This window comes from Staphylococcus sp. GDY8P94P, from assembly GCF_017892255.1.
GTDB lineage: Bacteria > Bacillota > Bacilli > Staphylococcales > Staphylococcaceae > Staphylococcus > Staphylococcus cohnii.
On sequence record NZ_JAESKU010000018.1, the window covers coordinates 1 to 57,671 of the forward strand.

The following is a 57,671-nucleotide window of genomic DNA, read 5'->3' on the forward strand; positions in this document are numbered from 1 at the left end:
GTAGGACGTTGCCAGGCAATATTTCATTATTCCACAGTAGCTCAGTGGTAGAGCTATCGGCTGTTAACCGATCGGTCGTAGGTTCGAGTCCTACCTGTGGAGCCATATGGCCCCGTGGTCAAGCGGTTAAGACACCGCCCTTTCACGGCGGTAACACGGGTTCGAGTCCCGTCGGGGTCATTTTATACATATTGGAGGATTAGCTCAGCTGGGAGAGCATCTGCCTTACAAGCAGGGGGTCGGCGGTTCGAACCCGTCATCCTCCACCATTGCTAATTTAATAATGCGGAGGGGTAGCGAAGTGGCTAAACGCGGCGGACTGTAAATCCGCTCCTTCGGGTTCGGCAGTTCGAATCTGCCCCCCTCCACCATTAATGGGCTATAGCCAAGCGGTAAGGCAACGGACTTTGACTCCGTCACGCGCTGGTTCGAATCCAGCTAGCCCAGCCATTAGAGCCATTAGCTCAGTTGGTAGAGCATCTGACTTTTAATCAGAGGGTCAGAGGTTCGAATCCTCTATGGCTCACTTTTTAAGCATTCCTTTGGGAATGCTTTTTTGTTTTTTTATAAATGAAAAATTTTTTGATATTTAGTATATACATTTTTTTGTTTAAAACTATAAAATTACATTGCTATATTTAGTTATTTTGAATTAAAAATCGTTTTTTTGTTTCTTTATGTAATTTGCTTAAAATCTTACAATTGAGGGCGCTTGTATTAACTTGAAAGTCATATCACTTTAGATTATCCTAATATCAAACGCAAACAAAGGGGTTTTTTTATGGATAAATTAGTAGAGATTATTGGTGCACCTTCGACTTATGGCCAAAAAAAATTAGGGGTAGATTTTGGTCCAGATGCAATTCGATATGCAGGTATTGTAGAACGAATACAAAATATTGGAATTGATGTTAAAGATTCAGGTAACATTAATGTTCCTGCAATGCGTTTAGAGAAGTTTAACTCAGTTCAAAAAGGCTTACGTAATTTAGATGAAATAGTAGAGGTATCTAATCAACTTAGTGAAACAGTAGGGCAAAGTGTTGATAATGGCAATTTTCCACTTATTTTAGGTGGAGACCATTCCATAGCAATAGGCTCTATTTCGGGTATCAGTAAACACTATGAGAATTTAGGTATCATTTGGTATGATGCTCACGGTGATTTAAATATACCTGAGGAATCACCTTCTGGTAATATACATGGAATGCCACTACGGGTATTAGCCGGAGAAGGTGATTCACGTTTAGTGAATATCTCTAATTTTGCACCTAAAGTTAAACCAGAAAATATCGTGCTTATAGGCATGAGAGATTTAGATAAGGGAGAACGTCAATACATTAAAGAAAATAATATTAAAACATATACAATGGCAGATATTGATAAACTAGGCATTAAACAAGTGATGGAACAAACTTTAGATTATTTGAAATCTAAAACAGATGGCATTCATTTATCATTAGATGTAGATGCTTTAGATCCAGCTGAAACACCAGGAACTGGTACACGAGTGCTGGGAGGCTTAACATATAGGGAAAGTCATTTTGCACTTGAATTATTACATAAGTCAAATTTAATCACTTCAATGGATTTAGTAGAAGTCAATCCATTGATAGATATGAATAATCACACAGCAGAACAGGCAGTTTCTTTAGTAGGTAGTTTCTTTGGTGAAACATTATTATAAAAAACAAGGAATAATATGCCATTATTTCCATATTATTCCTTTTTATATTCCTTTTAATTTTATGATAAAAATTTAATACTTAATATGACAGTTAGTGTTATGATTGGTATAATATATATCATGGGAACAGATAACCGGAGGAGATGTTATGGATTTATCCAACTTTTTTGATGATTGGAGTACAGTCAAAATAATTGCTAGTGTACTCGATTTGCTCATTGTATGGTATGTACTTTATCTTCTCATTACAGTATTTAAAGGTACAAAAGCGATTCAATTACTGAAAGGTATTGTTGTAATTGTAATCGGCCAACAAGTGAGTAAAATGTTAAATTTAACAGCGACATCTCGTTTGTTTGATTTAGTAATACAATGGGGTGTTTTAGCTTTAATTGTTATATTTCAACCGGAGATTAGACGCGCTTTAGAACAACTGGGTAGAGGAAGTCTATTTAAACGCTATTCCACAAGTTTGAATAGTGATGAGGACAAACTTATTTCGTCTGTTTCTAAGGCAGTACAGTATATGGCTAAACGTCGTATTGGTGCATTAATCGTATTTGAAAAAGAAACAGGATTACAAGATTATATTGAAACAGGTATAGCAATGAATTCTGAAATTTCTCAAGAATTATTGACTAATGTGTTTATACCTAATACACCTTTACATGATGGTGCTATGATCATTCAAGCGAACAAAATTGCAAGTGCTGCCAGTTATTTGCCACTATCAGACAGTGCTAAAATAGCTAAAAGTTTAGGAACAAGACATAGAGCAGCTGTAGGTATTTCAGAAGTTTCAGATGCATTTACAGTAGTAGTATCTGAAGAAACTGGATCTATTTCAGTCACATTTGATGGAAAATTGAGAAAAGATATATCAAATGAAGCATTTGAAGAATTATTGGCTGAACATTGGTTTGGCACACACTTTCAAGAGAAAGGTGTGAATTAATATGTTAGAAAGTAAATGGGGCTTAAGATTAATAGCATTAGTTTTAGCACTAGTATTTTTCTTATCTGTCAATAACATGTTTGGTAATATCTTTAATGCTGACCAATTAGGACAAAAATCTACGGAAACACTTCAAGATGTACCAGTGCAAGTTAATTATGATAGTAAATCGTTATATGCTAGCGATGTGCCGAGTAAGGTAGATATTGAAATATCTGGCCCACAATCTCAAGTATTAAAAGCTGAAAACGGTGAAAATATTAAGGCAGTACTTGATCTGAGTGGTGAGAAAGCTGGAAAGCATACCACACAATTCAAAGTCAATGGTTTAAATAAAAACATTGATTATACAGTTAAGCCAAAAGAAACAACAGTTAATCTTGAAGAAAAAGTTACTAAAAAACTTAAGGTAGAACCTGACGTGAGTGATAACGATTTAAATGCTAATTATAAAGTTAGTGATCAAAGTGTATCACCTGAAACAGTTAAAGTGACTGGTGGTAGCAAACAAATTGATAAAATTGCATATTTAAAAGCTACGTTTAAGGATAAAGATAAAATTAGCAAAGATACTACGGATATTGCACGTATCACTGCTTTTGACAGAAACCTTAATAAAATTAAAGTATTAATTGAACCGAATGAAGTTAATTTGAGTGTAAAAGTAGAAGATTATAGCAAGAAAGTAAAAGTTAAAACTAAAGCAATAGGTGCTTTACCTAAAGGTAACGAAATAGATGATATAAAATTAGATGAAAAAGAAGTGGAAATTTTCGGTAATAGAAACGACATTCAAGATATTGACGAAATTACTGCAGAAATCGATTTAGATGGTGTTACAGAATCAACTGAAAAAAATGTAGAATTTAAATTACCAGATGACGTTTCAAAAATTAATCCAAAAGAAACAACAGCAAAAATTAATATTAAATAGTTTTTTATAAAGGAGATATAAATCATGGCAAAATATTTTGGTACAGACGGCGTAAGGGGCGTTGCAAATAAAGAATTAACGCCAGAACTTGCGTTTAAATTAGGGCGTTTTGGGGGTTACGTATTAGCCCATAATGAAGGTGAAAAGCACCCTAAAGTACTCGTTGGTAGAGATACTCGTGTTTCTGGTGAAATGCTTGAATCTGCATTAATTGCTGGATTGATTTCAATCGGTGCAGAAGTGATGCGTTTAGGCGTTATATCAACACCTGGCGTAGCTTATTTAACTAAAGAGATGGAAGCTGAACTAGGTGTTATGATTTCTGCGTCTCACAATCCTGTTCCAGATAATGGTATTAAATTTTTTGGTTCTGATGGTTTCAAACTTTCTGACGATCAAGAAAGAGAAATTGAACAATTATTAGATCAAGAAAACCCAGAATTACCACGTCCAGTAGGGGATGACATCGTGCATTATTCTGATTATTTTGAAGGTGCACAGAAGTACATAAGTTATTTAAAATCTACTATTGATGTTAACTTAGATGGCATGAAAATCGCTTTAGATGGCGCCCATGGTTCTACTTCATCACTAGCACCGTTTTTATTTGGAGATTTAGAGGCCGATACAGTTACAGTTGGTTGTAATCCTAATGGTTATAATATTAATGATAATGTAGGATCAACACATCCAGAAACGCTGTCTGAAAAAGTAGTTGAGGAAGAATGCGACTTTGGTTTAGCTTTTGATGGCGATGGCGATAGATTAATTGCCGTTGATGAAAATGGGGACATCGTAGACGGAGATCAAATTATGTTCATCATTGGTCAAGCAATGAGCAAGAATCAAGAATTAAATAATAATATGATAGTCTCAACAGTCATGAGTAATCTAGGGTTCTACAAAGCCTTAGAAGATGAAGGCATTCAATCTAATAAAACAAAAGTTGGAGATCGTTACGTAGTTGAAGAAATGCGTAGAGGTAATTATAATTTAGGTGGAGAACAATCTGGTCATATCGTGTTAATGGATTATAACACTACTGGTGATGGTTTATTAACAGGCGTGCATTTAGCAAGCATTATTAAAATGACTGGTAAAAGCTTAAGTCAACTTGCAAAACAAATGAAAAAATATCCTCAATCTTTAGTCAATGTACGTGTGACTGATAAATATCGCGTGGAAGAAAATGTAGATGTTCAGGAAGTCATGACTAGAGTAGAAGTTGATATGAACGGAGAAGGACGTATTTTAGTTAGACCTTCAGGAACAGAACCTTTAGTAAGAGTTATGGTTGAAGCAGCAACTGATGAAGCAGCGCAACGATATGCTCAAACAATTGCTGATGTAGTTAAAGACAAAATGGGTCTAAATGAATAAGCTTTTTATTTATTATAAACTGTCAATACAAGTACTAATGGTAGCGTTAGTACATGTATTGACAGTTTTTTTATTAGTAATGTATCAAAAACATAGGATAGTTCATAAAATTATATTTTAAATTCATATAAAATAAAGGAGTTGTATGCTTAGTAGAATACTATATAAAAAAACTACAAGATTGAGTTACAATCATAACTTATCTCTGACAAGCACAGTCTAAGCTATAAAAGATTAACCATAAAAAAGACTAATCCGTATTTAAACGGATTAGCCTTTGGCTTAAAAATATTATGTTGTTCAATACTGTAACTAAATATATTATCTTTTAATCATTTAATACTATAAGATGTTGTATTCTTTGCTAATTTCAGATGCTAATTGATCATCAATTTTAGCGTAATCTTTTAAGAATGTTTCAACACCATATTCATTAATATAATTGTTTTTTTCTACTGTTTCTTGATCATTCGTGTCATCATATTTTAACAGTAATGCAGCTGCCTTAATTAACGCCTGATGTTTCAAATTATTTTGATAAAGATAATTTAATGGTTTAATAATTCTGTCTTGCGGTCCGATTTTACGGATCGTACCTCGACCTACACGAGTCACTTCATCTGAAAGATGCGGATTTTTAAAGCGTTCAATAATTTTATCAACATATTGTGCTTGTTCAGTTGTTGAAAAATCAAATTGGTTGGTAATGTACTGACTTGTTTCTTTCAAGACTTCTTCTAGATCATGTTTGATCATTTTATCATTAATTGCATCTAAGATCGTCGGTTGATTATTATATCTACCAGCATAAGCTAAGTAAGCATGGCCGGTGTTTACCGTCAATAATTTTCTTTCAATATATGGTGTTAAATTTGATACGTATTTAATATGGTTTAATTCTGGACCATACCATGCATCTTTTTCTACAACCCATTCATAGAAAGGTTCCACGATAACATCTAGAATATTTTCGTTTGTTTGCAGAGGGACAATTCTATCAACTGCTGAGTTAACAAAATGAATATGTTCATCTAATGGTCCAGTGATATCTAGAATTGCCTCTTTCAATGTATTCGTGGCCATAATGGCATTTTCACAAGCAACAATATTTACTGGTGTTTCTTTTTCTTTTAAATAAGGCGCAAACGTTTTAGCAATAATCGGTAAAATATTGACACCGACTGCAGTAGTAATTAAATCTGCTTCTAATACGGCTTCTTTTAATTTAGCAGAAGGTTGCCCTGAATTGATTGCGTCTACATTGTGTACGCGAGTTGTTGTGTTTGCTTCGTCTGCTAATATGACGTCATATTCTTGTTTAGAATCTAAAGCATCAATAATTTCAGCATTGACATCTGCAAATGTAACTTTAATATCATTATCAGCTAAAATATAACCAATAAAACCACGACCAATGTTACCTGCACCAAAATGTAATGCTTTCATTATGCGTCAGCCTCCTCGAATACTTGCTTAATTTCTTCAGCTGATGAAGCATTGATAATGCGTTCAACATTTTCTTCTTCACTAAATGTGATGGCAATTTTTGATAATAAATCTAGATGCTCACCATCTTTACCTGCGATACCAACAACAACTTTAACTTCTTCACCATCCCAATCAACACCTTCAGGAATTTGAATTAAAGTTAAGCCTGATTTTAAAACACTTGTTTTAGCTTCATCTGTACCGTGGGGAATAGCTAATCCATTTCCCATAAATGTTGTTACAACTTGCTCGCGATCTTTCATAGCTTGAATATAGTCTTCTGTAACTGCACCACTTGATACAAGTGCTTGTCCTGCTTTTTCAATTGCTTCGTTTTGATCTTTCACTGTTTGATTAATAAAAATATTGTCATTACTAAATAATTCACTCATATCATTCACTCCATGTTTAATTGATTTTGTAATACTTTCAGATAACTTTGTTTAAGTAAATCTGTTAATTGTTCCGGTTGTTTCATAAATTGGTCGATATCATCGAGATACTCACCAATTTTTCCAGATAATTCACTAATAAATTGTGCCATGATATCATCTGGAGGTATGAACATATTTAATAAATATGTTACAGAAACTTTGTCATTTTGATTACTATTAAGCATAAGTGGCTTTTCTAAAATAGTGACTAAGATAAATGGCTTCTTAATTAAATCACTTTTTAAGTGTGGCATAGCAATGGGATAAGGGTCTAAAACAAAACCTTGTTCATCCATGCGTTGCTTAATAAGTTCAGCGAATGACTGCTTATCTTCAATAATTTGATGTTTAAATAATTGTTCAGTTAAATACGTAATCCAATCTTGAGTATGTGCATAATCAAGATAAATTGAATCAATGACTTCTAGTCCTTTACGGATATATTCTAATTGATATTCAGGATTTGCAAAAGTTGTACCAGTGCCATCAAATATTTGTGTTTGTGGTTTGTCTTGTTGCATGTTTAGAAAAGCAGCTACATGATTGATATCTGCATCTGGTAACAATGGATTAACTGTGAGGTAAGGTAAGCTTATATCTAAATTAACCGTTGAAATAATTGCATCATATTGTTGAATATCAATGGAATTAAGATCACCCACAGACGCTTGTGCTGTTTGTTGAATTTCACTAAATGTTTGTTGTAACCGAGTAGCGAGTAAACGGCTTGTACCTATGCCGCTACTACAAACGACAAGTACATTATAAAAAGGTGTCGCTTGTTTTTGAATTGCACCGCCGAAATGTAATACGATAAACGCAATTTCACTTTCGGGAAATTTAAAATTCGGCCACGTTTTTATTAACCCCTGATGCACACTTTCAAATAGCCGTGGATATTTATGTTTAATCATTTCAGTTAAAGGATTATAGGTTTCAATATTAGCATTTAATCGATTGATTGCTGGTATAATATGCAGCTTTAACCCCTCACTGAGTGTTCTCCAGTCTTTAAATGTTTGCTGGGAAACCTCTGAAACCATATGAATAAGTTTTTCGATGCGTTGATCATCTTTGTTATTCTTAAATACTTCAGTAGTTTCTTTGCGTTTGGCTCCGCGTAAATGAATCGTGATGAAGGTTACTTCCGCTTGGTTGAACTGAACACCGTAGATGTGCTCTAAATGTAATGCTAAAGCTGAAGCCACTTGGTGTTCAAAGGTGTCTTTGACACTGTTATAAATATCGTCATTTAAAGCTACATATTCGCCTTTAAGCATTCGATCAATGCTGAGTACAATGTGTACTGTTAAGGTTAAATAGCTTGATTCTGTAAGAGAATAGGGCAGTTGTCCCAAATGATCCATAAGAATTCTCTCAACTTGGAAAATTTTATCTAAATCAACCATTGGTAACTGGGATTGATTAATGGATTGATACACAAAGTGATTTTCTATTACAGAGTAAACGCTCGTACTATTTAAATTATTTACCATTAATTGGCTTAATAATTCTCTTTTTTTTGATTCAGCACCATAAAGGTGGATACCTTCACCACGTTTTTTTTGAAGTGTTAATTGATACTGGTCTAGTTCATCATCTAATTCATCTAGTAATTTAGCTAGTGTTTGAGTAGAAACACCAATTTCATGTGCTAAACTGTATTGTTTGATTGGTTCTTTAGCTTGGATAAGTGCATATAAAATAATTACTTTTTGTTCTTCTTGAGACAGATCAATCGTGACTTGTTGAATTAATTCATTTTTTAATGAATGTACCGCAGATGAATTACCAGATAACTGTAATCCTTTTTTCGTAACGCGTTCCAACTCAATATTAAAACTTGCTAAAAAGGGTTCAATAGACTTCAATTCTCTATGAATAGTACGAGAGGATACAGCTAAATGTTGAGCAATGTCGTAAATAGTGACATATTGACCGTGATACTTAATTAACATTTCGATAATTTCTTTTTCACGTGTACTCAAAAACATAGCCATACCCTCCAATTTATATCTTTTTAGTGAGTGATTAGTTTTCTTCTTTTTTAAGGTTTTCTAGTAATTCATCATATCTAGGGGAATTTAAGAAATTCTCTACTGAAATATGAATTGCATTTGGAACTTGTTTGATTGCTCTGTCTGTTAATTTTTTCTGAGTAATGACAAGTTGAGCATCGCTAGGTAATTGGTTAATCGCTGTATTTGTTACTTCAACGTCTTGTATGCTAGCTTTTTTGAATTTGTTACGTAACATACTTGCGCCCATAGCACTTGATCCCATGCCTGCATCACAAGCGAAGATAACGTGACTTACTTTACTGTAGTCATGTGCATCTACATTCTCAGTATCATAGTTATCTAGTAAATCATCTTCTGTTTGACTATCGCTATTTTTGTCAGTTGCATCAGTAGCAGTTGTTGAAGTGTTATCATCACTATTCCCTGTTAACTTAGAAGATACACTTGATTTTTTACCTTTTGATGCTTCCATTTTCTCTGTTGCAGCTTCTAAATCTTCTTCTGTTTCTTTTGTGAATTTTAAAATAATTGATGAAACAATAAATGATACGATTGCTGCTAATAATACGCCTATAATCATGTGTAAGAACTCACCTTTAGGTGCGTTTAACATATATACGATAAATGAACCAGGTGAAGCTGGACTCTTGAATCCAAAGTCTAATAATGAATAAGTAGCAACACCAGTCATACCACCTAGTATTACTGCGACGAACAATAACGGTCTCATTAATACATAAGGGAAGTAAATTTCATGTATACCACCTAAGAAGTGGATAATCCCAGCACCATATGAAGTAGCTTTAGCTGTGCCTTTACCAAAAATCATATAAGCAACTAATACACCTAAACCTGGACCAGGGTTTGATTCAATTGTGTATAAAATAGATTGTCCCGCAGATGCAGCTTGATCTGCACCCAGTGGTGTAAATACACCGTGGTTAATAGCATTGTTTAAAAATACAATTTTAGCAGGTTCTACAATAATACTTACCAATGGAAGTAGATGCGCATGTACCAATGCTTCAACAGCAACGGATAAAATATGCATGATAAATTCCATAATTGGTGCTAATATTTTAAAACCTATGATTGTCATTATAAAACCTAAAATACCAGCGGAGAAATTATTGAATAACATTTCGAAACCTTGTGGGGTTCTTGGTTGAATGAATTCATCAGTTTTTTTCATTAACCAACCAACAAGTGGTCCCATAATCATTGCGCCTAGTAACATCGGTGTTTCTGGTAATGCTACAATCACACCCATTGTTGCTACAGCAGCAATAATACCGCCACGCATCTCGTGAATTAAACGACCACCACTATAAGCAATCAATAATGGTATTAAATAAGTAATCATTGGTCCAGCCAATTCACCTAAATCTTTATTTGGCCACCAACCGCCGTCTATAAATATTGCCGCAATAAAGCCCCAAGCAATGAATGCACCAATATTAGGCATAATCATGCTACTTAAAAACGAACCAAAAGCTTGAACTTTACGACCAATCCCTTTATTATCTTGAGCATCTGTTTGTGACATAATTTGCACCTCTTTTTCTCTGTATTTAACTATTATTGTAGGTGTGTTTACATAAATAAACAACAAATAGTAATCTCAAATTTGTCACAGTGTTTTTGACAAGTTTATGACTATTAATATATGGAAAGTTTTGAATATTAAATAATAAAACAATTTTACAATTATTTTAAGGATGTAGTTAATAAAAAATTTGCATTTGGTTGCAAAAGCATTGTACAATTAGTGGTATTGAAGGAAAGGAGGACAGCTTGACATAAATATATCAATTAAAGCGCCTGTGCAAGTGAAAAGGTTAAATATTTAGCATTTAAGATTTAAAACAGAAATCTTAATAGATATGAAATCAAAGCTTGTAGACGAGGAGGATAGTTATCGAACCATCGGCGGATGCTATCCCGGATGTGGCTCATTCGTAAACTTATTAAGGAAAACATTAGGGCAACCTGGTGCACAAAGTTAATAAGATAGCCAAATTAAATAAAAATTAAGATTAAAGGTGAATGGGATTTCTGTGCCTTTTTTTAAAATTTCTTACGATAAAATGAATATTAAGAAATTTATTTAAATCGGCCTCATATATTGAACAGGTTCCTGTACGCCGAACGTTCAATACCCTTCACCATTAAATTGGAGGAGTATGTATATGTGTGGAATAGTTGGATATATCGGGCATGATAATGCCAAAGAATTATTATTAAAAGGATTAGAAAAATTAGAATATAGAGGATACGATTCTGCTGGTGTTGCTGTTGTTAACGATGATGGCACAAATGTATTTAAATCAAAAGGACGTATTGCGGAGCTAAGAAAAGTAGCAGATAGTAAAGATATAGATGGAAATGTAGGTATTGGTCACACGCGTTGGGCAACACATGGTGTACCAAATTATGAAAATTCACATCCACACCAATCCGCAACTGAACGTTTTACTTTAGTTCATAATGGTGTAATCGAAAATTATGAAGAGTTAAAAAATGAATATTTATCAGATGTAAAATTTTTATCTGAAACGGATACAGAAGTTATTGTTCAATTAGTTGAATATTTCTCAAATACTGGACTTTCTACAGAAGCAGCATTTACAAAAGTGGTATCGTTATTAGAAGGTTCTTACGCATTAGGCCTTATTGATAGTCATGATCGTGACACTATGTATGTTGCAAAAAACAAATCACCGTTATTGATTGGTGTAGGTGATGATTTTAATGTTATCGCTTCAGATGCGCTTGCAATGTTACAAGTTACAAACCAATACAAAGAAATTCATGATCATGAAATTGTCATTGTTAAACGTGACGAAGTAATTATTAAAGACCAAGAAGGTAAAGTACAAGATAGAGAAGCTTATACTGCACAAATTGATGCTGCTGATGCTGAAAAAGGTGTTTATGATCATTACATGTTGAAAGAAATTCATGAACAACCTGCAGTAATGCGTCGTATTATTCAAGAATATCAAGATGCTGATGGCAATTTAAAAATGGATGCAGATATTATAAAAGATGTAGCCGATGCAGACAGAATTTATATCATTGCGGCAGGTACAAGTTATCATGCAGGTTTAGTTGGTAAAGAATATTTGGAAAAATGGGCAGGCGTTCCTACAGAAGTGCATGTTGCTTCAGAATTTGTATATAATATGCCATTGCTTTCAGAAAAACCATTATTTATTTATATTTCACAATCAGGTGAAACAGCGGATAGTCGTGCTGTATTAGTAGAAACTAAAAAACTAGGGCATAAATCATTAACAATTACAAACGTGCCTGGTTCTACATTATCACGTGAAGCGGATCATACTTTATTATTACATGCTGGTCCTGAAATAGCAGTTGCATCTACAAAAGCATATACAGCACAAATTGCAGTACTTTCAATTTTGTCACAAATTGTAGCGAAAGAACACGGTAAAGAAGCCGATGTTGAGTTACTACGCGAACTTGCAAAAGTGACTACTGCTATTGAAACAATTGTGGATGATGCAGATGTAATGAAACAAATTGCTACAGATTTCTTAGAAACAACAAGAAACGCATTCTTTATTGGTCGTACAATTGACTATAATGTTAGTTTAGAGGGCGCATTGAAGCTTAAAGAAATTTCTTATATTCAAGCAGAAGGTTTTGCAGGTGGCGAACTTAAACACGGTACAATCGCACTTATTGAAGAGGGTACGCCAGTGATTGCTTTAGCAACACAAGAAAATGTAAACCTTTCAATTCGTGGTAATGTGAAAGAAGTGGCAGCACGTGGTGCAAACCCTTGTATAATTTCTATGGATGGATTAAATAAAGATGGTGACACATATGTTATCCCTCATGTCCATGAGTTATTAACACCATTAGTTGCTGTTGTAGCAATGCAGTTAATTTCATATTATGCTGCACTACACAGAGATTTAGATGTGGATAAACCACGTAACTTAGCTAAATCTGTAACAGTAGAATAAATTAATATATAAGATTGAGCTGAGACATTTTGATGTCTCAGCTTTTATTTGTGGAAATTTTATAGTTTAATGAAGTTATGTTGAACAATTGAGATGATGCATCCAATGAGAATGAAATGATACATAGAAGGAGAATACAATATATGGATAGTGAACTTAATTATTTAAATGGCGCCCATTGTGAAACTACAGCGACTGGCACATTATTAAAACATATTGGTATAGAGTTATCTGAACCGATGTTATTTGGTATCGGAGAAGGACTTGGATATATTTATTGGGATATGAAAAATATGGATTTCCCATTTCTTGGCGGCCGTATTAAACCAGATTATTTAACAAATAATATCGTAAAAAATTTGAATTTAGAAATTTTATTAGAAGAAACCACATCCATAAAAAAGGCTTGGCAAAATGTCAAAAAGACACTTGATGATGGTCACCCAGTTGGTTTGAAATTAGACAGTTATTATTTAGATTATTTTTCGGATAAAGTGCATTTTGCAGGGCACTATGTAGCTATGTATGATTATGATGATGCTTATGCCTATTTGATTGATACAAAACAACAAGGCAACATTGTTAAAACAAAATTAGAACACTTAGCGCAAGCAAGAAATGCTAAAGGGCCTATGTCATCTAAAAATCTCTCTTATACAATAAAACAAGACCATCCCTTACCAGATATGAAAACAGTCATATTAAATGCTATACATAATAATGCTCAAGATTATTTAAATCCTCCTATTAAAAATATAGGATATAAAGGGATAAAGAAAACAAGCGACAAAATACAAACATGGTTTGAAAGAAGTTCAAACATTCAATATGATTTATTACTGACTGCTAATTTAATGGAAAATGGTGGGACTGGAGGGGCATTGTTTAGAAAAATGTATCTTTCCTTTCTTGAAGAAGCTCAATTATTAATCAAAGATAGTGCTTTAGAACAATCATATCACTTATTCTCTGAAATAGTTATTATGTGGGAAGAGGTGATAAAGTTAATTAAATGTGCGGGAGAAACTCAAGATAGAGCATATTTAAAGCAAGCTTCTGACATATTAGTTGATTTATCAGTCAAAGAATACGACGCGATGAAACGATTGCTCGAAGTTAAAAAATGATAACGTTTATGATATTTTTTAACGTATAGTAAAAGTGAAATATTTTCAAAAATATAAAAAATTTAATATGCTATGTACAAGCTTACATTTTATAAATAAAGAAAGGTCTTATAAAATAATGGCAAAACCTAAAATTTATACCATGGCTTTTGGCGATGTTTATCCTCATTTAGTGAAAATAGTCGAAAAAAAAGGTAGAACAAAAAATGAGGTAGATACTGTCATTAAATGGATGACTGACTATAGTCAGTCGCAAATAGATAAAATGATTGAAGATGGCACAGACTATGAAGCATTTATTCAACAAGCACCAAGGTTAAATCCACATAGAACTAAAGTGACTGGTGTTATATGTGGTATTCGTGTTGAAAATATGGAAGACTCAGTAATGAAAGAAATTAGATATTTAGACAAAATGGTTGATGAATTGGCTAAAGGGAAGACATTGGAAAAGATATTTAGACAAAATCAAAAATAAATGACAATTTTAAAAAGGGGGATATATATGCTAATTGATTTGAACAATATAGCAAGAAGAAAAGATGGAAAAGAAATTGTTCAAGGAGTGAGTTGGCAAATCAATGAGGGAGAAAAATGGATGCTTTATGGTTTAAATGGCGCAGGTAAGACTACACTATTAAATATTTTAAATGCATATGAGCCAAACACATCTGGTGAAATGACTTTATTTGGTATGGAGCCTGGTAAAAAAGGGTATTCTGCTGAAAATGTACGCCAACAAATTGGATTTGTATCTAGTAGTTTAATGGATCGATTTCAGGATGGTGAAATTGTTATAGATGTTGTAATTAGTGGGATATTTAAGTCAATCGGTCTGTTTCAAGATGTACAACAACAATACATAGATTTGGCTAAACAATATTTAAAACAAATGGGAATCGCTCAATTTGAAAATCAATATTATGGTTATCTTTCTACTGGAGAACGTCAAAAAGTGTTGATAGCAAGAGCGTTGATGGGGAACCCTAAACTTTTAATTTTAGATGAACCAGCTTCAGGTTTAGATTTTATTGCAAGAGAAGATTTATTAAGTGCGCTGACACAATTGTATAAGCAAAATCCTAAATTAGCAGTGATTTATGTAACGCATTTTGTAGAAGAAATTACACAAGATATTGATTATGGGTTTTTATTGAAAAATGGGCAACCTTTTAAACAAGGTCAAATATCTGAAATTCTTAATAGTACAACATTGAGCCATTTCTTTAAAAGAAATGTCAACATAGCATGTAACAATGGGCGATACACATTGTTTTTAAAAGATGGAGACATTGCAGAAACATAGATAAAGTGCCATAATTTAATATGATAACATATGATGGAGGATTTTAATTACATGAAAAATGTTAAAGCAATATTTTTAGATATGGATGGTACAATTTTACATAAAGATAATCGTGTAGATAAAGAAACGACAGAGATTATTCAAACATTAAGAAATCATGGTTATAAAGTATTTTTAGCTACTGGTAGAGCACATGATGAGATTCATTACCTTGTACCAGAAAATTTTAAAGTGGATGGTATTATTAGTTCTAACGGTACTAATGGTGTCGTTCACAATGAAACTATTTTTAAACATAGTTTAACATTTGATACGGTAAATGAAATTGTGAAAAGAGCAAAAGCACAAGCAATTTATTATGAAGTTTTTCCTTTTGACGGTAATCGAATTATTCTTAATGAAGATCAAGCGTGGGCAGAAGCAATGTTTAAACAATCAACACCACCTGAAAACGTAGGATACAGTGAATGGACATCCAGAAGAGAATCTATCGTTGAAAAAGTAAGTTGGAAAACAAGTATCCCTGACACGTCATTTTCAAAAATTTATTTATTTTCGCCAGATTATGATAAGATTACTCAATTTCGAAACCAGTTAATCGATGACCAAACGACACTTCAAATCAGTGTATCTAATTCATCGCGCTTTAACGCAGAAACAATGGCTTTTGGCATTGATAAGGGAACTGGAATTAAAGAAATGATAGACTACTTTGGCATTAAACAAGAAGAAACGTTAGTCATTGGTGACAGTGATAACGACAGAGCGATGTTTGCGTTTGGCAATTATACTGTGGCGATGAAGAATGCTCGACCAGAAATTCAAGCTTTAGCAGATGATGTCACTTCATTCACAAATGAAGAAAATGGTGCTGCATTATACTTGAAAAAGCATTTATTATAATCTGTATGCATAGATGAATTGATTAAAAAGACACTTCTCTCGGTTAATAATGGTTATTAAATGAGATGAAGTGTCTTTTTTGATACTGAAAATTTACTAATTACATTCTGTAACGATAAGAAAATCGTTTGAGTATAAGCATAAAAAATTAAGTAGTATCATAATTACAATTTAAAAAGGACTAATCCACTTATTGCGGATTAGTCCTTTTGCAATTTATATTCCAATATATTATTTATCTTTATTATTCATTTGATCTTTGATGTCTGTAGTTTTTTCTTTTGTGTTATCTGTTAACTGATCGGTATTTTGATTAACTTTATCAGTAGATTTCTCAGTTGTGTGATTAACACTATTAGTTACTTTAGATGTTTGATCAGATTGCTTAGAAGCTTTTGATTTTTTGACTTCTGATTTATCAATGTTCTCGCCATTTTTATTGTAGTATTGAATAATTGCTAATAAGTTTGTGTAATAAACAATCAATCTAATTATTATAACAATTACTGACACAATATAGATAATAGTCATAGCTAATGTTTGTGAAATACCACCGGTACTAATTGAAACTAACTGACTCACCGGATTTGCTAAGATTATAACAAGTAAATTTAATATTAATATACCTAGATAAAATTTAAACCAAGTTTTATTTCCGTTTTTAATAGCTTTAAAGCCATGTTTTACAGAAGACCAAGCACCTCTATTAGGTTCTTTAACAAAGGCTAGTGTAAAGTTGATGATTAGGATTGTAAAGAACCAATAGACAAATGACAATATAAATACTTGTAAAGTAGCTGCAATAATTTGGAATGTTAATGACAATCCAAGTGCATGATCAGAACTGCTTAACGGTCCTTGTAATGCAGTGAATAATTGTACAATTCCTAATTGCAATAGCTTACTTATTAAAAGATTAAGTAATAATATAATAATAATACTTAATAATGTGATTAAAGATAATTTTAATGATTTAGCATATTTACCCTTTTTAAATATTGAAAATAAATCTTTGAATTTAACCTTGTCTTTATTAATTGCATTGTCTATAGTGTATATAGTTCCAGCAATAAGTTGATATCCTGCAAATATAAAAACCACTAATGGAATTAATATTGCTAGTATCAATGTAATTAATGCACTTCCAATAGGTTGTTGCATTGCCATTGACATTAAAAATTTATATATTGCTGGTTGAACTGGTATAAAAGTTAGTACAGTCAAAGCAAACAATATGATAAAACTTACAATTGTGAATAGTAAAATTTTAGCATTTTGCGGTTTTGCATTTTGTAATGCTAGTTTATGAAATTTAAACAAATTTTAAGCACTCCTTTTTAGTGATAAGCATATGCTATCAAAAAATTAGAGATTTTAAAATTAATAGGTAACAAAATGGCTATAAAATGTTAAAATGACCAAATGAGAAAATGTTGAAAGGAGATATCATCATGAAATTTGCAATTCTTACTGATGTACATGGCAATTTTGATGCGTTAGATACAGTATTGGATGATATTGATAGAAGAAAAGATATAAATAAAATATATAACTTAGGCGATAATATTGGTGTAGGCCATGAAACAAATAAAGTTCTTGATGAAATATTCGAAAGAGATGATATGGAAATTATTGCAGGTAATCATGATGAAGCGGTGATGTCAATTGTTAACGATACGCCTTATCCTGAAGACTTAAAAGATAAATTTTATGAACACCACCAATGGATTGAAAGTCACTTAGACGAAGATTATTACGATAAATTAAATGCTTTACCTCGTGTTATTGAAAAAACAATGAATCATAAAAAAGTCATGTTCATCCATTACGAAATTCCAAACGATAAATTGAATACGCCGATTGATGGCCAGCCATTTAGTCCTATTGTTGAACCTACTGAAGAAAATATAAAATCACTTTTTGAAGATAAAGAGGCTGATTTAATTATTTTCGGTCATAATCATACAGTTCATTTGTTTGATGATAAATCTAAGGTTTATTTTAATCCTGGTTCTGTTGGATTAAATAACGGCGCATACGCGGTATATGGTATTGTTACTATCGAAGAAAATGAATTTTCATTTGAACGAGTTAAAGTTCCTTATGATAATGAAGAATTTATAAGAGGTTTTAAAGAAAAACAAGTGCCAGCTAAAGAACTGATATTTGATAAGTTTTTATAATGTGTAAAATGTTTCGAATTTGTTATATATTTTAATAGTGATTAAAATCATAAAAGTGACTAGATTGAATGATACTGCTTGTTTCAAGCTTTAAAATCTAGTCACTTTTTACTTTTTTAACTCACGTTATTTTTCTGTATAAATTGCTGAACATAAGGTATTGCTGTCATGATTATGATATTCTGTTTCAAATTGTATCGTCATATGTTGAATATTTAAATGTGTTAAGCGATGTTCAAGTTGGTTTAAAAGTTGTTCACCTTCTTCGATTGTCATGTCATTAGGTACTACTGCATGGCAACTTAAAGCATTTATTTCATTAGAAATAGTCCATATATGACAATCATGTACATTTTTTATTTGCACTTCACTTGTAATAGCGTTAATGATTTCATCCATATCGACATCACTTGGTGTACCTTCCATCAAAATATTAATAGATGATTTCGTTATGCCCCAACTACTTTTAATAATAAGTAGGGAGACGATAATGCTTGCAATTGGGTCTGCAATAGTCCAATTAAATGACCAAATAAGAATAGCTGCTACAATTGCTCCGACAGAACCTAATAAGTCTCCAATTACATGGAGAAAAGCGCCACGCATGTTTATATTATGATCTGTATCTCCACCTTTAAACATAAAAGAAGCAACAACGATATTAACAATGAGGCCAATTACACTGATGATAAACATTTCTGTAGATTTTACCGCTATTGGATTAAAGAAACGATCGATTGCTTCTATGATGATAAAAATGCCGATAACAAATAATGTCACACCATTAAATAATGCTGCTAATATTTCGAAGCGTTTGTAGCCAAAAGTCTTAGATTGAGTAGCATGTTTTTCAGAATAAATAAAAGCTAATAATGCTACACCTAATGAAATAGAATCGCTAAACATGTGTAAACCATCTGATAATAATGCTAAGCTATGTGCTAAAAAACCTCCGATGATTTCAACTATCATAAATATACCAATAATTAAAAAGCTAATAAGTAAGATTTTTTTATTATTGGTGTGTACATGACCATGTGTATGGTTGTGTGTGTGATTGTGTTCGTGATGTTGTGACATATAAGTTCACACCTTTCATTATAGTTTATGATTTGCATGATGAATTGCTTGTTTCAATAAATCAGTCACATGTGTATCATCAATTGAATATATCATTGATTGGCCTTCGCGGTTAGATTTGACTAGGTGGGCTTGTTTTAATATGCGTAACTGATGCGACACATTAGATTGCCCCATATTTAAAGTATGCGCAATATGACCTACACTGCTAGAATTTTGTGATAATAAATGCATGATGCGTATACGATTCCTCTCACTTAACGCTTTAAAAATATCAGTTACATCCTCTAAAGTTTCGGTATTTATTGGCGTATTCATATATTTAACCCTCCTATCATATGAAGATATTAATATATATTCATATATTAATGTTATTGTGCCAATATGTCAATTGAAAATGCATATTTGTTTTAAATTCTTATAAAAGTGGTAGACTTTTAATATGAACTCGATAAGGAGGTACCAATATGAGTATTTTAGTTATTGGCGCAAATGGTGGCGTTGGTCATCATTTAATAGAACAGTTAAAAGAAAAAGAGGTAGATTTTACCGCTGGAGTAAGAAAAGAATCACAAGTTGAACAACTGAAAGAACAGAATATCAAAGCAACTTTAATTGATGTTGAGTCAGATGATGTTCAAACTTTAACTGAAAAATTTAAAGGCTTTGACCGTGTAGTATTTTCCGTTGGTTCAGGAGGTAGTACAGGTGCCGATAAAACAATTATTGTAGACTTAGATGGTGCTGTTAAAGCTATTAAAGCAAGTGAGGTAAATAATGCGAAACAATTTGTGATGGTGTCAACATATGATTCTAGAAGAGAAGCATTTGACGCAAGTGGAGATTTGAAACCATATACAATTGCCAAACATTATGCTGATGAATATTTAAAACAAGCATCAGTACCTTATACGATTGTACATCCAGGTGCTTTATTAAATGATGATGGTACAAACAAAATTGAAGTAGGTGCCTTTTTTGAAGGCAGAGGTTCAATTCCACGAGAAGATGTTGCTTCAGTCCTCAATGAAGTTGTCACAAGTGACGACTATTTAAATACTGAATTCCAAATTATTAGTGGAGATGTAGAAATATCACAAGCTTTAGATAGCTTTAAAAATAAATAATCGATAGTTACAAATGTGGGCCAATTTACAAATTAATGTAATTTGGTCCATTTTTAATTGAAATATCTATTATTTTAATAAATTTTATGATGAAAATTTGATACAATAATAGATATCGTTTGGAGGTAACTATGAAGATTTCAAACACTAAAATTTATGAACAAGTTGCAGATACTTTATTGGAAAGCATCAAATCTGGAAATTATCAAGTTGGAGATAAAATACCATCTATACAAAAACTCAGTAAAGAATATGGTGTGAGTGTGGCTTCGGTAAGAGAAGCTTTAAATGCATTAAGAACGATAGGTGTATTGGAAATAAAACAAGGTTATGGAACATTTGTAAAGCAAATTGAACCGACTTTTTTTGAATTAGGAGATAAATTTAATTCGTTAGTTCAGATAAAAGAATTATTAGAGTTACGAGAGATTGTTGAAAGTGCAACCGTCAAAATGGCTGCATGTCACCGTACAGAAGAGAACTTAGTTGATTTGGAAAAGGCTTTGAATCGAATGGGGGAAGCAATAACAGATGGTACATCAGGAGAAAGAGCTGATTTAGAATTTCATCTATTAATCGCAAAAGCTGGTAACAATTCTTTGTTAGTTGAATTACTTAATAATATATCTGAACTTATGCAAGATTCTATGAAAGAAACAAGAAAAATATTTATTTATAGTAAACAAAAAACAATGAATAAATTATTAGAGGAACATGTAGTCATTTATAATGCAATTGCTAACAAAGATGATGTAGAAGCTGTTAAAGCCATGGAGACACATTTATTAGAAGTTAAAGAAACAATTTTAGCTAACTTCAAAGAAAAATAGATTTTAGAACGTAAGATACTTATAATCTTCAAATTTAGTTTAATGCTTTCCAAGTTCTTAAAGTATATGCACATATAATTAAATTTCAAGGAATAAAAAGCCCAAACTACAATAGTTTGGGCTTTTTTGCAAATTTTTATATTTTGAACAGTGATCATCTGGTCAAAATAATCATAATTTATTACCTTATATGTAAAAGAATATGAGTCCTTTGAAGACTCTAGTGTCATTATAATGTTAAAAATGTTGCGAAGGCAAGTCTTTATTTTAAAAAATTTATGACAATTGAATAATTTTATTGTCAAATTTAGTTGAATGGAATGGGGTAGCATTAATTTAACTATACGTCTATTAAACGTATTGATATAATAATTAATGATTTGAATATGACCAAACGTTGAAGTGACAGTTTATAAAGCATTAAGATATGTGATACAATTTCAATAGTTCTGTAAAATTAATTTTAAAATGTAATATAAATAGTATAATTTTATCTTTTTCTAAATTGTATATATCAGATTAAACAATATAAAAACTAAGTTTGGAGGTGTGGTGAATGTCATTATTTTTAAAACCAGTATTACATGAGAAAATTTGGGGTGGCACAAAGTTGAAATCACTCGGTTATGATTTGCCCGCTGAAAATATTGGAGAAGCATGGGGGATTTCAGCACACCCAAATGGAAGATGTGAAGTGTTGAATGGACCATACAAAGGACAAACATTAGATATGGTATGGAAAAATCATCGGGAATTGTTTGGTGATTTTCCGAGTCAAGAGTTTCCGTTAATGACAAAAATTGTAGATGCTAAGGAATCATTATCGATTCATGTGCATCCTGATGACGCCTACGCTTATGAAAACGAAAACGGACAATATGGTAAGTCAGAATGTTGGTATATTATAGATGCTGAAGAGGGCGCAGAAATCATATATGGTGTGAACGTAGATTGTAAAGATACTGCAGTTGATCAAATCGATGAAACAGACTATGAAAATTTATTTAATAAAGTTAAAGTCAAACCAGGTGAATTTTATTTTATACCAGCAGGCACGATTCATTCTATAGGGGCTGGTGTACTTGTGTATGAAACAATGCAATCTTCTGATGTCACATATAGAGTTTATGATTTTGATAGAGAAGAGGCAGCACATGATCGCAGAGGATTGAATCAAGCAAAAGCGAAAGAAGTCATCGAAGTTACTCAAGAAAATATTAATATAGCAACATACACCGAAATTGTTGAAAATCATAAACGTATCCAACTTGTTTCAAATGATTTTTTTACAATGGTTAAGTGGGAAATATCTGGTACATTAAATTATATGAAACCTAGAGAATTTGTTTTAGTTTCCGTATTAAAAGGTTCTGGACAAGTCATTGTTGATGGTGACATTTATGATGTAACACAAGGTCAAAATTTCATACTAACTTCAGACGATTTAGATACAATTTTTGAAGGGAATTATGAATTAATTATAAGTTATTTATAGATAAAAAAACGGAGTGTTTCAAAATGTATAAGTATTTATATGTATCATTAATTTGCGGTTTATTAGCTGGTGCGGGAATATTTTTAAAAATACCTATTTTTCCTTCATTTTTCTTACCAGTTATCATTGGTGCAATTGGTATCATTGCTGCATTAATTACGATACCTAACAAAGAAATAAATGGATTATTAAAACTTGGTGGTGTACTCATTAATTTAATGCCAATTTTGGGTGCATTGACGATGGTTCAATAGTCAATAAATTTAGTATCTTTACTTTTGAAGTAAAAGGTACTTTTTTTATATGTAAAAAATCATTTGCGTCATTAACTAAATCAAATTTATTTTTAACGGAATGGATATTAGTGATTATAATTAAAAGATTATAAAATATTCTTTAGCGATAAATTATTTATGGTAAAATAGAATTTAAATTGGAGGTGGGCTAAATGTCGAAATCTCGAGGTATACTGATGACATTTATTATTGCACTTATTGCAACGATTATGGGAAGTAAATTTCCAATAATAGGAAGTGCAATATTTGCAATTGTTATAGGTATTCTTTTAAATAATTTTATTGAAATCCCAAAAAAATATCGTGCCGGTATCCAATTTAGTAGTAAAAAAATATTGCATTATAGTATTATTGTTCTTGGTTTTACATTGAGTTTTCAATCTATTGGTTCAATTGGTTGGAAATCTTTACCAATTATAATCATAACTTTATTAGCAGCATTTATAATCGTGTTTATATTGATGAAAATATTTAAAATTAATGAAAATCTTAGTATTTTGATTGGTGTCGGTACTTCTATCTGTGGTGGCTCTGCAATTGCTGCTACAAGCCCAGTCATCAAAGCTAAAGAAAATGAAGTAGCTTTCGCAATTTCAACTATATTTTTATTCAATTTAATAGCAGTTTTTATATTCCCACCACTTGGTCATTTAATGAACATGGGCCAAACTGCTTTTGGCTATTTTGGGGGTACGGCAATTAACGATACATCTAGTGTTATTGCTGCCACATCTAATTACGGAAGTAAGGCTTTAGAAACTGGTGCTATCGTAAAACTGACACGTACATTAATGATTATTCCAGTAGTATTATTTTTTACATATAGAACGATACTTAAAGAAAAATCAAAACAAACAGGCACATCGGTTAAACAAATATTTCCATGGTTTATTGTTTGGTTTGTTGTAGCTTCACTGATTAGTACAATTTTTAATTTTTCACCTACAGTTATTCATATATTCCAACAAATATCATTATTCTTAATAACGATGGCAATGGCAGGTATAGGATTAAATGTAGATTTCAAACAGTTTAAACAGGCTGGTGCAAAGCCGATTTTATTAGGTTTAGTGACTTGGATAGTAGTAATAATAACAAGTTTAATATCAATGAAATTGATTAATTTATTATAATCATTGTTTGAGAACTGATTTTTAAATATAATGAGAAAATAGAATTTTTTATATGAGATAAGGAGTATCTAAATGGCAGAGGAAACAAGTTATTTTTGGTTGAATTGCGGATATAATCGCTGGAATCATAACGAACCATTAGTGGGTCAAACAACATTATTTGAATCAGGTGCACAATTTAATCCGTCACAAGGTTTCCGATCTTTTAAACAAGCTAAAGTAGGAGATAAAGTTGTATTTTATCAAGTACAGATGGATACTGGTTTACTAGGATTTGGTGAAATCACTAGTGTACAAACAGGTGCACAAAATAAAATTCGCGTGCATTTTCAGTTATTAGAACAATTGAAACCATTAACTGCTGATTACTTAAAAAGAAGTGAACAATTAGAATTTCGAATTACTAATATGAAAGAAACATTGTTTAATCAAATTACAAAAGATGAATTTGACTTAATCGTGAGTTTAGGTAAAGGCGAAACGAAAATACCTAGATATTTCTTTATATCAGAGGAACAAGAATTCGAACCCAATTCTTATAATACCTTGTTTACACACACATATAATGGCATTAAACGAAATGGATACCATTTTTATAAACAGCTTGAAATTGGTGATCAACTCGTTTTTTATAATAAATATAGAGAACAATCAGTGATTGGTGTAGGTGAAGTAAGTCAACATTTACATGAAAAATCTCCAATCCCTGGTCGCACAAACAGTACTGCGATAGAAGTTTATTTTGAAAAAGAAATCGAACCTGTAACATTGAGTACTTTAAATAAACACCCCAAATTGAAAAATTTATATTATTTACAAGAAAATGCAAAACAAGCTATTGCGAGCATGTCACGCACACAGTTTGATGCAATTCTTGAAATGAGCGAAAATGATGGCATGAAATCTCAATTTGAAGCGGTTAAAAGTCAAGGTGTTATCGATAAAACAGATGATGAGGATATAAAACCATTTATTCTGTTAGTAGTTGATAAAGGTGAAGGTTTAAAAGCTGCAGAAAACTTGTTACAAAAGACGAATGCTAATCCAGTAATTACAGCAGGTCATCCAGATTTTACAGAAGACATGCTTTATGGTAAGTATTTACCAAATGAGGCTGGTGCTTTGTATTATAGAGAGGGCTTCATTACTAATCTTATGCCAAGAAATGATAAAAGTTATCTAGTCATAGATAATTTTAATCGTATAGACCCAGACATTTTTCAAACATATATTAACGTTTTAGAAGGTTATGAAATGACACTGCCAAGATATAATAGGGACGGTAGCATGGTGAAGTGGTCCAGAAAAAAAGACTCATTTTATCATTTTAATCCGAATTGGCATATCGTTGGTATCACGTACGATAGCATAAATGATATAAAGCAAAAATATACTGAACAATTTTTAAAGTACACAAGAATTGTTAAGGTTAATCAAGATTAAAATTACGAAAAAGCGTCTGGGGCATCATTGATGTGCCCCAGACGCTTATATATTGTCAGAAGATGACTGAACTTCAGCTCAGGTTATCATTTTATACATTTTCAATGCTGGTCATCCTTGCCGGAGTGGGACGACGAAATCTTTTTAATAAAATTAGATTTCTGTCTCATCCTTTTTTGTATATAAATGTAATATTTAGTGATACATAATAAGATAATTCATATCATGATTTATTTTTATCATTTTAGGATATAATATAACTGTGAATAAATAATTTATATTTTATGATAACTAATCATAAAAAGGAGATGAACGTATGCCAATAATTTATTACGATGGTAATTGTGTATACTGTTATAATTACGCAATTTGGCTTATACAAAATGGGTTGTCTAGTCGTTACCAATTTGCAAAACTTCAAGGTGCTACAGCTCAAAATATGTTTGCCAATTATCCTGAAACACAGCAACACGATAGTGTTATTTTGCAAGAAGGAGATCAATTTAAATATAAGTCGGATGCAATAGCATCACTGATTTCATCCTTAACAAATTATAAATGGATTGGTTTATTATTATATTTAACGCCTAAATTTCTGAGAGATTTTGGTTATCAACTTTTTGCAGATAATAGAAATAGAATGTGGAAAACACATTGGCACAAACCTAATGATTATGAACGATCATTTTTTATTGATTGATTGAATAGATGGAGGAAAAGAATATGGGGAACATAATTGTGATTGGTAGCGCATCAATCGATTTAGTGGTGAAAACAGATATTTTACCTAAAGTAGGAGAAACTGTAATGGGAGAATCATTTTTTACAAATCCTGGAGGTAAAGGTGCTAACCAAGCTGTTGCGGCTGCGCGTTTAAGCAATCATGTTTATATGATTGGAGCTGTAGGCGATGATGATAATGGCCAGCAAATACTTTCAAATCTTAACAACAACAATGTAAATACAGCGTATATGGATGTTATTGAAAATGAAGCGTCTGGAACTGCCCATATAACGTTATTTGATGATGATAATCGTATTATTGTAGTGCCGGCAGCAAATAATTATGTAACGCCAGATAAAGTAATTCCAAAACTTGAATTTTTTGAAGCTGGCGATATTATTGTAATGCAACATGAAATACCGGCAGAGACCATAAAAGAAGTAGTGGACTTTGCACAAAAACATGAAATGAGAGTAATGTTAAATCCTGCACCATTTCGTGCATTAGACAAAGAAATAATTGAAAAAGTTAATTGGTTGACACCAAATGAATCAGAAAGTGAATTATTATTTGAAAATAAGGTTGATAAAGCTTTAATGATGTATCCTGAAAAATTAATTGTAACTAAAGGCGCTTCGGGGGCATTGTTTTACAGTGATTCTCAACAACTTGTAAAAGGGTATAAAAAACAAGTAGTTGATACTACAGGCGCCGGAGATACATTTAATGGGGCATTAGCAGTTGCACTAATTGAAAATAGGTCATTAGAAGAAGCGGTTAATTTTGCCAATTTAGCTGCTAGTTTTTCAGTTACAGGATTAGGCGCTCAAGGTGCAATGCCATACAGAAAAGAACTAGATTAAAGCGTATGATTCAGGGTATAATGTAAGTAGATAATTAAGCTACACTCTAAATTATAATAATTATAATTTAGAAGAGGGAATCACTTTACAGATTATAATTATTATAATATAATAATTATTGTAATAGAAAATCGATTGTCGCTTAATTAGGACAACAATTCAAAGGAGAGATTTTTGATATGTCAAAAAATAATGAAGAAGTTGTAAAAGTATTAAATCAGCAAGTAGCAAACTGGACAGTTGCATTCACCAAATTACACAATTTTCATTGGTATGTAAAAGGGCCAAATTTCTTCTCACTACACACAAAATTTGAAGAATTATATGATGAAGCAAGTCAATATATAGATGATTTAGCAGAACGTATTTTAGCAGTAGGCGGTAATCCAGTAGGAACATTGAAAGAAAGTTTAGAGTTATCAATTATAGATGAAGCTGGCAAAGGCTATACAGCTGAACAAATGGTTGAGGCATTATCAGTAGATTTTGATAATATTTCTAAACAATTAGGAGAAGCGATTGAAGTAGCTTCTAAAGCTGAAGATGATGTAACAGAAGATATGTTTATCGGTATGCAAACAAATATTGACAAACATAATTGGATGTTAAAATCTTATTTAGGAAAATAAAAATATAGATAGACAAACAGCTTTCATGAATAAAAGACAGAAATCAAATGATAAAATCATTTGATTTCTGTCTTTTTTGTGATAAAGCTATAAGAACATAAAAGCTAGATACTTCATACATGAGCATTATAAAATTTTGTGTTCAGTAATTTTAGTAAAATTGTGCAAAAACAGCTTGGGATTATAATTTTTAATCCCAAGCTGTTTTATTTTGTGAGTAAGCTAAACATGTTCAAATATTATTCAGCAATTTCTAACGCAATTTCCATCATTTGAGTAAATGAGTTTTGACGTTCTTCTGCAGTTGTTGCTTCGTCACGTAAAATATGATCACTTACTGTGAAGACACCTAATGCTTTTTTATTAGCATAAGTTGCATTTAAGTATAAAGCAGCTGATTCCATTTCAATACCTAAGATGCCCATACGTTGCCATTTTTCGTTAAATGTTGGATCAGCATTATAAAATGTATCTGAAGAAAGAATATTACCAACATGTGTAGTAGCACCAATTTCGTCTGCTTTTTGTTTCGCTTTTAACATTAAGTCAAAATCAGCTAAAGGTGCATAATGTCCAGGAATATTATATTGCTCTACATAACTAGAGTTCGTAGAAGCACCTTGAGCAATTATGATGTCATATAAGTTAACATTTTCTTGCAAAGCGCCACATGAACCAATTCGTATGATTGTGTCGACATTGAAAAAATTATATAGTTCATATGAATAAATACCAATACTTGGAATACCCATACCAGAACCCATTACAGAAACTTCTTTTCCTTTGTAAGTACCTGTATAACCAAACATGTTTCTAACTTCATTAAATTGTTTTACATCTTCCAAATAATTATCAGCAATATATTTTGCTCTTAAGGGATCGCCAGGCATTAAAACAGTTTTAGCAATTTTAACTCCATTAGGTTGAATATGTGGTGTAGATTTTGTCATAGACTTCTTCTCCTTTAAATTCTTTTATCAAAATAAAGATAACATTTGTTTATTATTTTTGCGAATTTTTGTAATATAGAGGTAAAGCACTTGTTGTGATGTTATTAATTTTTTAGAATAGTAATGACTTTCAAGAATGGGAATAATTTCATACAGATAATATTTTAGGAGGAATTAGAATGAATTATGCAAAATATATAGATCACACTTTACTAAAACCGGAGTCTACAAGAGACCAAGTCGATAAAATTCTTGATGAGGCAATTGAGTACCATTTTAAATCAGTATGTATTAACCCAACGCATGTAAAATACGCAGCAGATAAATTACAAGACACTGACGTGTTAGTATGTACAGTAATTGGTTTCCCATTAGGTGCTACAAATACTGAAGTGAAAGTGTTTGAAGTTGAAGATGCTATTAAAAATGGCGCATCAGAAGTAGATATGGTTATCAATATTGGTGCCTTAAAAGATGAACGTTATGACGAAGTTCAAAAAGATATTGAAGGTGTTGTAGCAGCAGCAAACGGTAAGACAGTGAAAGTAATTATTGAAACTTGCCTTTTAACTGATGATGAAAAAGTAAAAGCTTGTGAGTTAAGCAAAGCAGCAGGCGCAGACTTTGTGAAAACATCAACTGGATTTGCCGGTGGTGGAGCTACACCTGAGGATGTTAAGTTAATGAAAGATACAGTCGGAGATGCTTTAGAAGTTAAGGCTTCAGGTGGTGTCAGAAACTTAGAAGATTTCAACAAAATGCTAGAAGCTGGTGCGACTCGAATTGGCGCTAGTGCAGGTGTACAAATCATCCAAGGATTAGAAAGTAATTCAGATTATTAATCACTATCTTTAAGTTTAAAATGAGACATATAAAGACATAAATGTCTAATAGGGGGAGGCCAACTCAAATGAGAATGGTAGATATTATTGAAAAGAAACGTGATGGTCAAGCTTTAACAAATGAAGAAATAGAATTCTTTATTAATGCTTATACCAGCGGTGAAATACCAGATTATCAAGCGTCGAGTTTAGCGATGGCAATTTTTTTCCAGGATATGAATGACCAAGAAAGAGCAGCACTTACAATGGCAATGGTTAATTCAGGTGACGTGATTGATTTATCAGCGATTAATGGGATTAAAGTTGATAAACATTCTACAGGTGGTGTTGGTGATACAACTACACTAGTATTAGCTCCATTAGTAGCTTCTGTTGGTGTTCCTGTGGCTAAGATGAGTGGTAGAGGATTAGGTCATACTGGCGGCACTATTGATAAATTAGAATCAGTTGAAGGGTTTCACGTTGAAATTAGTGAAGATAAATTTGTTGAACTTGTAAATGAAGCAAAAGTAGCTGTAATAGGACAAACTGGGAATTTAACACCGGCAGACAAAAAGCTTTATGGCTTACGTGATGTGACTGGAACAGTTAATTCAATACCACTGATTGCATCTTCTATTATGAGTAAAAAAATTGCTGCTGGCGCTGATGCTATTGTATTGGATGTAAAAACTGGTAACGGTGCCTTTATGAAAACAATCGAAGATGCTGAAGCACTCGCACATGCGATGGTCAGTATTGGTAATAATGTTGGCCGAAACACGATGGCGATTATTTCAGACATGAGTCAACCATTAGGTAATGCAATAGGTAATGCCTTAGAAGTTAAAGAGGCGATCGAAACATTGAAAGGTCAAGGTCCAAAAGATTTAACTGAGCTAGTTATGACTTTAGGTTCGCAAATGGTAGTTGTTGGCGGTAAAGCTAAAGATTTAGATGAGGCTCAAACATTATTAGAAAAAGCAATTCAAGATGGTTCAGCGCTAGAAAGTTTCCGTACATTTTTAGAAAATCAAGATGGTGATGGTTCTGTCGTTGATGATGTCAATAAACTACCACAAGCACGCTATCAAATTGATTTGCTTTCGCAAAAAACAGGTACTGTAACTGAAATTATAGCCAATGAAATCGGTGTTGCATCTATGATGTTAGGTGCAGGAAGACAAACTAAAGAAGACGATATTGATTTAAGTGTAGGTATTGTCTTGCACAAAAAAGTAGGAGATTCAGTTGATGAAGGCGAAGCTTTATTAACGATTCATAGTAACCGTGAGCAAATTGATGATGTTAAGGAAAAATTAAATCAAAGTATTGCGATTAGTTCACAAGGTGAAGTTCCTACGTTGATTCATAAAATAATTACTGAATAGGAGATGGAATGATGACGATACCATTTAAGAGGGTGCATTTAATTGTCATGGATTCAGTGGGTATAGGCGAAGGACCTGACGCAAAAGCCTTTAATGATGAAGGCAGTCACACTTTGAAGCATACGCTAGAAGATTTTGATAAATCATTACCTAATTTACAAAGCTTAGGTCTAGGTAATATTGCCGCTTTACCTAATATTGAAAAAGTGTCTAAACCTGACGCGTTTTATACTAAGATGAGTGAAGCTTCTGTAGGCAAGGATACAATGACCGGTCATTGGGAAATTATGGGATTAAATATTATGCAACCTTTTAAAGTTTATCCTGATGGCTTTCCACAAGAACTGATTAGTGAAATTGAAACAATGACAGGTCGTAAAGTAGTTGCAAATAGACCTGCTTCCGGCACACAAATTATTGATGAGTGGGGCGAACATCAGATGAAAACTGGGGACCTGATCGTCTATACATCAGCAGATCCAGTGCTTCAAATTGCGGCACATGAAGATATTATTCCACTTGAAGAATTGTATGATATTTGTGAAAAAGTAAGAGAATTAACAAAAGATCCAAAATATTTAATTGGTCGAATTATTGCGCGACCATATGTCGGTGAACCAGGTGCTTTTACAAGAACTTCTAATCGACATGATTATGCGTTAAAACCATTTGGACGAACAGTGATGAATGAGTTGAAAGATAATCAATTTGATGTGATTGCTTTAGGAAAAATCAATGATATTTATGATGGTGAAGGTGTCACTGAAGCAATTCGAACTAAAAATAATATGGATGGTATGGATAAACTAATAGAAACTGTACAACGTGACTTTAAAGGTTTAAGTTTCTTGAATTTAGTGGATTTTGATGCACTGTATGGACATCGACGTGATAAAGACGGTTATGCTGAGGCGTTAAAAGATTTTGACGAGCGTTTACCAGAACTTATCAAACATCTAAAGGATGATGACTTAGTCATTATTACTGCAGATCACGGCAATGATCCTACAGCACCAGGAACTGATCATACAAGAGAATACATCCCAGTCCTTATGTTTAGTCCTAAAATAAATGATTATCATGAGTTATCTATGGATGATACCTTTAGTTCTATAGGTGCTACTATAGCGGATAATTTTGGCGTTAAATTGCCAGAATTTGGTCGAAGCTATTTGAAAGAAATGGGTGTCGATAAGTGAAACGACTATTAAGCCTAATATTAGGTTGCGGCTTCATGACCATCGGTGTCTTACATTTTAAACATGAGTCGCGCTTTAGAAAAATTGTGCCTGATTATTTACCATTTAGAAAATCGGCTGTTATCATTTCTGGATTTGTTGAAATGATTTTTGGAATACTTTTAATAGTGAATAGACCAAGCCTATGCCTAAAGAAAATGATTAATATATTTTTATTAGCTGTATTACCAGCAAATATTTATATGGCTAGAAAAAAATTGCCACTAGGTGACAAACAACTACCAGAAAGTTTGTTATACAGTAGAATCCCACTACAATTTGTCCTGATAAAAGTTGTGAACAAATTATAAATTAAACAATCAATCGTTGTGTGACTGGTTTATAAATTATAAAGCGATAAGTGTTTGAAATGTTACAGTAAAAGCGTAAACGACAATTTCTATTGAGCTAAATTAGAAATTGTCGTTTACGCTGTTTTATATATCATGGTTACGATAAAAACTTGAAAGTGCTAGAATTATACGAAAATATCATTTTTTATAAATTACAATAATTATATCGATGTTGGAACATATGAATCATCGGTGGAATAATATAAGTGGGAGATCGCATCTTCATTCCTTACCACAATAGATTTCTGACGAGCATATATGTTTAAAGTTGAAAACATTAAAAAGGCTGAGACAAATTAATTGTCTCAGCCTTTTATCTTAACCTTTTTTAATAAATTCGATTTTTGATATCTTACTTTATAATGGTAATTAGATATTATTTATCCTCACCATAAATATCATGCCATTGATCTCTTTTATCTAAAAATGTCTGTGCAATTTCTTTTGCACCTTCTAATGAATGGCTAGCAGCCCAACCACATTGTACCTCATTACACGCAGGAACTTCTGTAGCAGATAATACATCTTGAAGTGTTTTTTCAATGATATTTAACACATCGTCATAATCACTGTGATTTATAAAAGATACATAAAATCCAGTTTGACAACCCATTGGACTGATATCAACCACTTTATCTGAATGATTTCTAATATTTTCAGCCATTAAGTGTTCTAATGAATGTAAACCAGGCATTTCCATATGTTCTTTATTGGGCTGTTTGAAACGAATGTCATATTTATGGATAACATCCCCATTAGCACCTTCCATTTTACCTGCAAGTCGAACAAATGGTGCTACTACTTTGGTATGATCTAAATTAAAACTTTCAACGTTCATTTTTGGCATACGATGTCCTCCTAAAATAATAATTATCATAATTGTAACAAGACGTAGTGGTATTTACAATTTCTATAAATTTTAGAAAACAGAAGAAATTATCATTTTTTAAAATTTCAGAAAAATAATGACAGAATTAATCAAAACGGATAGAATAAGTAATAATCAAAATGTATTTTGCACGTTTAGTATTGAACATGCATTTTTATAAGTTTAATAATAATACCTGTAAAATGTTGTAGTACAAGGGAGTTGTATTGAAAATGACACATGAACAAAACATATTAGATTATATAGAAAATGAAAAATTATCATACATAGAGATGAGCCACCTCATCCATCAAAGACCTGAATTAGGCAATGAAGAAATATTTGCTTCAAGAACGTTAATTGAAGATTTGGAAAAGCATGATTTTGAAGTTGAAACCAACATTGCTGGTTATGCTACGGGTTTCATTGCGCGTTATGATTCAGACATCGATGGTCCAACCATTGGATTTTTAACAGAATATGATGCTTTACCAGGTCTAGGACATGCCTGTGGTCATAATATTATAGGTACGGCAAGTACATTTGCTGGTATAGCTTTGAAGCAAGTGATTGAACAAACAGGCGGAAAAGTAGTAATACTTGGTTGTCCAGCCGAAGAGGGCGGTGTCAATGGTAGCGCAAAAGCTGCTTACGTTAAAGAAGGTATTGTAGATGAAATGGATGTTGCTTTAATGGTTCATCCAGGTAATGAAACTTATAAAACTATTAATACATTAGCGGTAGATGTTTTAGATATTAAATTTTATGGTAAAAGTACGCATGCTTCTGAAAATGCTGAAGAAGCAAGAAATGCTTTAGATGCAATGATTGCGTATTTTAATGGTGTAGCTCAGTTAAGACAACATATCAAAAAAAGTCAAAAGGTTCATGGTGTTATATTAGATGGCGGAAAAGCTGCTAATATTATTCCAGACTATACTCATGCGCGTTTTTATACACGTGCAACATCACGTAAAGAATTAGATATATTAACTGATAGAGTAGGGCAAATTGCAAAAGGTGCTGCAATTCAAACAGGTTGCGACTTTGAATTTGGCCCTATACAAAATGGTGTCAATGAATTTATTAAGACGCCTAAATTAGATGATTTATTTGCAAAATACGCGGCGAAAATGGGAGAAGCGGTCATAGATGATGATTTTGGTTTTGGTTCGACAGATACGGGTAATGTAAGTCACGTTGTGCCAACGATTCATCCCCATATTAAAATAGGTTCTAGGAATTTAGTGGGGCACACGCATCGTTTTCGTGAAGCAGCAGGGAGTGCTCATGGAGATCAAGCTTTAATAAGAGGTGCTAAAGTCCTTGCATTAATGGGATTGGAATTAATAGAAAATCAAGCAGAATTAAATGAAATAATTGAACAGCACCACTATATAAAGGGGAACAAAAAATGAAAAAACTAAGTACTCAACGCCCTAAATTAACACTTAGTGATTTATACAATGATGATGTCGTATATAGTTCTAGACCATCTTATATATCAAATCCATGGTTAGAACCGGAAGAACATCAATCTAATTTCTTGACTGGTAGAGAATTGATTATTGCTGATCAAATGCCTGTTATTGTTCATAAAGCAAGCGCTACAAAGAAATTAGAAATATTATTGGAAATGATTGGCAAGCCAATGCCCACAAATATTTATACTTTTGACAACCAAGCTTCTTACGAACAAATAATAAGGAAACTCGCTAAACAAGATAATAAACGTATTTATTTTCAATATATTCATAGTGAGTCTATTTTAGAAAAAGAATATTACGCTATGGATAAAGATATCTTTGTTGCTTTAAATAATAAAGCACGTATTCCAGAATGGACTAATCAAAAATATTTACCTGCACGTGAAGTGGTAAAAATAGAAGATTTCGAAGATGCGATTGCAGATTGGGAATTCCCTTTTGTCTTGAAGCCAGGTGATGATTTACCAACTGCAGGTGGTTACGGTGTGATGATTTGTTATGACGAAGCTGATTTAATTAAAGCAAAATCCCGTATTGAACAAGCAAGAGCAGAAACTGACACAATTATTATTGAACAAAAAATTCAAGAAATTGCTAATTATTGTGTGCAATTTGCATGTAAAAAGGACGGGGAAATTCACTATATTGGAACATCAGAGCAAATTACAGACAAATATGGCCATTATAGTGGCAATCAAAATGTACAAGATGTACCTGAATCAGTCATCCAAGCTGGCAAAGAAATTATGGAAATAGGCGTGGCCAAAGGTTATTTTGGAATCGCAGGTTTTGATTTACTATTAGATAAACATGGTGATATATTTGCGATTGATTTGAATTTTAGACAAAATGGATCGACAAGTATGCTTTTATTAGATCCATTAATGCAATCTGGATATCAAAAGTTTTATAGTTATATTGCACCTAACGATAATGAGCATTTCTTTCAGACAATTATAAAATATGTAAACATGGGTTGCTTATTTCCACTATCATATTATGATGGCGATTGGTATAAAAATGAAAACGTGCCTTCGAGATTTGCATGTATTTGGCATGGACAATCACAAGAACATATAGAAAAGTTAGAACAGCAATTTTTAGAAGAATTAAAAATATAATCAGAAATATAGTGAAAATTTCATTTAATTAAGATTTGATAACTTAAGTTTATTGTATAGATATATTAAAATTTTAATATTTATTGTATGACGTTAATTGACTATAGTAATATACTCATTTATATTTTAAATATAGTTAAATATTTTAATGAATTGAAGGTGTAATTATGTCTTATAAAGCAAGTTCATTTTTTCAAGATATTCTAGTAAATGAATATTTTTATATAGCAACAAAGTCAAAACAATTAATTAGACATGAAATTTTAGGAAAGGACGTCATTTGTGTTTGGACACAAAAAGAAACAGCTGAAACTTTCTTAAATAAACATGACACCGATTATGATAAGCTTAAAAAAATCGATATTGATCGTTTTGTAACTTATGAAATGGATGATATGTTTGAACAAGGTGAAGAAGTGTTGATGAATGCGTCATCTCAGACAGATGGTGATTTAGTTAATATTATTGATTTTACAAATGAATTAATGTCAGATTTAGATGAAATTCGTCTCAAAGAATTTATAATAGATGTGGCGAAAGAAGACGCTGTGTTCGGTTTAACAAATAAAAATGAAAAACAATTTATCATGATTAGTGATGAAGAACATCAAAAACCACATATTATGCCGGTGTGGAGTATTAGAAATAGAGCAGAAAAAGTAAGAAATGAAGACTTTGAAGAATGCGATATCATTGAAATAGAAGGTGAAGTCTTCGCAGAATGGTTAGATATTTTAAGAGATGATGATAAAGCAGTAGCAATCGATTTGAAATCAGGTGTTGTAGGCACTGTAGTCTCAGCTCAAAAAGTATTAGATCAATTACCGTTTTAATGTAAATGAATATATGAACTAATGGAAGTAGTTATTTTGAAGAAATAGTCACTATCAAATGAAATAACTGTTTTCATTTTTTACCATGACATAAGTATAGAAACTTCAATTCTTTATACTTATGTCATGGTAATTTTTATTGTAGATGTATTGCACCTAATGCGCCGGAAAAGGCACCGTGTTCTATATAAAATGGTTTGAAACCACGCAATATCGTATAATCTTTAACAACTTCTTTCAGTAAATGATTATTATGGAAAGAAGAACCAATATAAGCTACGTTTTCAGTACCATATTCTCTCGCTACTGTGATAGCCATCGTAGTAATGACTTCCCCCACGACACCAATCAATGAAGCTAATTTGTCAGAATCTGAAAAATCTTTGTCTAAATTATGCAGTACATGCCCAAAATTAGCAGCAGTTAAATCACCTGAAATCGGAGGTTCACTATCTTTATAGATATGTTTTACTTTCAAATCAATAAATTCTCGCTCACCTTTTTGGGCAGTATCTGTTAATTGTTTGTAGTCTTTTAATCCAGTTAATAAATAACCAAGGCCTTGTATCATACCACCACCTGCTCCAACACCGCCAACACGTTGTTGCTTTTCGCCATTTGAATAATGCAGTGATGTTCCGGTACCAACATTAGTAAAAATGTAATTATCTAAATGATGACCTTGTTCTTCTAACAAGAGTTCTAAACCTTTTGCAGCAGCATCAAACTCTACAAAGATACGTGATTCACATTTTAACTTATTTTGAATTGTTCCAGCTTGACCACCTGTTAAGCTAATACTTTCACATGATTGTTGTCCTAACCAATCAATGACTTCATTAATTTCAGTAGTTAATTTTGTTGTATATTGTCGATTGCCATTATCCTCCTGAACAATTTTTATAAGTGTTCCGCCGGCATCAATGCCTATTTTCATCTGTGTACCTCCTAAAAAAATTTACATTATAACTTATATTATAATAAAATGAGGGATAATCAACTATAGAAAATTTGAAAGGGATGGTTTTAATGAATTTAAGCCCGTTTATTAAAGTAGATGATGTAGAACAGGCTCTTACATTTTATAAAAATGCGTTTGGTGGTAACGAAAAAATATTAAATGAAACAAACGGGAAAACCTTACATGCGGAGCTTCATGTTAATGAAACAGTTGTATTACATATTTCCAGTACATATGGTCGTGAATGGAGCAATGACAATACGAACATTATTTTAACTTTCGATGATTTGGCTACTCAAAAACAAGTGTATGATAAATTAAGTGAAGCAGGAGACCCTCATATGCCTCTGTCTAAAACATTTTTTAATGCGATGCATGGACAAGTGAAAGATCAGTTTGAAGTCAATTGGCTCATGAATTGTTTCTTAGACTAATAAGATAAAATGTTCAAATTTCGATTATATTAATGTAAAAGTGGTATTAATAACTAATAAAAGCTAATCACAATAGGGGATAAAATATGTTTATTAAAGAATCATTTGAAAATATTACAATTCAAGTTTTTGAAGAAAAATATAAATCAGCTTTATATCATTTTAAATTGAGCGAGCGTCAACAGATATATTCATCTTTGCCCAAAGACGTGCTTGATGATGCGCTAAAGGACGAAGACAGAGTGGCTAACATCGCCTTAAATGATGAAGGTGAAGTAGTCGGTTTCTTTGTATTACATCAATATTATCAACATGAAGGTTACGATACACCTAAACAGGTTATATATGTTCGTTCTTTATCTGTAAATGAAGACTTTCAAGGATTTGGATATGGTACAAAAATGATGATGTATTTGCCACAATATGTCCAAAAGCTATTTCCAAATTTTAATCATTTATACTTAGTCGTAGATGCAGAAAATAAAGGTGCATGGAATGTATATGAACGTGCAGGTTTTATGCATGCTGCTACGAAAGAAGAAGGGCCTATCGGTAAAGAACGTCTCTATTATTTAGATTTAGATTCTAAACATGTGTCTTCTTTAAAATTAACAGCAAATGGAGATACGTCGTCTTATGACGTTTATATCATTGATATGATGAAAGATGATGATAAAGTAGGTTTTATAGCAATTGAGCAACATGGGCAACGTATGAATATCAATTCAATTGAAGTTGATAAATCAGAGAGACATAATGGTATAGCAGAAAGTGCGTTAAGACAATTACCTACATATATTCGAAAGCATTTTGAAGGTATCAAACTTATAACGATTACACTTTATGGAGAAAATAATGAATTAAAACCATTATGTATAAATAGTAATTTTGTTGAAATTGAAACAGCTGAAGATTTTTCTGTATTTGAAAAATATATAAATTATTAATAGTGTTTGCGAAATCAGGGATTGTCATTTATAATTTACTTTTGTTATTATTACTTAAGATGAATAGTACTGATTTGGATAAATGCATAAATGCCTCTGAAAGGAAGAATAAATAATGAGAATTCAAGATTACACTAAAGAAATGGTTGACGAGAAATCATTTATTGATATGGCCTATACATTATTACTTGAAAAAGGCGATACAATGAACTTATATGATATTATTGATGAATTTAAAGCATTAGGTCATTACGAAGACCACGAAATTGAGAATAGAATTGTTCAATTCTATACAGACTTAAATACAGATGGTCGTTTCCTAAATGTTGGAGAAAATATATGGGGTTTACGTGATTGGTATTCAGTAGCTGATATTGAAGAAAAAATAGCACCAACTATCCAAAAATTCGACATTTTAGACGACGACGATGAAGAAGATAAGACATTAAAATTACTTGGTGAAGATGAAGCTGACGACGATGATGACATCCCAGCAGTTACTGATGACCAAGAGACAATCGAAGAACCTGATGAAGAAGAAGTGGACGAAGAAATTCCTGAAAATGAAATCGTTATTGATGAAGATGATGACGAAGATGAAGATTTAGAAGAAGACGAAGAAGAATATGATGAAGAGGACGAAGATAAAGAAAATTAATCAATAATCTATCAATATTCATTTGACTTTTTCTGCGAAAATGATAAAATTTTATTCGGGCTCCTTTAATTAGGACGACGTGTATAAATATTATACGCTCCCCCTTGCAAATGCTGTGAGAGGGAGCGATTTTTTTATTTGAATTACTATACAAATTTTATAAAATTTTAATTTATGACGTTATTTATAGTGAATATAATGATATTTAATAATTATAAAGCTTTGACGTTTAGATAAATTATAACCATTTCAATGATTAATGAAACATGCCATAAATTTTTGTTGGTATTGTGAGAATGACTGTTTTAATAATAGGAGGCAGAAAATGACAAAGTTTATTTTTGTAACTGGTGGAGTTGTATCTTCATTAGGTAAAGGTATCACAGCAGCATCTTTAGGACGTTTATTAAAAGATAGAGGGTTAAAAGTTACAATACAAAAATTTGATCCATATTTAAATGTTGATCCAGGTACAATGAGTCCATACCAACATGGTGAAGTATTTGTTACTGATGATGGTGCGGAAACAGATTTAGACTTAGGACATTATGAAAGATTTATTGATATTAATTTAAATAAATATTCAAATGTTACAGCTGGTAAAGTCTATTCACATGTTTTGAAAAAAGAACGTCGTGGTGATTATCTTGGTGGTACGGTCCAAGTAATCCCTCATATTACAAATGAAATTAAAGAACGTTTACTATTAGCAGGAGAAAGTACAAATGCTGATGTAGTTATTACTGAAATTGGTGGTACTACTGGTGATATTGAATCATTACCATTTATTGAAGCGATTAGACAAATTCGTAGTGATTTAGGTCGTGAAAATGTCATGTACGTACATTGTACACTTTTACCATTTATAAAAGCTGCCGGTGAAATGAAAACAAAACCAACGCAACACAGTGTTAAAGAACTACGTGGTTTAGGTATTCAACCTGACTTAATCGTAGTACGTACAGAATATGAACTAACGCAAGATTTAAAAGATAAAATTGCTTTATTCTGTGATATTAACAAAGAAAGTGTAATTGAATGTCGTGATGCAGATTCACTCTATGAAATCCCTTTACAATTAAGTAAACAGGACATGGATGATATCGTAATTAGACGCTTAGAACTTAACGCTAAATACGATACTCAATTAGATGAATGGCAATATTTATTGGATACAGTCAATAGTTTAGATGGCAAAATAACTATTGGTTTAGTTGGTAAATATGTCAGTCTTCAAGATGCATATTTATCGGTTGTTGAATCATTAAAACATGCAGGTTATCCATTTAAAAAAGATATTGAAGTTAAATGGATAGATTCTAGTGAAGTAACTGATGAAAATGTACATGATATACTTAATGATGTTGATGGCATTTTAGTTCCTGGTGGATTTGGATTCAGAGCAAGTGAAGGAAAAATTTCTGCTATCAAATACGCGAGAGAAAATAATGTACCATATTTCGGTATTTGCTTAGGTATGCAACTTGCTACAGTAGAGTTTGCTAGAAATGTACTTGGCTTTGAAAATGCACACTCTGCAGAACTAGATCCTTCAACACCACATCCGATTATTGACCTATTGCCTGAACAAAAAGATATTGAAGATTTAGGTGGTACGTTAAGATTAGGTCTATATCCATGCCATATAAAAGAAGGAACTTTAGCGCATAAAATTTATGGTGAAGTTGATATAGAAGAAAGACATCGTCACCGTTATGAGTTCAATAATGAATATAGAGATCAATTAGAAGAAAAAGGCATGATATTCTCTGGAACTAGTCCAGATGGTAGATTAATCGAAATGGTAGAAATTCCGGAAAATGATTTCTTTGTCGCATGTCAATTCCATCCAGAATTCCTATCTAGACCTAATAGACCGCAACCTATATTCAAAGCGTTTATAGAAGCATCATTGAAACACCAACAGATTAAGTAAATATAGTTGTAAAAAGGCTGAAACGATAACATACGTTTCAGCCCTTTTTTAAATCAGATTGTCTATTAAATTTGATGAAATGCTAAAGATTTAAATCTCTAACCATTTCAACCATTTGTGTATATATATCATAATAAATATAATTAAATGCAATAGGATGTGGTATAACAATTTTATCGTAATCTTCCGTATAGACAATAGGTCTAGGCGTACTTAAATTAATAAAATGAAATAAATGATCCTGAAAGTTTTCTGTCTTTGGCTTATTACAAATTAAGACAAAATCTACATCGTTTGCAATTAATGCGTTAACGTCTTTTTCTACATCCTCAGTATAATAAGGGGAAAATAGAAACACTCTATCTGTTGTATCAATATCTTCAAATGTATTGAGTGAGCGTAGCGCTATACTAGACTCTAATTTTTCATTACTGTTTAATATATAACTTTCAAAAAAATTCAAATCTCCATAACCTTTAACAAATACATTACCTTCACCGCCAATTGCTTGAATTAAGCATTGAGCTGCCATTTGAATATCTAAAGCTTGTGCTTCTATTCGATTAAAAACACCATTTAATTGTGTGTTCAAAATTTTAGACATATATGTACCTCCGTTCTATTCACTCAACTTATTGTAAATAATGGTAGTAAATATTGCAATTTTATATAAAAACATGAAAATTAAAGACTGATTTAAAAGTAATAAATTGAAAAAATAAATTAAAAACGCTTACAATTGAATAGAAGAATGCAAATTGTTTGGGATTTTGATATAATTAAATTGTAAAAATATGTGCTTAATGCACTAAGGAGGAACTTTCATGCCTTTAGTTTCAATGAAAGAAATGTTAATCGATGCAAAAGAAAATGGTTATGCGGTTGGTCAATACAACTTAAATAACTTAGAATTTACACAAGCGATATTAGAAGCTTCACAAGAAGAAAATGCTCCAGTTATTTTAGGAGTTTCTGAAGGTGCAGCACGTTATATGGGTGGATTCTATACAGTAGTTAAAATGGTAGAAGGATTAATGCACGATAAAGAAATTACGATTCCAGTTGCAATCCACTTAGATCATGGTTCAAGTTTTGATAAATGTAAAGAAGCTATTGATGCTGGATTCACTTCAGTTATGATTGATGCTTCTCATGAATCATTTGAAGATAACATAGCAATTACATCAAAAGTAGTTGAATACGCTCACGAACATGGTGTATCAGTAGAAGCAGAATTAGGTACAGTTGGTGGACAAGAAGACGATGTTGTTGCTGAAGGTGTTATTTATGCAGATCCTAAAGAGTGTCAAGAGCTTGTTGAAAAAACAGGTATAGATACATTAGCACCAGCATTAGGTTCAGTTCATGGACCGTATAAAGGTGAACCAAAATTAGGATTTAAAGAAATGGAAGAGATTGGTGCTTCAACAGGTTTACCATTAGTATTACATGGTGGAACTGGTATCCCAACTAAAGACATTCAAAAAGCGATTCCGTTTGGAACTGCAAAAATCAATGTTAATACAGAAAACCAAATTGCTTCTGCTAAAGCAGTACGTGAAGCTTTAGACAATGATCAAGAAATGTATGATCCTCGTAAATATTTAGGACCAGCACGTGAAGCAATTAAAACAACAGTAATTGGTAAAATTAAAGAGTTTGGTACATCAAATAGAGCTAAATAATCGGCTTATAATAAAAAGGTTAGTATTATATAACAATCTTGATGATTAAACTGAGAAGGCTGCGACAATTTTTAATGTCGCAGTCTTATTTTTTTATGTTATAATCTATGAGCATTAAAATTAAGTAAATTGAAAAAATTAATATAATTTTTAAACAGAAATAAGACAAGTAGGATTTGAATCCTATTAAATCGGGAATGAATATATCATTATAGTATACATAAAAGTGAAGCAATACATAAATTTAAATTAAAAAGGTTTTGTTTCATTGGTGTGTTTTGCAAACTGTATTTTTTTACTTTATAATGCAAATAATGTAATTAAATTGAAATACTGATTGAAAGGCAAAGGAGATCAAGCGAATGGCTCAAGAAGTAATAAAAATTAGAGGCGGTCAAACACTAAAAGGTGAAGTTAATAATCATGGTGCAAAAAATAGTGCTGTAGCAATTATTCCAGCGACAATATTAGCGGAAGATAAAGTTACAATAGAAGGGTTGCCACAAATCTCAGATGTTGAAACGCTTGTGAGTTTATTAGGTGATTTGAACATTAAGGCAAACTTAGAAGGTATGACCCTTGAAGTTGATCCAAATGAAATTGAAAATGCGCCGTTACCTAATAACAAAGTAGAATCATTACGTGCATCATACTATATGATGGGAGCAATGTTAGGTAGATTTAAAAAATGCGTGATTGGTTTACCAGGCGGTTGTCCATTAGGTCCACGACCAATTGATCAACATATCAAAGGTTTTAAAGCATTAGGTGCGCATATTGATGAATCCAGTGAAACATCTATGAAAATTGAAGCTGATCGTTTAATAGGAGCTAACATATTTTTAGATATTGTTAGTGTGGGTGCTACAATTAACATTATGTTGGCAGCAGTTCGAGCTGAAGGGCAAACTGTAATTGAAAACGCAGCGAAAGAACCTGAAGTTGTTGATGTAGCAAACTTTTTAACAAGTTTAGGTGCTAATATTAAAGGTGCTGGTACGAGTACTATTAAAATAAAAGGTGTTGAGCATCTTCATGGATCACATCATCAGGTGATTCCAGATAGAATCGAAGCAGGAACTTATATGTGTATTGCAGCAGCTTGTGGTGAAGATATTGTAATTAATAATATTATTCCTACTCATGTTGAGCCATTAACTGTTAAGTTGAAAGAGCTTGGTGTAGACATTAATGTCAGCGATGATAGTGCAACAATTAAGAGGAGTGCACCATATGCTAGTGTAGATATCAAAACATTAGTATATCCTGGTTTCGCCACAGATTTACAACAACCTATCACGCCGTTATTATTTATGGCTGATGGCGTATCTTTTGTGACTGAAACAATTTATCCTGCTAGATTCAAGCACGTAGAAGAACTTAAAAAAATGGGTGCTCATATTACTTCAGATAATGGTACTGCTACTATCAAACCATCAAAATTAACTGGTGCAGAAGTATACGCGAGTGACTTACGTGCAGGTGCTTGTCTTATTGTAGCTGGTTTATTGGCTGAAGGTGTTACTACAATTTACAATGTAAAGCATATTTATCGTGGTTATACTAACATTGTTAAAACACTAAAATCACTTGGTGCAGACATTTGGACTGAAAAAATATAAAACATGTGGTATAATAATTATACTGAATGAATAAAACATAATTATAGTTTATGCAGTGGGAAATATAATTGATATGAGGTGATGACCATGGAGGTTTGCCCTTATCTAGAAGAGACCTTTAAAATAGTAGGCAGAAGTTGGAACGGTCTTATCATTAATTACTTGTCTAGATGCACAGAAAAATCTGCTCATTTTTCTGATATGAAGCATGATTTGAAAACAATTACGCCTCGTGCGCTTAGCATAAAATTAACAGACCTAAATGAATGGGGGCTTGTAGAGAAAAAGATTATTTCTACTAGTCCTATGAACATTTTATACCAACTTACAGATAAAGGTGATGCCTTGGCAACGGCATTGGTTCCTATGGAAAAATGGGCCCAAGAATATATTGAGTTAGAAAGCTAAAGATTTTAGCTTTTTAATTTGATATTCTACGTAATATTTATTTACAGATAAATGTTATTTCGAGGTTATTTTTAACATACTTAGGTTAGCTATAAAGAAATCTTTGTTTAAAGATTTCTTTATAGCTTTTTTATTTATTGTTGAGCCATCTTTTTGCAATAATTTAAAATGACTTAGGTGATTGACATATCGTATTATGCTTAATAATTATAATTTTTAGGCTATCACTGTTATTTCATGTCGTCGTATAGATAGTTAATGCTCTTACAACAATGTGCAATTATCATGCGTGAAAGCCTGTAATAACAACGTTTGAAAAGATTTGATATGAGCAGATATGTTTTAAAATTAAAAATCTAGGTTAGAATAAAAATATGAATACAAATTAAGGAGTGAATAATAGATGAGAAACTTCACTAAACAATATATCAACGGACAATGGGTAGAAAGTTCAAGCGGAGAAACACTTGATGTTATCAACCCAGCAACAGAAGAAGTAGCAGGTAAAATTGCTAAAGGTAATAAAGAAGATGTTGATAAAGCGGTAGAAGCGGCAGATAATGTATATTTAGAATTTAGACACAGTTCTGTAGAAGAAAGAAAAGAACTCTTAGATAAAATCGTTCAAGAATATAAAAATAGAAAAGATGATATCGTTGACGCAATAACCGACGAATTAGGAGCTCCTTTAAAAGTATCTGAAAATGTCCATTACCAAATGGGATTAGATCATTTTGAAGCAGCACGAGACGCATTAGATAATTTTGAATTTGAAGAAAGACGCGGTGACGATTTAGTCGTCAAAGAAGCGATTGGTGTTGCAGGATTAATTACACCATGGAATTTCCCAACTAACCAAACTTCATTAAAATTAGCTGCAGCCTTTGCAGCAGGAAGTCCGGTTGTGTTAAAACCATCAGAAGAAACACCATTTGCAGCAATTATTTTAGCAGAAATATTTGATAAAGTTGGCGTACCTAAAGGCGTGTTTAACTTAGTAAATGGCGACGGCCAAGGTGTGGGAAATCCGCTTAGCGAACATCCAAAAGTGAGAATGATGTCCTTTACTGGATCTGGTCCAACTGGTGCGAGTATTATGAAAAAAGCAGCTGAAGATTTCAAAAAAGTATCATTAGAATTAGGGGGTAAATCTCCATATATAATTTTAGATGATGCTGATATCGATGGCGCTGCAAGTGCAGCTACTGGCAAAGTCGTTAATAACACAGGCCAAGTTTGTACTGCAGGAACAAGAACATTAGTACCAGCAAGTATAAAAGAAGAATTCTTAACAGCTGTTAAAGAAAAATTTAGCCAAGTTAAAGTTGGTGATCCTCGTGAAGAAGGTACACAAGTAGGACCAATTATTAGCAAAAAACAATTTGATCAGGTTCAATCATATATTGATAAAGGTGTAGAAGAAGGTGCCGAATTATTATATGGTGGTCCTGGAAAACCTGAAAACTTAGAAAAAGGTTATTTTGCAAGACCAACTATTTTTAATAATGTTGAAAATGATATGACAATTGCACAAGAAGAAATTTTCGGTCCTGTAATGTCTGTAATTACGTATAATGATTTAGACGAAGCTATTGAAATTGCAAATGATACGAAATATGGCTTAGCTGGTTATGTATATGGACAAGATAAAGAAAAACTTCACAAAGTAGCACGTTCAATTGAGGCTGGAACAGTTGAAATTAATGAAGCTGGACGTAAACCAGATTTACCATTCGGTGGTTACAAACAATCAGGTTTAGGACGCGAATGGGGAGATTATGGTATAGAAGAATTCTTAGAAGTTAAATCTATTGCAGGATATTATAATTCATAATCTATTATAAAAACTAAGCGAGATGTTGTAACAAAACAAACTGAGACAAAAATCTCACGCTTAAAAGTGACTAATCCATAGGTCTATGGATTAGTCACTTTTTTAATCTTGCGATTTCGATCGTGCATGCTTGCCTGGGGATATGATTCGATCCTGTAGTCTCTCATTCATATCATTTCCCTGGGCGTCAGCACGTTTCCAAATCGCTATAAGTGATGTGTCATCATACAAAAACATCTCCGTATTATTTAAAGAAGTAACTATTTTATAACAATAGAAAACATGATTTATCATATACAATTAATGGAAAGTTGAATTTTTAAATTCACCAAATAATTCAACTGAACATGAGTATAAATGATGGATTAGTCACTTTTTTAATCTTGCGATTTCGATCGTGCATGCTTGCCTGGGGATATGATTCGAGTTTGTAGTCTCTCATTCATATCATTTCCCCGGGCGTCAGCACGTTTTTAAATCGCTATAAACTAAGACTTAACTTATATTATTCGTTGAAACTGAAATTTTAATTCCTAATATAAGTACATCGCAATATGTAAATAACAACTTCTGTATTGTTTCAATAGCAATTGATAATTACGCTTGAGCTAAAGATATTTATATCTTGGGGCTTATTATATTTAGAAAATTTGAAATATAAAGTAAAGTTTTACAATTTAACATACTGTTTTATTAACTAATTAGCTTTAAAGCAGTATTTATAAATTTCAATTATTGAAATACATTTTGTAATTAAATAAAATATTTGCTATAGTTATAAAGGTAAATAGCGTAGTTCATTATGTTATTTAAAACTTATTTATGAAATGGGTGCAAGATAATGCCTGAAAAAGTACGAACATCACCTCAGTACGAATCGTTCCACGAGTTATATAAAAATTACACTACTAAAGATCTCACTCAAAAAGCAAAATCACTGAAATTAACAAATTATAGTAAATTAAATAAAAAAGAGTTAGTTCTTGCAATTATGGAAGCGCAAATGGAAAAAGATGGAAACTATTATATGGAAGGTATCTTAGATGATATCCAACAAGATGGTTACGGCTTCTTAAGAACTGTCAATTATTCAAAAGGTGAAAAAGATATTTATATATCTGCTAGTCAAATACGTCGTTTTGAAATTAAACGAGGCGATAAAGTAACTGGTAAAGTAAGAAAACCAAAGGATAATGAAAAGTATTATGGTTTGCTACAAGTAGATTTTGTCAATGATGAGAATGCAGAAGAAGTTAAGAAAAGACCACATTTCCAAGCATTAACACCATTATACCCAGAAGAACGCATCAAGTTAGAAACAACAAAAGAAAACTATTCTACGCGTATTATGGATTTAATTACTCCAATCGGTTTAGGACAACGTGGTTTGATTGTTGCCCCGCCTAAAGCTGGGAAAACATCATTATTGAAAGAAATTGCAAATGCCATCGCAATCAATAAACCTGATGCAGAATTATTTGTGCTACTTGTGGGTGAAAGACCAGAAGAGGTTACTGATATAGAGCGTTCTGTTGAATCGGCAGAAGTTGTTCACTCAACATTTGATGAACCTCCACAGCATCATGTCAAAGTAGCAGAATTACTATTAGAACGTGCAAAGCGTTTAGTAGAAATAGGTAAAGATGTCATTATTTTAATGGATTCCATTACAAGACTTGCACGTGCATATAACTTGGTTATCCCGCCAAGTGGACGTACACTTTCAGGTGGTTTAGATCCAGCATCATTACACAAACCTAAGGCGTTCTTTGGTGCAGCAAGAAATATTGAAGCTGGTGGTAGTATGACGATATTAGCTACTGCGTTAGTGGATACTGGTTCTCGTATGGATGATATGATATATGAAGAATTTAAAGGAACAGGAAACATGGAATTACATCTTGATCGTAAACTAGCTGAACGTCGTGTATTTCCAGCTATTGATATTGGTCGAAGTTCTACACGTAAAGAGGAATTGCTAATATCACCAAAAGATTTAGAATCACTTTGGCAACTGCGTAACATGTTTACAGATTCACTTGATTTTACAGAAAGATTTGTAAGAAAATTAAAACGAACAAAAACGAATCAAGAATTCTTTGAACAATTACAGGAAGCTGCCAAGGAGAGTACTAAAACTGGAAAGCCAATTATTTAAAGCGGCTTATCATTTAAAAATGTGATTTAGGGTTGCGTTTTAGTTTTATAACAATTATAATTATCAAGTATTGGGTAAAAAAACTCACAAACAACTCTGTTCCAGATGGTTCAGGGCAAAGGAGCTGAAAAAAATGAAACAAAATATTCATCCTGAATACCACAAAGTTATCTTTTTAGATACAACTACAGATTTTAAATTCTTAAGTGGTTCAACAAAATCTTCATCAGAAACGATGGAATGGGAAGATGGAAATGAATACCCAGTTATTCGTTTAGATATTTCTTCTGATTCACATCCGTTTTACACAGGACGTCAAAAATTCGCTGCTGCGGATGGTCGTGTGGAACGTTTCAACAAGAAATTCGGATTCAAATCAAGCAACGAATAATTGTTGTAATAAGGCATTCTCATTTTATGAGAATGCTTTTTTATTTAACATGGATGATGGAAAGGTAAAACCAAAAGAGTGCCGATGTTTTAGTACATTAATTACATATTAAATTACAAATAACTTAAGAGAAATTGATATTTTAAGATGGAAAATATGATATAATAAACCGATTATGTTTTGAAAAAGGGTGGAACGCATAATGAATGAAACTTATCATTCCGGCTGGATAGAATGTATAACTGGAAGCATGTTTAGTGGTAAATCTGAAGAATTAATTCGTCGCTTAAGACGTGGACTATATGCTAAACAAAAGGTGGTTGTATTTAAACCAGCAATAGATGACCGCTATCATAAAGATAAAATTGTTTCGCATAATGGCAATGCAATTGAGGCAATTAATATCTCAACAGCAGCTGAGATTTATAAACACGATTTATCAAATTTTGATATTATAGCAATCGATGAAGTTCAATTTTTTGAAAACAACATTGTTCATATTGTAGAAGAATTAGCTGAAAAGGGACATAGAGTGATTACTGCAGGTTTAGATATGGATTTCAGAGGTGAACCATTTGAACCGATACCTCATTTATTAGCAGTAAGTGAAGAAGTGACTAAACTACAAGCTGTTTGTGCAGTATGTGGCTCGTCATCAAGCCGTACACAACGGTTAATTGATGGCAATCCAGCAAAAATAGATGACCCTGTGATTCTCGTCGGCGCAAACGAAAGCTATGAACCTAGATGTAGGGCACATCATATCGTTGCACCAAGTAATCATGAGAAGGAGGAAATGTAGTGTTTGATCAATTAGACATTGTAGAAGAAAGATACGAACAATTAAACGAAATGTTAAGTGATCCTGAAGTCGTAAATAACCCAGATAATTTACGAAAATATTCAAAAGAACAGGCTGATTTGCAAAAAACAGTTGAAGTGTATCGCGAATATAAACAAGTTAAAGAAGATGTAACTGAAATAGATGAAATGTTACAGGAAACAAAAGATGAAGAAGAAGTTGAAATGCTCAAAGATGAAAAGCAAGAATTGAGCCAAAAAATTCCAGAATTAGAAGAAGAATTAAAATTCTTGTTAATTCCAAAAGATCCAAATGATGAAAAAGATGTAATTGTTGAAATTCGTGCAGCTGCTGGTGGAGATGAGGCTGCAATATTTGCTGGAGATTTATTTAGAATGTATTCTAGATACGCTGAAGCGCATAGTTATAAGACAGATATAGTAGAAGCTACTGAAAGTGACCATGGCGGATACAAAGAGATTAGTTTCTCTGTTTCAGGCACAGGCGCTTATAGTAAATTGAAATACGAAAATGGCGCACATCGTGTACAACGTGTACCAGCAACAGAGTCAGGTGGACGTATTCACACGTCTACAGCTACAGTTGCCGTATTACCAGAAGTTGAAGATGTTGAGATAGAAATTCGTAATGAAGATATTAAAATAGATACCTATCGTTCTAGTGGGGCAGGTGGGCAACACGTAAATACTACAGATTCAGCCGTTCGAATCACACACTTGCCAACGGGTGTTATTGCTACTTCATCAGAAAAATCTCAAATTCAAAACCGTGAAAAAGCAATGAAAGTGTTAAAGGCACGTTTGTTTGATATGAAATTACAAGAAGAACAACAAAAGTATGCAGCACAGCGTAAATCAGCTGTCGGTTCAGGTGATCGCTCAGAGAGAATTAGAACATACAATTACCCACAAAGTCGTGTAACGGATCATCGTATTGGATTGACATTGCAGAAATTAGAGCAAGTTATGGAAGGTAAGTTAGATGAGATTATTGATGCACTAACTTTAGCTGAACAAACAGATAAATTGAAAGAACTGAATGACGGTGAATTATAGAGAAAGATTGAAGATTGCACAAAGCAAATGTGAAGCAATAGGTATTGAAGTAACAAGAGCTGAATGGTTGATGCTTGATTTATTTCAATGGCAAAAAACAGATTATTTGTTGCATGCTGACGAAATTATGACAGAAGCACACAACGTGTTGTTTGATAATGCGGAAGCAAGGATGTTACAAGGTGAACCTATTCAATATATTGTAGGCACACAATCTTTTTATGGTGAAATATTTAAAGTGAATGAACACTGTTTAATTCCGAGACCTGAAACAGAAGAAGTATTACTGCATTTTTATAATTTGGTGAAGTCTGGAGATAAAGTTGTAGATATAGGCACAGGTAGTGGCAACATACCTATTTTACTTAAAAAAATGAATCAATACTTGGACATTTTAGCTACAGATTTATATGATGCAGCTTTATCGGTTGCAAAAGACAATGCTCAGTATCATGATGTAGACATTACATTTTTACAAGGTGATGCCTTAAATCCTTTAATAGAGAAAAATATTAAAGTGAATGGATTAATTTCAAATCCACCATATATAGCTGATAGCGAAAAAACTTTAATGGAAGATACAGTATTGAGATATGAACCTACCAGTGCTTTATTTGCTGAAAATAATGGTTTTCAAGTTTATGATAAGATTTTAGAACAATTGCCAGATGTATTATTACCCAATGCAATAGTTGTGTTTGAAATTGGTTATAAACAAGGCCTTACTTTAAAGAAAAAAATTGAAGAAAAATATCCTGCTGTTTGTGTTCAAATAATAAAAGATATTAACAATAATGATAGAATTATTTCTTTCGAATGGTAACTTAAGAAGTTGTGTGCTGAACATGATAAGTCATGAAGGTGCATAACTTCTTATTTTGTTTTAAAATTGAAATTAAGATGAAAGGGTGTGTATAGATGGAAACAAAAATATGGGATTTGAGGAATCATCTGACAGACGATGTTAATATAGATACTTATAATGAAATAAAAAATGTTTTTGAAGCTGGTGGACTCATCGCTATACCAACTGAAACAGTATATGGTTTAGGTGGCGATGCAAGAAATGAACAGACTATAAAAAATATTTATGCAGCAAAAGGTAGACCTTCAGATAACCCTCTAATCGTTCATATACATAACGTTAAACAATTAGATGCATTTACAAAGCATATTACACAAGAAGTTAGGATGCTAATGAATCAATTTTGGCCTGGTCCAATTTCATTTATTTTACCACTGAAAAAAGGTTTTTTATGTGAAAGTGTAAGTGGTGGACTTTCATCCATAGCAGTTAGGATGCCGAGTCACCCGATTGGAAGGAAAATATTAGAGTTTGTAGATATACCGATTGCTGCGCCCAGTGCTAATTTAAGTGGTAGACCTTCTCCAACTAATTTTGAACACGTATATCGTGATTTAAACCAAAGAATTGATGGTATTGTCAATGGTGACCAAAGTGAAGAAGGTCTAGAAAGTACAGTGTTAGATTGTACACAATATCCGTTTAGGATAGCTCGTCCAGGGTCTATTACCAAATCTATGATTGAAAATGTGTTGCCTGGATCTATTTCAACAAAAGAGGATTTGAATCAAGAAAAGCCCATAGCTCCAGGAATGAAATATAAACATTATGCACCAGATACCCCAATAACAATTGTATACGCGGTTCATCAACAACTATCCTCAAGTAAAGATTGGCGTAATGTCGCTTTTATATTTCCAAAAGATAAACTGAAATATATTCCTGAAAATGCAACTTTCATTCCACTGTGTGAAAATGAAAGAGATATTAAAGGTGCAAATCATAATTTGTATCAAATATTGCATGATATAGATCAAAATGAAAATATTAAAGAGGCTTATATATTTGGATTTGAAAATCGTGATGATGCAGTTGCTATCATGAATCGTATGCAAAAGGCAGCAAATTATACCATTGTTAAAGGAGAAACTTTATGAAAATCGTTTTTGTCTGTACTGGAAATACTTGCAGAAGTCCGATGGCAGAAAGTATTGCAAAAGCTAAAATGCCAGATATTGAAGTTGCATCACGTGGCTTGTTTGCAATAGATGGTGCGCCTACATCAGAATATACACGCGCTATCATAAGAGAAAAACAATTACCAATACCAGAAAATGCTCAAAAGTTCACTGAAATTGATATGAATGCGGATCTTATTTTGACCATGTCAACAAGCCATAAAGAAGCAATTAAACAAATGTATGGTAAAGGTACACATATATTCACTTTAGGTGAGTATGTATTGCATGGTGATGATGTCGCTGATCCGTTCGGAGGAACTAAATCAGATTATATTGAAATTTATAATGAATTAAATTCATTGATTGAAAAATTAAAAAATAAAATATTAGAGTAAATAAATATGTGAAATTAGTATGAGTAACTCATTAAATACGTTATAATAATAATATGTAGCAAATTTGCTAGCAATTAAATTTGTCTGATTGGACTTATGTATTTTGGCTTACTTTATATCAAAATAAATAAGGGGTGTTGAACATGGAGGATTTAAAAGCGTTATTAGATGAATTAAAATCTAAATCTTTCTTTAAAGACGATGAGCTTTGCATTATAGGTTGTTCTACTTCAGAAGTGATTGGCGAACGCATAGGTAGTGTTGGATCAATGGAGGTAGCAAAAGATATATTTGAAGCATTAAAAGAGATTGAAACGGAAACAGGCGTTTCTTTTGTATTTCAAGGCTGTGAACATATCAATAGAGCAATAACTATTGAAAAAGCAAATTTCGATCCCCTAACGATGGAAGAAGTAACCGTTGTACCTGATGTCCATGCTGGAGGTAGTTTAGCTACATATGCATATCAACATATGGCTGACCCTATAGTCGTTGAAACAATTAACGTTCCAAAAGGTATTGATATTGGCCAAACATTAATCGGTATGCATATTAAGCATGTAGCGATACCTGAGCGTACAAGCGTGAAGCAAATTGGCGAAGCAATTGTTACAATCGCTTCTTCAAGACCTAAGAAAATTGGTGGCGAAAGAGCAAAATATAACTAATACAGAAACGAGGGTTTACTAATGTCATTTATTAAAGATCAAGATAAAGAAATTTATGAAGTGATTCAAAACGAGTTCAACCGTCAAAATAACAATATAGAGTTAATCGCATCAGAAAACTTTGTGTCGGAAGCAGTTATGGAAGCTCAAGGTTCCGTATTAACTAACAAGTATGCTGAAGGTTATCCAAACAGAAGATATTACGGTGGTTGTGAATACGTAGATGTATCTGAAACATTAGCTATTGAAAGAGCGAAGCAATTGTTTGGTGCAGAACATGTTAACGTTCAACCACATTCTGGTTCACAAGCAAATATGGCTGTTTATCTCGTTGCATTAGAACACGGAGATACTGTATTAGGTATGAATTTAAGTCATGGTGGACACTTAACTCATGGTGCACCAGTAAACTTTAGTGGTCAATTTTATAACTTTGTCGAATATGGTGTCGACAAAGAGAGTGAACAAATAGACTATGACGAAGTTTTAAAAGTAGCAAAAGCGCATCAACCTAAATTAATTGTTGCTGGCGCATCTGCATACTCAAAGACAATAGACTTCAAACGTTTTAGAGAAATTGCTGATGAAGTTGGCGCTAAATTGATGGTGGATATGGCGCATATCGCCGGATTAGTAGCTGCGGGTCTACACCCAAGCCCAGTAGAATACGCTGATTTTGTAACTACGACAACACATAAAACATTACGCGGTCCTCGTGGTGGTATGATTTTATGTAAAGAAGCATACAAAAAGCAAATTGATAAAACAATCTTCCCAGGCATTCAAGGGGGCCCTTTAGAACATGTTATTGCTGCTAAAGCTGTAGCGTTTGGTGAAGCACTTCAAGATGATTTCAAAACATATCAACAACAAGTGATAAAAAATGCAAAAGCATTAGCTGATACATTAAATAAAGAAGGTTTTAGAGTAGTATCTGGTGGTACTGATAATCATTTAGTTTGCGTAGATGTAAAAGGATCAGTCAATATTACTGGTAAAGTAGCAGAAGAAGCCTTGGACTCAATAGGTATTACTTGTAATAAAAATACAATTCCGTTTGATCAAGAAAAACCTTTTGTAACAAGTGGCTTAAGACTTGGTACGCCAGCAGCTACAACACGTGGTTTTGATGAAGCGGCATTTGAAGAAGTAGCCAAAATTATTAGCCTAGTGCTAAAAGATCCTGAAAATGAAACAACATTAAAAGAAGGACAAGAAAGAGTTAAAGCATTAACTACGAAACATCCTTTATATAATTAAATTGGAGGAAGTAATTATGGGCAACGTACATGTTTTTGATCACCCACTTATTCAACACAAATTAAGTTACATTAGAGATGTACATACAGGTACAAAAGAATTTAGAGAACTCGTAGATGAAGTTGGTATGTTGATGGCATACGAAGTAACTAGAAATCTAGAGTTACAAGATGTAGAAATTGAAACACCAGTCACTAAAATGATAGCTAAGAGACTAACAGGTAAAAAATTAGCATTTATTCCCATTTTAAGAGCGGGACTTGGTATGACACAAGGTATCTTAAATTTAGTGCCGGCAGCAAGAATAGGTCATGTTGGGTTATACAGAGATCCCGAAACACTAGAAGCAGTTGAGTATTTTGTAAAACTACCACAAGATATTGAAGAAAGAGAAATTGTAGTAGTTGATCCAATGCTAGCGACTGGTGCTTCCGCAATTGAAGCGATTAATTCACTTAAAAAACGTGGCGCTAAACACATCAGATTTATGTGTCTGATTGCAGCTCCAGAAGGTGTAGAAAAATTACAAGAAGCACATGAAGATGTTGATATTTATATCGCAGCATTAGATGAGAAATTAGATGACCATGCTTATATTACACCTGGTTTAGGTGACGCTGGTGACCGTTTATTCGGTACAAAATAGTTTAACCCAGGAGTGGAGTAGTATGAAAAAAGTTATGACTGTTTTTGGGACACGTCCTGAAGCGATAAAGATGGCACCGCTCGTTTTAGAGTTGGAGAAAGATTCTGAATTACAACCAATCGTTGTAGTGACTGCGCAACACAGAGAAATGTTAGATTCTGTCTTGAAGAGCTTTGACATAACACCTGATTATGATTTGAATATTATGAAACAGGGTCAATCATTGTCTGATATAACTTCTCGCATACTCATTCGATTAGAGGATGTGATAAAGGAAGCGCAACCAGATATGATACTTGTTCACGGAGATACTATGAGTACATTCGCCGGAAGCTTAGCAGCATTATATAATCAAGTCCCAATCGGACATGTCGAAGCTGGTTTACGAACTTGGAATAAATACGCTCCATTTCCTGAAGAAATGAATAGACAAATGGTAGGAGTAATGTCTGATTTAAACTTTGCTCCTACCAATAATGCTGCAAACAATTTGATCGCTGAAAACAAACCAGAAGACACGATCGTAGTGACAGGCAATACTGCGATTGATGCTATGAAAACGACAATTCATAATGGGTATCAATCAGAAATCATAGCTAAGCATAAAAATAAACGTATTATTCTCTTAACTGCGCATAGACGAGAAAATATTGGAGAACCTATGGCACATATTTTCAAAGCAGTACGTGATATTATCGAAGCATACGAG

Annotated in this window: 56 protein-coding genes and 6 tRNA genes (1 of these 62 running past the window's edge); 51 read left to right on the forward strand and 11 right to left on the reverse strand. The window is 32.6% G+C overall.

All coding sequences use genetic code 11. The features are described from left to right. Positions 1-30: 30 nt before the first annotated feature. The 10 genes from KA926_RS11780 (at position 31) to glmM (ending at position 4,956) form a co-directional block, all read left to right on the forward strand. Positions 31-105 (forward strand) — tRNA-Asn (locus KA926_RS11780). 3 nt (positions 106-108) lie between these two features. Then, positions 109-180: transfer RNA gene (locus tag KA926_RS11785), tRNA-Glu, on the forward strand. A gap of 13 nt (positions 181-193) precedes the next feature. Continuing rightward, positions 194-269 (forward strand) — tRNA-Val (locus tag KA926_RS11790). 18 nt (positions 270-287) lie between these two features. Further along, positions 288-371 (forward strand) — tRNA-Tyr (locus KA926_RS11795). A gap of 4 nt (positions 372-375) precedes the next feature. Continuing rightward, positions 376-450: transfer RNA gene (locus KA926_RS11800), tRNA-Gln, on the forward strand. 3 nt (positions 451-453) lie between these two features. Beyond that, a tRNA-Lys gene (locus KA926_RS11805) sits at positions 454-526 on the forward strand. A gap of 255 nt (positions 527-781) precedes the next feature. Further along, complete coding sequence (rocF, locus tag KA926_RS11810; protein ID WP_119535850.1) at positions 782-1,687, forward strand: arginase; 906 nt, start codon at positions 782-784, stop codon at positions 1,685-1,687. Between the two features lie 148 nt (positions 1,688-1,835). Continuing rightward, on the forward strand, positions 1,836-2,642 hold the full coding sequence (gene cdaA, locus KA926_RS11815) for a diadenylate cyclase CdaA (protein ID WP_019467737.1): 807 nt from the start codon (positions 1,836-1,838) through the stop codon (positions 2,640-2,642). A 1-nt stretch (position 2,643) separates the two neighbouring features. Further along, complete coding sequence (locus KA926_RS11820; protein ID WP_210144512.1) at positions 2,644-3,576, forward strand: CdaR family protein; 933 nt, start codon at positions 2,644-2,646, stop codon at positions 3,574-3,576. A gap of 24 nt (positions 3,577-3,600) precedes the next feature. Beyond that, the gene (gene glmM, locus KA926_RS11825; protein WP_107523443.1) at positions 3,601-4,956 is read left to right on the forward strand and encodes a phosphoglucosamine mutase; all 1,356 of its coding nucleotides are present in this window, start codon (positions 3,601-3,603) and stop codon (positions 4,954-4,956) included. Between the two features lie 342 nt (positions 4,957-5,298). Here glmM and KA926_RS11830 read toward each other — a convergent pair whose 3' ends face one another. Genes KA926_RS11830 through KA926_RS11845 form a run of 4 tightly spaced genes read right to left on the reverse strand, consistent with a single transcriptional unit; the run spans position 5,299 to position 10,445 of the window. After that, complete coding sequence (locus KA926_RS11830) at positions 5,299-6,402, reverse strand: mannitol-1-phosphate 5-dehydrogenase (RefSeq protein WP_119535851.1); 1,104 nt, start codon at positions 6,400-6,402, stop codon at positions 5,299-5,301. Next, complete coding sequence (locus KA926_RS11835) at positions 6,402-6,836, reverse strand: PTS mannitol transporter subunit IIA (protein WP_107384901.1); 435 nt, start codon at positions 6,834-6,836, stop codon at positions 6,402-6,404. Before KA926_RS11835 ends, KA926_RS11830 begins: the two co-directional genes overlap by 1 nt. A gap of 5 nt (positions 6,837-6,841) precedes the next feature. Further along, the gene (locus KA926_RS11840; protein ID WP_107505200.1) at positions 6,842-8,872 is read right to left on the reverse strand and encodes a BglG family transcription antiterminator; all 2,031 of its coding nucleotides are present in this window, start codon (positions 8,870-8,872) and stop codon (positions 6,842-6,844) included. A 37-nt stretch (positions 8,873-8,909) separates the two neighbouring features. Beyond that, the gene (locus tag KA926_RS11845; RefSeq protein WP_107384899.1) at positions 8,910-10,445 is read right to left on the reverse strand and encodes a PTS mannitol transporter subunit IIBC; all 1,536 of its coding nucleotides are present in this window, start codon (positions 10,443-10,445) and stop codon (positions 8,910-8,912) included. Between the two features lie 643 nt (positions 10,446-11,088). Here KA926_RS11845 and glmS point away from each other — a divergent pair. The 5 genes from glmS to KA926_RS11870 all read left to right on the forward strand — a co-directional run bounded on the left by glmS (position 11,089) and on the right by KA926_RS11870 (position 16,230). Further along, positions 11,089-12,894, forward strand: coding sequence for a glutamine--fructose-6-phosphate transaminase (isomerizing) (gene glmS, locus KA926_RS11850; RefSeq protein ID WP_107384898.1), 1,806 nt, complete (start codon positions 11,089-11,091; stop codon positions 12,892-12,894). Between the two features lie 143 nt (positions 12,895-13,037). Further along, complete coding sequence (locus tag KA926_RS11855; RefSeq protein WP_107505199.1) at positions 13,038-14,021, forward strand: BtrH N-terminal domain-containing protein; 984 nt, start codon at positions 13,038-13,040, stop codon at positions 14,019-14,021. Positions 14,022-14,139: 118 nt separating this feature from the next. Then, the gene (locus KA926_RS11860; RefSeq protein ID WP_119535852.1) at positions 14,140-14,499 is read left to right on the forward strand and encodes a DUF2200 domain-containing protein; all 360 of its coding nucleotides are present in this window, start codon (positions 14,140-14,142) and stop codon (positions 14,497-14,499) included. Between the two features lie 27 nt (positions 14,500-14,526). Beyond that, positions 14,527-15,327, forward strand: a complete 801-nt coding sequence (locus tag KA926_RS11865; RefSeq protein WP_119535853.1) for an ABC transporter ATP-binding protein — start codon at positions 14,527-14,529, stop codon at positions 15,325-15,327. A gap of 51 nt (positions 15,328-15,378) precedes the next feature. Next, positions 15,379-16,230 carry an HAD family hydrolase gene (locus tag KA926_RS11870; protein WP_107384894.1) on the forward strand — a complete coding sequence of 284 codons (852 nt, stop codon included), beginning with the start codon at positions 15,379-15,381 and terminating at the stop codon, positions 16,228-16,230. Positions 16,231-16,461: 231 nt separating this feature from the next. Here the strand turns inward: KA926_RS11870 and KA926_RS11875 are convergent, their stop codons facing one another. Further along, entirely contained in the window at positions 16,462-17,550 is a 1,089-nt protein-coding gene (locus KA926_RS11875; protein WP_210144514.1) for a hypothetical protein, read from the reverse strand. A 131-nt stretch (positions 17,551-17,681) separates the two neighbouring features. Here KA926_RS11875 and KA926_RS11880 point away from each other — a divergent pair, with 131 nt between their 5' ends. Continuing rightward, entirely contained in the window at positions 17,682-18,413 is a 732-nt protein-coding gene (locus KA926_RS11880) for a metallophosphoesterase family protein (protein WP_107384892.1), read from the forward strand. A 126-nt stretch (positions 18,414-18,539) separates the two neighbouring features. Here KA926_RS11880 and czrB read toward each other — a convergent pair whose 3' ends face one another. Both czrB and KA926_RS11890 read right to left on the reverse strand, forming a co-directional pair. Continuing rightward, complete coding sequence (gene czrB / locus KA926_RS11885) at positions 18,540-19,493, reverse strand: CDF family zinc efflux transporter CzrB (protein WP_119536042.1); 954 nt, start codon at positions 19,491-19,493, stop codon at positions 18,540-18,542. Between the two features lie 18 nt (positions 19,494-19,511). Further along, positions 19,512-19,811, reverse strand: coding sequence for an ArsR/SmtB family transcription factor (locus KA926_RS11890; protein ID WP_119536043.1), 300 nt, complete (start codon positions 19,809-19,811; stop codon positions 19,512-19,514). Between the two features lie 149 nt (positions 19,812-19,960). Here KA926_RS11890 and KA926_RS11895 point away from each other — a divergent pair, with 149 nt between their 5' ends. The 9 genes from KA926_RS11895 (at position 19,961) to KA926_RS11935 (ending at position 28,033) form a co-directional block, all read left to right on the forward strand. Continuing rightward, positions 19,961-20,620: an SDR family oxidoreductase gene (locus KA926_RS11895; RefSeq protein WP_107384889.1), complete on the forward strand. Its 660-nt coding sequence runs from the start codon at positions 19,961-19,963 to the stop codon at positions 20,618-20,620. 131 nt (positions 20,621-20,751) lie between these two features. Beyond that, positions 20,752-21,450, forward strand: a complete 699-nt coding sequence (locus tag KA926_RS11900; protein ID WP_107384888.1) for a FadR/GntR family transcriptional regulator — start codon at positions 20,752-20,754, stop codon at positions 21,448-21,450. Between the two features lie 556 nt (positions 21,451-22,006). Then, positions 22,007-22,945 (forward strand): mannose-6-phosphate isomerase, class I, encoded by a 939-nt coding sequence (gene manA, locus KA926_RS11905; protein WP_210144517.1) that lies wholly within the window; start codon positions 22,007-22,009, stop codon positions 22,943-22,945. A gap of 23 nt (positions 22,946-22,968) precedes the next feature. After that, complete coding sequence (locus tag KA926_RS11910; protein WP_019467689.1) at positions 22,969-23,199, forward strand: hypothetical protein; 231 nt, start codon at positions 22,969-22,971, stop codon at positions 23,197-23,199. A gap of 194 nt (positions 23,200-23,393) precedes the next feature. Then, complete coding sequence (locus KA926_RS11915; RefSeq protein ID WP_107385905.1) at positions 23,394-24,374, forward strand: YeiH family protein; 981 nt, start codon at positions 23,394-23,396, stop codon at positions 24,372-24,374. Positions 24,375-24,446: 72 nt separating this feature from the next. Then, on the forward strand, positions 24,447-25,817 hold the full coding sequence (locus KA926_RS11920; protein WP_107385353.1) for an EVE domain-containing protein: 1,371 nt from the start codon (positions 24,447-24,449) through the stop codon (positions 25,815-25,817). A gap of 316 nt (positions 25,818-26,133) precedes the next feature. Further along, on the forward strand, positions 26,134-26,517 hold the full coding sequence (locus tag KA926_RS11925) for a thiol-disulfide oxidoreductase DCC family protein (RefSeq protein WP_107384771.1): 384 nt from the start codon (positions 26,134-26,136) through the stop codon (positions 26,515-26,517). A 23-nt stretch (positions 26,518-26,540) separates the two neighbouring features. Next, positions 26,541-27,404 carry a ribokinase gene (rbsK, locus tag KA926_RS11930; protein WP_107384770.1) on the forward strand — a complete coding sequence of 288 codons (864 nt, stop codon included), beginning with the start codon at positions 26,541-26,543 and terminating at the stop codon, positions 27,402-27,404. A gap of 179 nt (positions 27,405-27,583) precedes the next feature. Continuing rightward, a complete protein-coding gene (locus tag KA926_RS11935; protein ID WP_107384769.1) occupies positions 27,584-28,033 on the forward strand; it encodes a Dps family protein in 450 nt (149 codons plus the stop codon). Positions 28,034-28,272: 239 nt separating this feature from the next. On the opposite strand, the gene deoD is transcribed toward KA926_RS11935, so the two are convergent. Beyond that, complete coding sequence (gene deoD / locus KA926_RS11940; protein ID WP_019468267.1) at positions 28,273-28,983, reverse strand: purine-nucleoside phosphorylase; 711 nt, start codon at positions 28,981-28,983, stop codon at positions 28,273-28,275. Positions 28,984-29,162: 179 nt separating this feature from the next. Between deoD and deoC the strand changes: the two genes are divergently transcribed. From deoC to KA926_RS11960, 4 genes are all read left to right on the forward strand, one after another. Further along, positions 29,163-29,825, forward strand: coding sequence for a deoxyribose-phosphate aldolase (deoC, locus tag KA926_RS11945; protein WP_019468268.1), 663 nt, complete (start codon positions 29,163-29,165; stop codon positions 29,823-29,825). Between the two features lie 68 nt (positions 29,826-29,893). Further along, positions 29,894-31,195 carry a pyrimidine-nucleoside phosphorylase gene (locus KA926_RS11950; protein ID WP_107384768.1) on the forward strand — a complete coding sequence of 434 codons (1,302 nt, stop codon included), beginning with the start codon at positions 29,894-29,896 and terminating at the stop codon, positions 31,193-31,195. 11 nt (positions 31,196-31,206) lie between these two features. Next, positions 31,207-32,394 carry a phosphopentomutase gene (deoB, locus tag KA926_RS11955; RefSeq protein WP_107505284.1) on the forward strand — a complete coding sequence of 396 codons (1,188 nt, stop codon included), beginning with the start codon at positions 31,207-31,209 and terminating at the stop codon, positions 32,392-32,394. A gap of 35 nt (positions 32,395-32,429) precedes the next feature. Continuing rightward, positions 32,430-32,744, forward strand: a complete 315-nt coding sequence (locus KA926_RS11960) for a DoxX family protein (RefSeq protein ID WP_154409672.1) — start codon at positions 32,430-32,432, stop codon at positions 32,742-32,744. A 418-nt stretch (positions 32,745-33,162) separates the two neighbouring features. Here the strand turns inward: KA926_RS11960 and KA926_RS11965 are convergent, their stop codons facing one another. Next, a complete protein-coding gene (locus KA926_RS11965) occupies positions 33,163-33,633 on the reverse strand; it encodes an S-ribosylhomocysteine lyase (protein ID WP_107384765.1) in 471 nt (156 codons plus the stop codon). Between the two features lie 254 nt (positions 33,634-33,887). Here KA926_RS11965 and KA926_RS11970 point away from each other — a divergent pair, with 254 nt between their 5' ends. From KA926_RS11970 to KA926_RS11980, 3 genes are all read left to right on the forward strand, one after another. Further along, the gene (locus KA926_RS11970) at positions 33,888-35,072 is read left to right on the forward strand and encodes a M20 family metallopeptidase (RefSeq protein ID WP_210144519.1); all 1,185 of its coding nucleotides are present in this window, start codon (positions 33,888-33,890) and stop codon (positions 35,070-35,072) included. Beyond that, complete coding sequence (gene ldmS / locus KA926_RS11975; protein ID WP_107384763.1) at positions 35,069-36,262, forward strand: L-aspartate--L-methionine ligase LdmS; 1,194 nt, start codon at positions 35,069-35,071, stop codon at positions 36,260-36,262. Before KA926_RS11970 ends, ldmS begins: the two co-directional genes overlap by 4 nt. A 167-nt stretch (positions 36,263-36,429) precedes the next feature. Continuing rightward, entirely contained in the window at positions 36,430-37,095 is a 666-nt protein-coding gene (locus KA926_RS11980; protein WP_107505396.1) for a DUF2750 domain-containing protein, read from the forward strand. 136 nt (positions 37,096-37,231) lie between these two features. On the opposite strand, the gene coaW is transcribed toward KA926_RS11980, so the two are convergent. Beyond that, positions 37,232-38,032: a type II pantothenate kinase gene (gene coaW, locus KA926_RS11985; RefSeq protein ID WP_019468276.1), complete on the reverse strand. Its 801-nt coding sequence runs from the start codon at positions 38,030-38,032 to the stop codon at positions 37,232-37,234. A 92-nt stretch (positions 38,033-38,124) separates the two neighbouring features. Here coaW and KA926_RS11990 point away from each other — a divergent pair, with 92 nt between their 5' ends. The 4 genes from KA926_RS11990 (at position 38,125) to KA926_RS12005 (ending at position 42,031) form a co-directional block, all read left to right on the forward strand. Further along, the gene (locus KA926_RS11990; protein WP_181187764.1) at positions 38,125-38,490 is read left to right on the forward strand and encodes a VOC family protein; all 366 of its coding nucleotides are present in this window, start codon (positions 38,125-38,127) and stop codon (positions 38,488-38,490) included. An 86-nt stretch (positions 38,491-38,576) separates the two neighbouring features. Beyond that, positions 38,577-39,437 carry a GNAT family N-acetyltransferase gene (locus tag KA926_RS11995; RefSeq protein ID WP_107384760.1) on the forward strand — a complete coding sequence of 287 codons (861 nt, stop codon included), beginning with the start codon at positions 38,577-38,579 and terminating at the stop codon, positions 39,435-39,437. Between the two features lie 115 nt (positions 39,438-39,552). After that, a complete protein-coding gene (gene rpoE / locus KA926_RS12000; protein WP_107384759.1) occupies positions 39,553-40,095 on the forward strand; it encodes a DNA-directed RNA polymerase subunit delta in 543 nt (180 codons plus the stop codon). A 325-nt stretch (positions 40,096-40,420) separates the two neighbouring features. Beyond that, positions 40,421-42,031: a CTP synthase gene (locus tag KA926_RS12005; RefSeq protein ID WP_107384758.1), complete on the forward strand. Its 1,611-nt coding sequence runs from the start codon at positions 40,421-40,423 to the stop codon at positions 42,029-42,031. A gap of 82 nt (positions 42,032-42,113) precedes the next feature. Here KA926_RS12005 and KA926_RS12010 read toward each other — a convergent pair whose 3' ends face one another. Next, complete coding sequence (locus KA926_RS12010; protein WP_107384757.1) at positions 42,114-42,635, reverse strand: DUF2529 family protein; 522 nt, start codon at positions 42,633-42,635, stop codon at positions 42,114-42,116. A 220-nt stretch (positions 42,636-42,855) separates the two neighbouring features. Between KA926_RS12010 and fdaB the strand changes: the two genes are divergently transcribed. The 15 genes from fdaB to wecB all read left to right on the forward strand — a co-directional run. Further along, positions 42,856-43,716: a class IIb fructose-bisphosphate aldolase FdaB gene (gene fdaB / locus KA926_RS12015; protein WP_107505277.1), complete on the forward strand. Its 861-nt coding sequence runs from the start codon at positions 42,856-42,858 to the stop codon at positions 43,714-43,716. A gap of 362 nt (positions 43,717-44,078) precedes the next feature. After that, positions 44,079-45,338, forward strand: coding sequence for a UDP-N-acetylglucosamine 1-carboxyvinyltransferase (locus KA926_RS12020; protein WP_107385295.1), 1,260 nt, complete (start codon positions 44,079-44,081; stop codon positions 45,336-45,338). An 87-nt stretch (positions 45,339-45,425) separates the two neighbouring features. Then, on the forward strand, positions 45,426-45,746 hold the full coding sequence (locus KA926_RS12025; RefSeq protein WP_210144523.1) for a winged helix-turn-helix transcriptional regulator: 321 nt from the start codon (positions 45,426-45,428) through the stop codon (positions 45,744-45,746). Between the two features lie 403 nt (positions 45,747-46,149). Further along, on the forward strand, positions 46,150-47,580 hold the full coding sequence (locus KA926_RS12030; RefSeq protein ID WP_119535537.1) for an aldehyde dehydrogenase family protein: 1,431 nt from the start codon (positions 46,150-46,152) through the stop codon (positions 47,578-47,580). An 841-nt stretch (positions 47,581-48,421) separates the two neighbouring features. After that, positions 48,422-49,738 (forward strand): transcription termination factor Rho, encoded by a 1,317-nt coding sequence (gene rho, locus KA926_RS12035; RefSeq protein ID WP_107384850.1) that lies wholly within the window; start codon positions 48,422-48,424, stop codon positions 49,736-49,738. 133 nt (positions 49,739-49,871) lie between these two features. After that, on the forward strand, positions 49,872-50,129 hold the full coding sequence (locus KA926_RS12040; protein WP_019468287.1) for a type B 50S ribosomal protein L31: 258 nt from the start codon (positions 49,872-49,874) through the stop codon (positions 50,127-50,129). Positions 50,130-50,331: 202 nt separating this feature from the next. Further along, entirely contained in the window at positions 50,332-50,931 is a 600-nt protein-coding gene (locus KA926_RS12045) for a thymidine kinase (protein ID WP_107384849.1), read from the forward strand. Next, positions 50,931-52,007 (forward strand): peptide chain release factor 1, encoded by a 1,077-nt coding sequence (gene prfA / locus KA926_RS12050; protein WP_019468289.1) that lies wholly within the window; start codon positions 50,931-50,933, stop codon positions 52,005-52,007. The genes KA926_RS12045 and prfA overlap by 1 nt, the downstream gene beginning before the upstream one ends. Beyond that, complete coding sequence (gene prmC, locus KA926_RS12055; protein ID WP_210144525.1) at positions 51,991-52,830, forward strand: peptide chain release factor N(5)-glutamine methyltransferase; 840 nt, start codon at positions 51,991-51,993, stop codon at positions 52,828-52,830. The genes prfA and prmC overlap by 17 nt, the downstream gene beginning before the upstream one ends. A gap of 95 nt (positions 52,831-52,925) precedes the next feature. Further along, positions 52,926-53,969 (forward strand): L-threonylcarbamoyladenylate synthase, encoded by a 1,044-nt coding sequence (locus tag KA926_RS12060; RefSeq protein ID WP_107384847.1) that lies wholly within the window; start codon positions 52,926-52,928, stop codon positions 53,967-53,969. After that, entirely contained in the window at positions 53,966-54,388 is a 423-nt protein-coding gene (locus tag KA926_RS12065) for a low molecular weight protein arginine phosphatase (protein ID WP_210144527.1), read from the forward strand. Before KA926_RS12060 ends, KA926_RS12065 begins: the two co-directional genes overlap by 4 nt. Positions 54,389-54,531: 143 nt before the next feature. Beyond that, positions 54,532-55,056, forward strand: a complete 525-nt coding sequence (locus tag KA926_RS12070; protein ID WP_107384845.1) for a TIGR01440 family protein — start codon at positions 54,532-54,534, stop codon at positions 55,054-55,056. 21 nt (positions 55,057-55,077) lie between these two features. Then, on the forward strand, positions 55,078-56,316 hold the full coding sequence (glyA, locus tag KA926_RS12075; protein ID WP_107386306.1) for a serine hydroxymethyltransferase: 1,239 nt from the start codon (positions 55,078-55,080) through the stop codon (positions 56,314-56,316). A 16-nt stretch (positions 56,317-56,332) separates the two neighbouring features. Beyond that, positions 56,333-56,962: a uracil phosphoribosyltransferase gene (gene upp, locus KA926_RS12080; protein WP_019468295.1), complete on the forward strand. Its 630-nt coding sequence runs from the start codon at positions 56,333-56,335 to the stop codon at positions 56,960-56,962. A gap of 22 nt (positions 56,963-56,984) precedes the next feature. Then, on the forward strand, positions 56,985-57,671 hold the 5' portion of the coding sequence (gene wecB, locus KA926_RS12085) for a non-hydrolyzing UDP-N-acetylglucosamine 2-epimerase (RefSeq protein WP_210144529.1). Its footprint extends 444 nt past the window's final position; only the first 687 of its 1,131 coding nucleotides appear in the window; its start codon is at positions 56,985-56,987; the stop codon falls past the right edge of the window.

Excerpts from the sequence above, each read along its gene's own strand:
- KA926_RS11865 (WP_119535853.1), top strand. The coding sequence starts at position 14,527 with ATGCTAATTGATTTGAACAATATAGCAAGAAGAAAAGATGGAAAAGAA.
- KA926_RS12010 (WP_107384757.1), bottom strand. The coding sequence starts at position 42,635 with ATGTCTAAAATTTTGAACACACAATTAAATGGTGTTTTTAATCGAATA.
- KA926_RS11950 (WP_107384768.1), top strand. The coding sequence starts at position 29,894 with ATGAGAATGGTAGATATTATTGAAAAGAAACGTGATGGTCAAGCTTTA.
- ldmS (WP_107384763.1), top strand. The coding sequence starts at position 35,069 with ATGAAAAAACTAAGTACTCAACGCCCTAAATTAACACTTAGTGATTTA.
- rho (WP_107384850.1), top strand. The coding sequence starts at position 48,422 with ATGCCTGAAAAAGTACGAACATCACCTCAGTACGAATCGTTCCACGAG.
- KA926_RS11925 (WP_107384771.1), top strand. The coding sequence starts at position 26,134 with ATGCCAATAATTTATTACGATGGTAATTGTGTATACTGTTATAATTAC.
- deoB (WP_107505284.1), top strand. The coding sequence starts at position 31,207 with ATGACGATACCATTTAAGAGGGTGCATTTAATTGTCATGGATTCAGTG.
- czrB (WP_119536042.1), bottom strand. The coding sequence starts at position 19,493 with ATGTCACAACATCACGAACACAATCACACACACAACCATACACATGGT.
- coaW (WP_019468276.1), bottom strand. The coding sequence starts at position 38,032 with ATGAAAATAGGCATTGATGCCGGCGGAACACTTATAAAAATTGTTCAG.
- KA926_RS11895 (WP_107384889.1), top strand. The coding sequence starts at position 19,961 with ATGAGTATTTTAGTTATTGGCGCAAATGGTGGCGTTGGTCATCATTTA.
- KA926_RS11890 (WP_119536043.1), bottom strand. The coding sequence starts at position 19,811 with ATGAATACGCCAATAAATACCGAAACTTTAGAGGATGTAACTGATATT.
- KA926_RS11830 (WP_119535851.1), bottom strand. The coding sequence starts at position 6,402 with ATGAAAGCATTACATTTTGGTGCAGGTAACATTGGTCGTGGTTTTATT.
- prmC (WP_210144525.1), top strand. The coding sequence starts at position 51,991 with ATGACGGTGAATTATAGAGAAAGATTGAAGATTGCACAAAGCAAATGT.
- KA926_RS11920 (WP_107385353.1), top strand. The coding sequence starts at position 24,447 with ATGGCAGAGGAAACAAGTTATTTTTGGTTGAATTGCGGATATAATCGC.
- KA926_RS12005 (WP_107384758.1), top strand. The coding sequence starts at position 40,421 with ATGACAAAGTTTATTTTTGTAACTGGTGGAGTTGTATCTTCATTAGGT.
- rpoE (WP_107384759.1), top strand. The coding sequence starts at position 39,553 with ATGAGAATTCAAGATTACACTAAAGAAATGGTTGACGAGAAATCATTT.
- KA926_RS11840 (WP_107505200.1), bottom strand. The coding sequence starts at position 8,872 with ATGTTTTTGAGTACACGTGAAAAAGAAATTATCGAAATGTTAATTAAG.
- KA926_RS12025 (WP_210144523.1), top strand. The coding sequence starts at position 45,426 with ATGGAGGTTTGCCCTTATCTAGAAGAGACCTTTAAAATAGTAGGCAGA.
- KA926_RS11910 (WP_019467689.1), top strand. The coding sequence starts at position 22,969 with ATGTATAAGTATTTATATGTATCATTAATTTGCGGTTTATTAGCTGGT.
- KA926_RS11990 (WP_181187764.1), top strand. The coding sequence starts at position 38,125 with ATGAATTTAAGCCCGTTTATTAAAGTAGATGATGTAGAACAGGCTCTT.
- KA926_RS11880 (WP_107384892.1), top strand. The coding sequence starts at position 17,682 with ATGAAATTTGCAATTCTTACTGATGTACATGGCAATTTTGATGCGTTA.
- glmM (WP_107523443.1), top strand. The coding sequence starts at position 3,601 with ATGGCAAAATATTTTGGTACAGACGGCGTAAGGGGCGTTGCAAATAAA.
- KA926_RS12060 (WP_107384847.1), top strand. The coding sequence starts at position 52,926 with ATGGAAACAAAAATATGGGATTTGAGGAATCATCTGACAGACGATGTT.
- KA926_RS11900 (WP_107384888.1), top strand. The coding sequence starts at position 20,752 with ATGAAGATTTCAAACACTAAAATTTATGAACAAGTTGCAGATACTTTA.
- KA926_RS12045 (WP_107384849.1), top strand. The coding sequence starts at position 50,332 with ATGAATGAAACTTATCATTCCGGCTGGATAGAATGTATAACTGGAAGC.
- KA926_RS11835 (WP_107384901.1), bottom strand. The coding sequence starts at position 6,836 with ATGAGTGAATTATTTAGTAATGACAATATTTTTATTAATCAAACAGTG.
- KA926_RS12040 (WP_019468287.1), top strand. The coding sequence starts at position 49,872 with ATGAAACAAAATATTCATCCTGAATACCACAAAGTTATCTTTTTAGAT.
- KA926_RS11855 (WP_107505199.1), top strand. The coding sequence starts at position 13,038 with ATGGATAGTGAACTTAATTATTTAAATGGCGCCCATTGTGAAACTACA.
- cdaA (WP_019467737.1), top strand. The coding sequence starts at position 1,836 with ATGGATTTATCCAACTTTTTTGATGATTGGAGTACAGTCAAAATAATT.
- KA926_RS11870 (WP_107384894.1), top strand. The coding sequence starts at position 15,379 with ATGAAAAATGTTAAAGCAATATTTTTAGATATGGATGGTACAATTTTA.
- fdaB (WP_107505277.1), top strand. The coding sequence starts at position 42,856 with ATGCCTTTAGTTTCAATGAAAGAAATGTTAATCGATGCAAAAGAAAAT.
- KA926_RS11845 (WP_107384899.1), bottom strand. The coding sequence starts at position 10,445 with ATGTCACAAACAGATGCTCAAGATAATAAAGGGATTGGTCGTAAAGTT.
- KA926_RS12065 (WP_210144527.1), top strand. The coding sequence starts at position 53,966 with ATGAAAATCGTTTTTGTCTGTACTGGAAATACTTGCAGAAGTCCGATG.
- KA926_RS11820 (WP_210144512.1), top strand. The coding sequence starts at position 2,644 with ATGTTAGAAAGTAAATGGGGCTTAAGATTAATAGCATTAGTTTTAGCA.
- glmS (WP_107384898.1), top strand. The coding sequence starts at position 11,089 with ATGTGTGGAATAGTTGGATATATCGGGCATGATAATGCCAAAGAATTA.
- KA926_RS12070 (WP_107384845.1), top strand. The coding sequence starts at position 54,532 with ATGGAGGATTTAAAAGCGTTATTAGATGAATTAAAATCTAAATCTTTC.
- KA926_RS11980 (WP_107505396.1), top strand. The coding sequence starts at position 36,430 with ATGTCTTATAAAGCAAGTTCATTTTTTCAAGATATTCTAGTAAATGAA.
- KA926_RS11915 (WP_107385905.1), top strand. The coding sequence starts at position 23,394 with ATGTCGAAATCTCGAGGTATACTGATGACATTTATTATTGCACTTATT.
- deoC (WP_019468268.1), top strand. The coding sequence starts at position 29,163 with ATGAATTATGCAAAATATATAGATCACACTTTACTAAAACCGGAGTCT.
- deoD (WP_019468267.1), bottom strand. The coding sequence starts at position 28,983 with ATGACAAAATCTACACCACATATTCAACCTAATGGAGTTAAAATTGCT.
- KA926_RS11860 (WP_119535852.1), top strand. The coding sequence starts at position 14,140 with ATGGCAAAACCTAAAATTTATACCATGGCTTTTGGCGATGTTTATCCT.
- KA926_RS11960 (WP_154409672.1), top strand. The coding sequence starts at position 32,430 with ATGACCATCGGTGTCTTACATTTTAAACATGAGTCGCGCTTTAGAAAA.
- KA926_RS12020 (WP_107385295.1), top strand. The coding sequence starts at position 44,079 with ATGGCTCAAGAAGTAATAAAAATTAGAGGCGGTCAAACACTAAAAGGT.
- manA (WP_210144517.1), top strand. The coding sequence starts at position 22,007 with ATGTCATTATTTTTAAAACCAGTATTACATGAGAAAATTTGGGGTGGC.
- KA926_RS11935 (WP_107384769.1), top strand. The coding sequence starts at position 27,584 with ATGTCAAAAAATAATGAAGAAGTTGTAAAAGTATTAAATCAGCAAGTA.
- rocF (WP_119535850.1), top strand. The coding sequence starts at position 782 with ATGGATAAATTAGTAGAGATTATTGGTGCACCTTCGACTTATGGCCAA.
- KA926_RS11995 (WP_107384760.1), top strand. The coding sequence starts at position 38,577 with ATGTTTATTAAAGAATCATTTGAAAATATTACAATTCAAGTTTTTGAA.
- rbsK (WP_107384770.1), top strand. The coding sequence starts at position 26,541 with ATGGGGAACATAATTGTGATTGGTAGCGCATCAATCGATTTAGTGGTG.
- KA926_RS11965 (WP_107384765.1), bottom strand. The coding sequence starts at position 33,633 with ATGCCAAAAATGAACGTTGAAAGTTTTAATTTAGATCATACCAAAGTA.
- glyA (WP_107386306.1), top strand. The coding sequence starts at position 55,078 with ATGTCATTTATTAAAGATCAAGATAAAGAAATTTATGAAGTGATTCAA.
- upp (WP_019468295.1), top strand. The coding sequence starts at position 56,333 with ATGGGCAACGTACATGTTTTTGATCACCCACTTATTCAACACAAATTA.
- KA926_RS11970 (WP_210144519.1), top strand. The coding sequence starts at position 33,888 with ATGACACATGAACAAAACATATTAGATTATATAGAAAATGAAAAATTA.
- KA926_RS12030 (WP_119535537.1), top strand. The coding sequence starts at position 46,150 with ATGAGAAACTTCACTAAACAATATATCAACGGACAATGGGTAGAAAGT.